Source organism: Bradyrhizobium sp. HKCCYLRH2015, from assembly GCF_051168215.1.
Lineage (GTDB): Bacteria > Pseudomonadota > Alphaproteobacteria > Rhizobiales > Xanthobacteraceae > Bradyrhizobium.
In genome coordinates this window covers 1-56,702 of record NZ_JBNPUO010000012.1, presented here as the reverse complement: position 1 = coordinate 56,702, position 56,702 = coordinate 1, and the positions used below count along the sequence as shown (strand labels likewise).

The window sequence follows — 56,702 nt, the reverse complement described above, 5'->3', positions numbered from 1 at the left end:
TCGCTCCGGACGATCGCGCCCTCCGCGATCGGCGCGGCATCCAGCGCCGTCGGCGGCGGCAGCTGCTTCAGCTCCTGCCCGGCCGCACGCAACTCCTCATAGCGGCGGCGGTTGGCGGCGGCACGCTCCGCCTTGCTCTCTGCGCTCATGCTGATGTCACCGTGAAATGCGCCTCGACCGGCTGCCCCGCCTTGCCGTTGATCGGCAGGATGTCCTGCGGACAGGCCGAGAACGCAATCACGAGGTCCATCTCGGCGCGCAGGCGCGCATGGCCGCCGGGCACGGGGCGCGGCGGCGCGGCAAAGCCGAGCGTGCCCTCCGCGTCCCACGGAATGTTCATGAAGAGGTTGAGCGGGCTCGGCACCTCCGGCGGCGTCAGGCCAAGCTCGGCCATGCCGGCGAACAGATTGTCGGTGCAATTGTCGTGATGGCCCTCGTGCCCGAGAAACGCGTAGCGATAGCGGTCGCAGGCGGCGATCAGGGTGTCGTGAATGCCGCCCGAGGTGTCCTCGATCAAGGTCAGGATCGGCCGGCGCATATTGGTGCGGAGCACGTCGCCCGGCCGCGGCACCAGATGCAGCGAATGCGCGCGCGTGTGCTCATTCGACATGAACTCGGAGAGGTCGGCGCGATTGAACGCCCAGGTGTCGACCACCTGCTCGCCATGGGTGTTGATCACGGTGATGACCTGCCCCGCCCCGACAAAGGCCGCCTTGCCGCGCCGCGCGGGAATTTCGATCAGCTCCATTGCACTCTCCATCACGGCTTGTAGGCGACCAGGTCGATCTCGACGATGCCGCCGCGCGCGAGGTCGCAGACCCCGATCGTGGTGCGGCCCGGCCGGTGCGCATCGTCGAAATGACTCGAGAAGATCGCGTTCATCGGCGCGTAGTCGCGCTTGAAATCGGTCAGGTAGATGCGGGCGAACACGACGTTCGCGAAGTTCATGCCGCAGCCCTTCAGCACCCGCGCGAGATTGTCCATCACCTTGCGGGTCTGCGCCTCGATACCGTCGGGAAGCGGCAGCGAATCGTCATCGGGATCGGTCGCCAGCTGGCCGGTGACGAACAGGAACGGGCCTGCCTGCACCGCATGGCTGTAGGGCGTGACCGGCTTCGGCGCGTCGGGAAGCAGATGATAGATCGGATCCATGGCGTGTCCTCGCTGTTCTCTTGGCTATCCGGCGGCGTAGCGCTGAATGAACTGGCGCGCGCGCTCGGTGTCCGGGTTGACGAAGAAGCGCTCCGGCGGCCCGGTCTCGACGACGCGGCCGCGATCGAGAAACAGGATGCGGGTGGCGGCGTCGCGGGCAAAACCCATCTCGTGGGTCACGATCACCATCGTGCGCCCTTCGCGCGCGAGCTCGCGCATCACCACCAGCACCTCGCCGACCAGCTCCGGATCGAGCGCACTGGTCGGCTCGTCGAACAAGAGAACATCCGGCTTCATCGCCAGCGCCCGCGCAATTCCGACGCGCTGCTTCTGGCCGCCGGACAGCCGCGCCGGGAACACATCGCATTTGTCGGAGAGCCCGACCTTGGCGAGCAGCACCATCGCCTCCTCGCGCACCTCGGCCACGGGGCGCTTCTGCACCTGCACCGGCGCCTCCATGAGATTCTGAAGGACGGTCAAATGCGGCCACAGCGCGAAATGCTGAAACACCATGCCGATCCGCGTGCGAACTCGCGACAGCTCGCGATCGGACATCACGACACCGCCATTGTTGATGCCGATGCGGTCGCCATTGAGATAGATCTGTCCGGCGTCGGGCCGCTCCAGCCAGTTGATGCAACGAAGCAGGGTCGACTTGCCGGAACCGGACGGGCCGAGCACGCAGACCGTCTCGCCACGCGTCACCGTGAAGCTGATGTCGGAGAGCACCTCCAATTCGCCAAAGCGCTTGGAGATGCCGGCGACGTCGAGCACGGCCATGTCGTCGGTCATCCCAGGTTCCTTTCAGCGCCGCGCCGCCGCCAGCCGGTCGATGCCGCTGACGGCGGCTTCGATCACCAGGCAGAGGCCCCAATAGAGGACCACGGCGGTGATGAAGGCGGCGAACGGCACGTAGTGGCGCGACTGGATCGAACTTGCAGCATGCGTCAGCTCGGGCAGCGCAATGATGGTGAGAAAGGCGCTGTCCTTGACGATCTGGATCATCTGGTTGCCGATGACGGGCCCTGCCGCGAGCAGCAGCGGCGGCAGGATGATGCGGCGGAACAATCGCGCCCCGGAGAAGCCGAAGGCGACACCGGCCTCGAGCGGCTCGCGCGGCTGTGCCGCCCAGGCGCCACGCAGGATCTCAGCCAGGTAAGCGGCGTGATAGACGGTCAGCGCCACCAGTCCCGAGCTCCAGTTGTCGAGCCGGATGCCGAACGAGGGCAAGCCATAGTAGACGATATAAGCGAACAGCAGGAACGGCACGCAGCGCATGCCGTCGACGAACACCCGCACCGTGAGCGCCAGCCAGCGCCGCTTCGACATCAGAGCCGGCGTCAGCACGAACGCGATCACGAGTCCAGCGATGGCCGACAGCACCGACAGGATCGTGGTATTGCCGAGTCCGCTCAGCAGCAGATCCCGCTCGCTCCAGACGACGGCGAAATCCCGGATCATGCCGCCTCGCTCGCGTGCTGGCGCTTCTCGATGTACCGCTGCAGCGTGACCAGCGCAAACACGATCGGCGCATACATCGCGATGGCCACCAGGAACGGCGGCAGCGGCTCATAGGTCTCGGCACCGATGCGCACCGCCGCGCGGGTGATGTCGACGACGCCGACGACCGCAAGCACCGGCGTCACCTTGATCAGCAGCGACATCTCGTTGACCAGGCCAGGGAGACTGACCCGCACGATCTGCGGCAGCACGATGCGGCGGAAGCGCAGGCTCGCATGCATGCCCACGGACTGCGCCGCCTCGTACTGCTCCTTGGGAAAATTCATCAGGGCGGCGCGCCAGACCTCGCAGTTGAACGCCGAGGTATTCATCACCAGCGCCAGGATCGCCGCCGACACCGGCCCGATTGCGATCCCGATATTGGGCAGCGCGAAGAACAACAGCAGCAGCAGGGTGACGAGCGGCGTCGCGCGCAGGACCGAGACGTAGACGGCCACGATCCGTGCGATCCCCGGCACGTCGGCCCAGCGCAACAGCGCGAGACCCAATCCGATGGGAAGCCCGATCAGGATGCCGACGAAGGACAGCGTCACCGTGACCACGGCGCCCTGCAGGATGGCCAGGACGTCGGCCGTGCTCATGACCATCCATCCGCAGCGCCGCGCGGGGGCCGGCGCCCTGCACCGGCCGACCGCGCCCGCTGGAGGACCACGCGACCGTCAAGCGGACGGGCGCGCAGCGATCGCCACCCGCACATGAATTGCCCTCGCCGCGCCGTCAGAATTCCGGCTCGAACGTGACCGGCAGATCAGGGAAGGCTTCGCCGAACCACTTCTTCTGCAACTCGGCGAAGCGCCCGTTTTCCTTCTCCTTGGCGATGAAGCCGTTCAGGAATTCCACCAGCTCGGTATTGCCTTTCGCGACCGCCCAGGCCGGATACGACTTGCCGGAGACGGGCTGGCCGACCGCGAACACGTTCGGCTTCTCGGCGACCAGCGCCTTGATGTTGATGATCGTGTTGACGACGTAGTCGACGCGGCCGAGCGCGAGATCCTGATAGGCTTCCGGATAGGAGGTGTATTCGACCACCTTGCCGAGCTTGCCGCCCTCCTTCTCCAGCATCGCCTGGAGCTCGGGCAGCCGCCCCAGCAGCGCGCTGCCGGCCTGAACGCCGACCGTCTTGCCGCTGAGATCCTTGATCGCGTTGATGCTCTTGTCGTCCTTGCGCTTGACGTAATAATGCGTCGCGTCGGCAATCGGACTGGTGAAGTCGAGCGACTTCTTGCGCTCCTTGGTGATGATCGCCGCGGTGATGGCGACGTCGTATTTGCCGGTGGAGACGCCGGCCAGGATGCCGGTCCAGGGCAGGATCTGCTGCTTGATCTCGAACGGCGCATATTTGCGCAGATCCTCGATCAATTCGTTGTCGAAGCCGGTCGGCTTGCCGTCCTTGACGAACTCGAAGGGCCGGAAGTCGTCCTCGGTGGCAACGATGAGGCCCCGCTTCTTGATCTCGTCCATGCTGCCGGCCTTGGCGGTGAACGCGGCCGGCAGCGTCAGCGCGGCCGCCAGCAGGGCCAGCGCGACGCGCCGCGACGGCGCCGACAGGCGGAGAAACGAAGGCTTGGTCATCTCACATCTCCTCATATGAAACTGATCAGTCGAAGCTGAAGCCGTGCGCGCGCAGATAGGGTGGGAAGGCCGCGCCCTCCGCCTTGGCGGCCTGACGCGCCTTGTCCTCCGACCAGCCGTAGAACTCGGCCTCGCCGAACTCGGCATTGCCGCGCTGCTGCTCCTTCGGAATCGCGTGCCGCGCATGACGCCGCCGGTCGTAGTCGTCGAGCGCTGCGGGCAGCGCATTGTCGCCGTAGCGGTCGACATGCGTGGTGATGCTGCGCGGCAGCCGCAGGCTGACATGGCCCTCCCCAGCGGGATAGCCGAGGCACAGCCCGGCGACGGGGAACACCATGTCGGGCAGTTCCAGCACCTTGGCGACCGTGTCGATCTCGTTGCGGATGACGCTGATCGGACAGGTCCCGAGACCGGCCGACTCAGCGCACAGGATCATGGTCTGCAGCGCCAGCGCGGCGTCGACCGAGGCGTTGAAAAAGCCCTCCAGGGTCCCGTTCTTGACGGGCTTGGCACGCAGTTCGCCGATCCGCTGCAGCCGCCGCGCATCGCCCAGAAACACGAAGAACGCCGGCGACACTCCGATCCAGGGCATGCTCGGAAACAGTCTGCCGATCGCCGCCCGCTTCTCCGCGTCACGCACGCGCATGATCGAGGCCTGCTGGAAATCCGACTTGGCCGAGGCGCTCAGCGCGCAGGCGACGAGCAGATCGAGCAGCCCCTCTTCCGGCATCCGGTCGCTATAGCGGCGCACCGTCTTGCGGGACAGCACGCCGTGCAGAAATGCGCTGGACTCGGCGTCGCCGCCGTCGGGCCCGCCATCTCCGAAGCGTGTCGCAATGACATCAGCATGCTCCGGCATCAGGGTGCTCCTGTCGCGTTATGCGCAACGCACCACGGCGCACGAACGCTCTTGGCCCGAGCAATGATCGGCGGGTTGCGCCGCGGCAGACATCGCATCGCTTACTCCACGCCGCGACATCGATGTCGCCGCCCCGGATTCATTTCGCCGCGGCTTCCGCGCAGCTGTCGTCGGTCTTGTCAGCAAGGGACATGCCAGAAGCCGCCCTGCCACGCGCAGCGCAACGTCTGCGCATCGGCGTCCACGATGGCGTCAGCAGAAATTGGGCTGGCAGATGCGCCGTTTGCGGACAAAACGCCGCAGCGCGAAAATGCGGAGCATGCTTCGTAGTTGGCGCAACGAACGCCATGGCCGGATACCGCGCTCCGATGACGCGCTGCTTTTCGGGCAGCAACATGCCCATTATCTAATCGGAGCTCATCGCAAGCCGGAGCCGTCAGTCCGGCGAGCGTGTCGCGTCGAGTCTTTGCCCCTGCGCCGCAACAATCGCTTGCATCATGGCAATGAACCGCTTCTGATCGGCCTTCGTCAGATCCGCGACCGTCGCCAGATGCGCCGCCCGTGCCGGCCGCTCGATCTTGCGCAGCAATGCCGCGCCAGACGGGGTCAAACGACAGGTCCGCGACCGTCGGTCGTGCTGTCCGACGCTGCGATCGACGAAACCCCGCGCCTGCAGCCGCTTCAGCGCGCCTGTCGTGGTGGTCCGGTCGAGGGCGATGTCCTGGGCCAGCGCCGTCTGATCGGCCGCTCCCCGTTTCGCCAGCGCCGTCAACAGGCTGTACTGCAACGGCGTGATCTCATAGGCGGCGCATTTCTCCTGGAACAGCGCGACGTGGATCTGGTGCAGCCGCCGGATCAGGTAGCCCGGACGCTCCTCGAGCGGCCAAGACGATCTATCGGCTTTAGGCTTGTTCCTTCCGGCCATCGAACGGCTCCCGCATAAGCGCTGATCACGTTGCATCAATTTGAAGCTGTCTATGGCACGGATCTTGATGTAATGCGAAGCATGCTTCGTAACTAAGTCGGCGCATCATTTGCGTTGGCTCGTCGAAGAAGGCTTTGACCGGGACGACCACGCGCCCCGGAAAGGAGACCTTGCATGTCCGTGAGCGCCTCGTTCGACCTCCTGCTGCGCGGTGGCCGCGTCATTGACCCCGCTTCCGGCATCGATGGCTTGAGAGACGTCGCCATCCGCAACGGCCGCATCGCGGCCGTCCAATCCGACATTCTGCCGACCAGCGCCAAGGACGTCATCGATGTCAGCGGCCAGCTCGTGCTTCCGGGACTGATCGACACCCACGCCCATGTCTATCAGTACGTCACCGGCCGCTTCGGCATGAACGCGGACATGGTCGGCGTGCAGTCGGGCGTCACCAGCCTGATCGACCAGGGCGGCCCGTCCTGCATGACCCTGCCCGGCTTCCGTCACTTCGTCGCAGATCAGGCGCAATCGCGCGTCTATGCCTTCCTGTCGGCCTATCTGGTCGGCGGCCTCGAGGGCCACTACTATCCCGATCTCTACCGGCCGGATTGCGTCGACATCGATGCGACGGTGAAATCGGCGGTCGCCAACCGTGACCTCGTTCGCGGCATCAAGGCGCATGCCGAGATCGGCGGCTTCGCGCGCTGGGGCATCCGTGTCATCGAGATGGCGGCCGAGATCGGCCGCCGCGCCGAGCTTCCCGTTTACGTCCATTTCGGCCAACTGTGGGGACTGCCCGCAAGCGGCACCAATGGCGAGGATGTCGACACCATCCTGGAGCGCGTGATCCCGCTGCTGCGTCCGGGCGACGTGCTGGCGCATCCGTTCACGCGGCATCCCGGCGGCTTCGTCAACACCAAGGGCGAGGTGCATCCGGTGATCCAGGCCGCGCTCGATCGCGGGCTCAAGGTCGACGTCGGCCATGGCAGCCATTTCTCCTACCGCCTGGCACGCAAGGCGATCGACGCCGGCATCGTGCCGCATACGCTCGGCGCCGACATCCACGGCTACAACACCCATGTGCCGGCGCCCGCGGGCACCCCGGACGAGCATGCCGACGACGAGAACCATCCATTCGCGGGCCAAGCCAAGTTCAGCCTCGTGCAGGCGATGAGCTCGATGGTCGCGCTTGGCCTGACCTTGGAGCAGGTCGTGCCGATGGTGACGTCGAACCCCGCCGCCATGCTCGGCCTGTCCGATCAGATCGGCGCGCTGCGTCCAGGCATGGAGGCTGATGTGAGCGTGCTCCGCGAGCAGCAGGGCCGTTTCGTGCTGCGCGACAACGAGAAGACCGAGGTGATCGCCGAGAAGCTGCTGCAGCCGGTGTGCTGCCTGCGCGCCGGCGTCCGGCACGACGCCACGGCGCCGATCCTGCCCGCAGCGGTCGCGGCCTGACGTGACGGACGCGGCCTCGACCGCCTCGGATGCCCGCGCGCCGCGCGGTGTCGGCGCGCGCTTGCCGCGCAAGGAGGACGACCGTTTTCTGCGCGGCCGCGGTCAGTACGTCGCCGACATCAGGCTGCCGGGACTGAAGGACGTCGCCTTCGTGCGCAGCCCGATCGCGCACGCCAGGATCAAGGCGATCCACGTTCCCGCTGAACACCGCGACGTCGTGTTCACGGCCGATGACCTCACTGGCATCAACCCGATCCGCGCGGTCTCCGGCCTGCCCGGCTTCAAGATCTCCGAGCAGCCGGTGCTGGCGACCGGCAAGGTGCGCCATGTCGGCGAGCTTGTGGCGATGTGCGTCGCCCGCAGCCGCGCCGAAGCGGAGGACATCGCCGCGGCGGTCGAGCTCGACCTGGAACCGCTGCCGGCGGTGCACGACATGCGCCTGGCGCGCGAGGCTGGCAGCGCGCTGGTGCACGAGCACTGGGGCGACAACGTCTTCCTGGAAACCAACTTCGAGGTCGACATATCAGCCGCGCTTGACGCGCCGATCAAGGTGACGCGCGAGATCACGACCGCACGCCAGTGCATGGCGCCGCTGGAGGGCCGCGGTGTCGTCGCGACGTTCGATCACCGGCTCGATCAGCTTACGCTGCACACCGGCTCGCAGATGCCGCACATCGTGCGCAACGGTCTGTCCGACTGCCTCGGCATCGAACAGGGCCGCATCCGCATCATCGCGCCTGACATCGGCGGCGGCTTTGGCCACAAGGGCATCCTGCTGCCCGAGGAGGTCTGCCTCAGCTGGCTCGCGATGCACAGGGGCTGGACGGTGCGCTGGCTCGAGGACCGGCGCGAACATCTGAGCGCCAGCGCGAATTGCCGCGAGCACGCCTATCGCATCACCGTCTACGCCGATCGCGACGGCCGGCTGCGCGGCATCGACTGCGTGGCCATGGTCGATTCCGGCGCCTATTCGTCCTATCCGTTTTCGGCCTGCCTCGAAGCGGCGCAGATCGCGAGCATCCTGCCAGGGCCGTATCGGATGCCGGCCTATCGCTGCCGGACCTACTCGGTCGCGACCAACAAATGCCCGATCCTGCCGTATCGCGGCGTCGCCCGCACCGGCGTCTGCTTCGCCCTCGAGCTGCTGCTCGACGCCGTCGCGACCGAGGCCGGGCTCGAACCCGGCGAGGTCCGGCTGCGCAATCTGGTGCAGCCGCAGGACATGCCGTTCGACAACATCACCAACAAGCATTTCGACAGCGGCGACTATCCCGGCGCGCTGCAGCGGGCGCTGACGGCGATCGATGTCCCCGCCGTGCGCGCACGACAGCAGCGCGGCGAGCCGGACGGCCGGCTGATCGGCACCGGCGTGTCGATCTATTGCGAGCAGGCCGCGCATGGCACCTCGGTCTATGCCGGGTGGGGCATCCCGATGGTGCCCGGCCATGAGCAGGCCACCGCGCGGCTGACGCCCGACGGCGGACTCGAGCTGCGTGTCGGCGTCCACTCCCACGGCCAGGGACTGGAGACGACGCTCGCCCAGGTCGCGCACGAGATCCTCGGCGTCGATCCCCACAAGATCCGCGTCGTGCTCGGCGACACCGCGATGACGCCCTACTCCACCGGCACCTGGGGCTCACGGTCGATGGTGATGGCCGGCGGCGCCGTGGGCACGGCCTGCGCGCAACTCGTCGCGCGCGCCACGCGCATCGGCGCCAAGCTGCTGCAGCTCGCGCCCGAGGCGGTCACGTGGCGCGAGGGCCAGGCCTGCGGGCCGAACGGCAGCGTCAGCCTCGCCGAGATCGCTCACACCTGGTACCGCCGGCCGCAGGACCTGCCCAACGACGTCGATCCGGCGGGCCTTGAGGCGACCGGCGGCTACAAGCCGGTGCGTGACAGCGGCACCTTCTCCTACGCGGCGCATGCCGTGACGGTCGCCGTCGATCCGGATCTCGGCGAGGTCGAGCTGCTCGACTACGTCGTCGTCGAGGACGGCGGCGTCCTCGTCAATCCGATGATCGTCGACGGCCAGATTCTCGGCGGCCTCGCCCAGGGCATCGGCACCGCGCTGTACGAGGAGATGCCGTTCGACGATGCCGCGCAGCCGCTGGCGTCAACCTTGGCCGATTACCTGCTGCCGGGTCCGACCGAAGTCCCGGAGCCGCGCCTGTTCCACATGGAGACGCCGTCGCCCTACACGATGTTCGGCGTCAAGGGCATCGGCGAAGGCGGCGCGATCGCGCCGCCGGCGGCAATCGCCAACGCCATCAACGACGCGCTGCGGCCGCTTGGTGCTGAAATGATGCAGTCGCCGCTGTCGCCGCGCCGGATCGTCGCGGCGGTGCTGGCAGCGAAACAGGCGAGCTCGCCGTGAAGGCCGCCTCCTTCAACTACGCGCGTCCCCAGAGCGTCAGCGACGCGGTCGGCCTGCTCGCGAAGGCCGAGGACGGCACACGGATCATGGCCGGCGGACAGTCGCTCGGTCCGATGCTCAATCTGCGTCTCGTGCAGCCGCCGCTCATCATCGACATCGCCGGCCTTGCCGAGCTTCGTTCGGTCGAGCGCGATGGCGATGCGCTCGTGATCGGCGCCTGCGTCACCCATGCCGACATCGAGGACGGCCGCCTCCCCGACGTGACCCATGGCATCTTGCCGCGGATCGCCCGTGGCATCGCTTATCGCGCCGTGCGCAATCGCGGCACCATCGGCGGCTCGCTAGGTCATGCCGACCCGGCCGCCGACTGGGTGACGACGCTCACGGCCCTCGGCGCCAGCGTGCAACTGACAGGCGCGGCGGGACGGCGTGACCTCGCCGTGACGGAGTTCATCCAGGGCGTGCTGCAGACGGCGCTGCGTCCCGGCGAGCTGGTCACCGCGATCCGCCTGCCCTCGCTGTCACCCACGGCACGCTTCGGCTACGCCAAGGCCTGTCGCAAGCCTGGAGAATTCGCCCATGCAATGGCCGCCGTGCTGATCGAGCCCGACACCGCCCGCAGCCGCATCGTCATCGGCGCCATCGACACGACACCGATCATCATCGACGATTCATCCCTGTTCGGCGGCGCGACCAACCATCTCACCCCGCAGTTCGATCGCGCCCTCGCCGACCGCCGGCTCATCCAGGCCGGCGTGGCCGATCCGGCCGCCCGGCACATCCATGTCAGCGTGCTCGCGCGGGCGATCGCGGAGGCGGCCGCGTGAACAAGATCCAGCTCACCGTCAACGGCAGCGCGATCGAGCCAACGGTCGAACCTCGCACCCATCTCGCCGACGTCCTCCGTGATCAGCTTGACCTGACCGGGACGCATCTCGGCTGCGAGCACGGTGTCTGTGGCGCCTGCACGCTGTTGCTCGACGGCGCTCCGGCCCGTTCCTGCATCACGCTCGCCGTGGCCTGCGCTGGCGCTGCCGTGACGACGATCGAAGGCCTGGACGAGGATGAGATCGCCGCCGAGCTGCGCGTGGCTTTCACGCGCGAGCATGCCCTGCAATGCGGCTACTGCACGCCCGGCATGATCATGTCGGCGCGCGACCTCGTGCTGCGCCTCGATCACGCGGACGAACACGCCATCCGTGTCGGCCTGAGCGGCAATCTGTGCCGCTGCACCGGCTATGTCGGGATCGTTCGCGCTGTCAGCGCTGTGATCGCGGCACGACGGCAGCGGGGCATCGCGGCCGTGATCGGCGCAGGTCGGACATCGCTCGGCCCGGTGGGATCGCAGCCAGGCGCCATCGCGGTCGCGCCAGCGCGGCCAGCGGCGGTGGGCATCATGCTCTCCGGCGACCTGGCCCTCGGTTCGCTCGATCCTTCCGAGGTCATGCCCGCCAAGAGCTTCGATGCGTCGTTCACGGTGAACGCCGCGCCAGAGCAGGTCTTTGCGCTGTTCGGTCAGCCCAGGACCCTCGCCGCATGCTTTCCCGGCGCCACCATCACGGACATCCCGACCCCGGATCGCATCGAAGGTGCGATCAGTGTCGCCATCGGACCGCTGTCGGCTATCTTCCGCGGCTCTGCGCGCATCGACCGCAACGCGGCGGATTTGTCGGGCCGGCTCGTCGGCACCGGACGCGACCGGCTGAGCCGCACCTCGACCTCCGGACAGATCAGCTGGCGCATGCTTCCGATCGACGACGGACGAGCCACCCGCGTCGCGCTCGCGATCGGCTACAGCCTCTCCGGCCCGCTGGCGCAGATCGCGCGTGATGGGTTGGTGCGCGATCTGGCGTCGCGCATCACCACGACCTTCGCGCAAAACTGCGAGCGGCATCTCAACGGCACCGCGGACCCGACGGAGACACCAGAGCCGCAGCGCCTCAACGCGCTTGCCCTGCTGCTCGACGTCGCACGCAAACGCCTCACCGGCTTGGCCCAGCGCCTGCGCGGGCCATGAGACCGCCGCGCACCGGCGAACCGGCTCTCGCTCACGGCCGGCTGTGACATCGGCGCTGAAAACCCGCGCGCGCCTCGTCCCGGCACCTGTCTCCACGTTTCAAACAACGGGCATGCCCCGGCTTTCTCGCGGCGAGATTCGCCCGAGCTTTGCCATCCATCGACCTCTTCGTCCGACGAAGAGGCGCAGGGAAGACCGGGTATCGGCTGATACCCGCGGTCCGCGTGCAACAAGAAGCACGCGGCAGAACCACAGGTTCAGCCCAATATCCGGCCTTCCCTGCGCGACGGTTTTGCGGCTTATAGGCGCTCTCCCCGGGGACCGGCTGTCTTGCCCCCGTCACCAGCGGATCATCATCCCCGCCGGCTTGGTCTCAGCGTCGGGAGACCAGGACCACGCCACTTCGCCGTCGCCTCGCTCCGTTCGTCGGCACAGGCTGTGACACCCGGCTGCAGAGCAACGCGCCCGTCGCCTCTCCGGCTCGACGCTTCATGACGATCGCGAAACGTCCCTCTTCAGCGAGCCGGGATGCGCGAGAATGTGGAGGTGATTTGCCCGACGTGACAAGGGAGACGTGCGCGACAAACTGGCACGACGGGCAGTTGGCGCATGCGGGGTATGCGAGGATTGCCGATCCTCCTGTTGAATGCCGCAGAGGGGATTTTCGGAAGCCAGCGAGATGCAGAAATTTATTGCTGTCACCGTAACAGGACCTGGGCGTCGCCGTACTGCCTGGTTGACAGGCGCCAACTAGTTGGGCTCGATGCACCCAAGGTTTGCTAAAGCTTGACGAAGCCTAGCTTCGAACTGCCGAAACGACGGGGAGGCACGAAGCGCGCCCAGGTCCTGGCGCTGTGCGATAGCTACTAACAGTTGCTCAGCTTGAACGCCACGTCGCCGCCCTCTCACTGCTCTCACAGCTGCATTGAGAGTTGCCTTGGGGTCCGGCAAGGCTTCGGCACCGCCGGCGTCGGCGGGGAGACCTATGGAATTGGGGGTACCTGCGTATCCTAGAGCGTCCATCACAGCTGATGGGTCACACAAGGCCCAAGCCTCGGTCTCCTTCCGGGGCGCCAATGGAATGCATCTCTCCGGCGGCCAATTGCATATGGTATTCATGACCTCACAAATTCTAGTGGAGCGATCATCGATGTTTGCCTCTAAGTTACGCCCTCCAGTATCCGCATGTATGAACACCAAATGAAACGCTTGTTTCTCCCGACAGACCTGCTCAGCAACGGAGTTGTTGTCGGCTCGCCTGAGAAGTATCGCAGCCGATTGCGGTATATTCGTTTGCCTTAGCCCATGCAGGCGGGTCAGCTCTTCCATTGCACGAGGTATTAACGTTTCGAAATACGCCTTATCGGTAGGCCCCTCATACATAGCCGCCCAACACACGTAGGTCATGCGGCATCATTCGGATGCTGCAACAGCCGCTCCACTTCAAACCTCGTCAGTGTAGTCTCGGGGTCCAATAAGTCTTGGCTATCAGTCACTCCGGAGCGCATTCTAGTTCGCACGACTCGCGATTTTGTCTTAGGATCAACGACTGCAACGGTATCGGCAGCGACGATCTCCTCATTGTTCAGCGAGCTCATTACTCGAGGAGAGTGCGTATTGAGTAGTACCTGGAAGGTTGGATCATCCGGATCAGCGGGCAATTCGGAGGCTAAGCGCAGGTATTCGACAAGCATCGGCACCCGCCCCTCGTGAACACCGTTCTCTGGCTCTTCGAAGCAAAGGGTGCCCTTCCGATCCGGATCATGTAAAACTGTTAGTAGCGCGAGCAGCCTAAGCGTCCCATCCGATATGACTCGAGAACTGAAGACTTGCTGGTCTGCGAACTGAAGCGTGAACGAATACTGCTTTTGTCCCGCATCGTCGTGAACAATTAGACGACTTACAGAAGGAATTAGAGACGCCAGGTCTGCTGCAATGTCCGACAGAACTCCTTTCGGCCTGACCTTGTCCGCAGTAGCCTCCTTCAGCCGCGCCAGAACAGCTGCGAGATTGGACGCGTCGGGCTTGAGCACATGGTCTTCGTATCGGTCACTTGCGCTCCTGGCTAGCTTCGGATTGATCTCAAGGAATTTGATAGCTGAGAGACTTTCGCGTAGCGCGTAGAGATGCGGAAATTCGGAGGTGGTGATAGTGGACAGCGCCGTCCGAGAGGCTTCCTTCAACGAGAGCTGTACCGGCCTGCCATGTTTCTGGCGACCGTCTTGTCGCACCAGGATGGCGCCGCCCTCGACCTCGATGTAGGGGCTGACCCTAGAGTTATACTTGATGCTTTTGCCGGCAAGAAAAGACGCGCGGTCATTCTTCTTAGCCAATGCGGTGCAACGCTCTTCTCTAACGTAGACTCCCTTTGGGTTGCCATCTGACCCTACGGACAAGGCTAACTTCAATTCATAACGCAGTCTCTGGCCGACGATTTCGTAGGACGTCCCGAATGCATCGATGCCCTTTCTGGGCAGCAGCACCTCCACAGCAAAAGACATGCATTCCGACTGACCGGCAGGGGTCTTGCGAAATAGCTCCTCGGGCTCACCTCTCAAGTCCTGCATCGCGGTACGAATATCGTGCTTCACAAGCGACGAAAGAAACCGAAGAGCGTCAAATAGGTTGGATTTTCCACTAGCATTAGGGCCAACAACGGCAGTTAGCGGCCGAAGGTTGAGCCCAAAGCCCTCAAAACTCTTGAAGCCATCAATCTCTATACGCGTCAGCATCTAAAGAGTCTTCCCTACCGTTCGCTTTGCTCTTGATGACGCGACCAATCGTCCAAGCGACACACTTAGCAAAATAGGGTGACGCTGCGAGGAAGCAACGGTGTCAACCAACTTGGTAGTTTATTGACGGCCTCATTCCCACTCAATCGTCCCCGGCGGCTTGCTCGTCACGTCGTACACCACCCTGTTCACGCCCTTCACCTCGTTGATGATTCGCGTCGCCGTGTTCCCTAAGAACTTCATGTCGAACGGATAGAAGTCCGCGGTCATGCCGTCGGTGGAGGTGACGGCGCGCAGGCCCACGACGTAGTCGTAGGTGCGGCCGTCGCCCATGACGCCGACGGTCTTGACGGGGAGCAGTACGGCGAAGGCTTGCCAGATGGTGTCGTAGAGGCCGGCCTTGCGGATCTCGTCGATGTAGATGGCGTCGGCCTTGCGCAGGATGTCGAGCTTGTCGGTCGTGATCTCGCCGGGGCAGCGGATCGCGAGGCCGGGGCCCGGGAACGGGTGGCGGCCGACGAACACGTCGGGCAGGCCGAGCTCGCGGCCGAGCACGCGGACCTCGTCCTTGAACAGCTCGCGCAGCGGCTCGACCAGCTTCATGTTCATGCGCGCCGGCAGGCCGCCGACATTGTGGTGCGACTTGATCGTCACCGAGGGGCCGCCGGTGAAGGAGACGCTCTCGATCACGTCGGGATAGAGCGTGCCTTGCGCCAGGAAATCGGCGCCGCCGATCTTCTTGGCCTCGGCCTCGAACACGTCGATGAAGAGTCGTCCGATGGTCTTGCGCTTCTGCTCCGGGTCGGTGACGCCGGCGAGCTCGCCGAGGAAGAGTTGTGAGGCGTCCACATGCACCAGCGGGATGTTGTAGTGGTGCCGGAACAGGTCGACGACGGTCTCGGCCTCGTTCAGGCGCAGCAGGCCGTGATCAACGAACACGCAGGTGAGCTGGTCGCCGATCGCCTCATGGATCAGCACCGCGGCCACCGCAGAGTCGACGCCGCCGGAGAGGCCGCAGATCACCTTGCCCTTGCCGACCTGCGCGCGGATCTTCTTGATCTCCTCCTCGCGGAAGGCGTGCATGGTCCAGTCGCCGCCGAGGCCGGCGATGTTGCGGACGAAGTTGCGGATCAGTTTTGCGCCGTCGGGCGTGTGCACCACTTCGGGGTGGAACATCAGGCCGTAGTACTTGCGGGTCTCGTCCTGGATCACGGCGAAGGGCGCGTTCGGCGAGACGCCGGCGACCGAGAAACCGGGCGGCATCTGCGTGATGCGGTCGCCATGGCTCATCCACACCTGGTGCTGCTCGCCCGGCTGCCAGACGCCGTCGAACAGCAGGCTCGAGGTCTTCACCTCGACGTCGGCGCGGCCGAATTCGCGGTGGTGGCCGCCCTCGACGGTGCCGCCGAGCTGGGCGGCCATCGTCATCTGGCCGTAGCAGATGCCCATCACGGGGACGCCGCTATCGAAGATCAGCTGCGGGGCGCGCGGCGAGCCTTCTTCGTGGACGGATTCGGGGCCGCCGGAGAGGATCACGGCCTTCGGGTTCATCTGCCGGAAGGCGGCCTCCGCCTTCTGGAACGGCACGATCTCGCAATACACGCCGTCCTCGCGCACCCGGCGCGCGATCAGCTGCGTGACCTGGCTGCCGAAATCGACGATCAGGATCTTGTCATGGAGCGCGGCCACCGAGGTGTCGGCGGCGGCGGCGGTCGGGGTGTTGGCTGGGGCTGTCATGGCAAGGAATTACGCCGCTGCGGGGGGACTCGCAACCCTTGCAAGCGGGCGATTCACCGGCGCGTGCCGCGCCCACCGCTGTCGTCCCGGCCAAGCGGGCTGGGGCAATGCGCAGCATTGCGCCGGGCCGCGCCGAGCCGGGATCCATAACCACAGGATGCGGGGCTCGGGCAGGCTGGCCGCTCCATCTCGCACCTCATAACGGCCGCGGCGTATGGGTCCCGGGTCGGCGCACCACGCGCTGCGCGCGCGGGGCTTGCCCGGGACGACACTTGTTTTGTGGCCCCGGCCTTCGTCCCGGCCAATCGGGCCGGGCAATGCGCAAGCATTGCGCCGGACCGCGCCGAGCCGGGACCCATAACCACAGGATGCGGGGCTCGGGCACGCTGGCCGCTCCATCTCGCGCCTCATAACGGCCGCGGAGTATGGGTCCCGGGTCGGCGCCCCACGCGCTGCGCGCGCGGGGCTTGCCCGGGACGACAGCGGAGGGTGTTCGCGGCAGCTAGGCCTTCTTCAGCACCGACACGAAGAACCCGTCCGTGCCGGTGCGGCGGGGGGTCATCAGCCAGCCCTCCGGGGTCTGCAGGGCGGCCTCGGCAAACGCCTCGGCCTTGTCCCAGAGGACGGTGGCGGTCTGCTCCGGGGGCTGGACGGAAAACTCCGGGTGCCGCGCCACGAACGCCCTGACCTGGTCGCCGTTCTCCGGCTGCAGCACCGAGCAGGTGATGTAGGCGATGCGGCCGCCGGGCTTGACCAGGCGGGCGGCGCGGTCGAGCACATCGGCCTGGTCCTTGAGGCGGATCTCCAGGGCGCCGGGGCGCATGCGCCATTTGGCGTCGGGGTTGCGGCGCCAGGTGCCGGTGCCCGTGCAGGGGGCGTCGATCACCACCAGATCAGCGGAGGCGCTGATGTCGGCGAGCGGGTCGGCGTCGCCCTTCGGGGTGCGGATCTCGGCGTTGTGGACGCCGGCGCGCGACAGCCGCTCGTGGATCGGCGCGAGCTGGCGCTTGTCGGCGTCGGTGGCGATCAGGCGGCCCTTGCCCTGCATCATCGCCGCCAGAGCCAAGGTCTTGCCGCCGGCGCCGGCGCAGAGGTCGATGACCTGCTCGCCGGGCTTGGCGGCGGTGAACAGGGCCGCGAGCTGCGAGCCCTCGTCCTGGACCTCGATCGCGCCCTTGATGAAATCCTCCTCGGCATGGATTCCGGGATTGCGCGCGTCGGCCCCGAGCGTGATGCGCAGGCCGAGCGGCGACCACGGCGTCGGCACGGCGCCGAGATGCTTGAGCGACGCCTGAACCTTCTCGCGCTTGGCTTTCAGCGTGTTGACCCGCAAATCGAGCGGCGCGCGGCTGGCCATCGCCATGGCCTCGGCGACGCGGTCGTCGCCGAACACGGCGGCAAGATACGGGTCGAGCCAGTCGGGATAGTCGCCGGCGACCGGCGGCGGCGCGCCCTCGGTGGTGCGCGCGGCCAGCGCCTTCTCCTCGGCGGCAGTGAGCGGCGGCGGCGCGAAGCGGCTGCCGTCGCACATCGCGGCGATGGTCGGCACATCCAGGCCGCGCTCGAGCTTGAGCATGCCGAGCACCCGCGCCCGCGCGGTGTCGTCCTCCATGACATAGGCGCTGGAGGCGCGGCGGCGCAGCACGTCCCAGACCAGGCCGGCAATGGCGGCGCGGTCGCCGGAGCCGGCGAAGCGGTGGCTGGTGCCCCAATCCTTCAAGGCCTTCGCCGCCGGCGCCCGCTGGGACTCGATGGATTCGATGATGTCGATGGCGGCGGACAGCCGGGCGGCCGGGGTCATTCAGGTATCCAGTCTCAGATCAGGAGAAGCATCTTCAGGGCGAAATACAGCCACATCGCCAGCAGCACCAGCGCCGAGGCGGTCCAGGCCAGGGAGCGCTTGTCTGCCCCGCTGATAAAGCCGGCGTTGACGAAGCGGGTGACGACGAACACCCAGGACAGCAGCACGATCACCAGATCGGCATGGCGCAGCGGCAGCGCAAGCGCGATCAGGGCATAGAACAAAGTCGGCAGGCCGAATTCATCGGCGGCATCCGTGGCTTGCGCCTTCCTCTTATTCCAGAACAGCAGCGCGAAGGTCAGTGCAACCTCGACGAAAACGGGCAGCAGCACCATGGGCAGCGACATCGACAATCCCCCCTTGGGAAAAGTGAAGGCCCGGCATGATGCCGGGCCCTCGTGGATGAACCGGTTCCCTCAGGACTCCGGATAAGGCGCTGTGGTTCCCGCTTTTTTGCGGACAGGCTGAAGAATCACATCAGGTGTGGCTCAGACCTTGTCCGGCCCGACCCGCACCAGCTGCTTGCCGAAATTGGCGCCCTTGAGCAGGCCCATGAACGCCGCGGGCGCGTTCTCCAGGCCCTCGGTGACGTGCTCCTTGTACTTGACCTTGCCGTCGCGGACCCAGGCCGACATGTCCTTGAGGAAGTCGCCGTGGCGGGAGGCGAAGTCGGAGACGATGAAGCCGCGGATCAGGAGCCGCTTGGTCAGGACGTTGCGCATCAGCGCGCCGGCCCATTTCGGCGCCACCGACTGGGTATCGTTGTAATGGGCGATCAGGCCGCAGACCGGCATGCGCGCGAAGGCGTTGAACAGCGGGAACACTGCCTCGAACACCGCCCCGCCGACATTCTCGAAATAGACGTCGATACCCTTCGGACAGGCTTCCTTCAGCTTGGCGGCGAGATCGGGGTCGCGATGGTCGAGACAGTCGTCGAAGCCGAACTCGGATTTCACGTAGTCGCACTTGTCCTTGCCGCCGGCGATGCCGATGGCGCGGGCGCCCTTGATCCTGGCGATCTGTCCGACCGCCGAGCCGACCGCGCCGGAGGCGGCGGCGACCACCACGGTCTCGCCCGGCTTGGGCTGGCCGATGTCGAGCAGGCCCGTGTAGGCGGTCATGCCGGGCATGCCGAGCACGCCGACGGCGGTCGAGATCGGCGCGAGGCTCGGGTCGATCTTCGCAAGACCCTTGCCGTCGGAGACCGCATGCGTCTGCCAGCCGGCGCGCGCCAGCACGATGTCGCCGGCCTTGAAGCCGGGATTGTTGGAGGCCGCCACCTCGCACACGGTCCCCGCCTCCATCACGCCGCCGACCGGCACCGGCTGGGCGTAAGACGGCCCGTCGCTCATGCGCCCGCGCATGTAAGGATCGAGCGACAGCCAGATCGTGCGCAACAGCACCTCGCCGGCGCCGGGAGTCGGGATGGTGTGCTCCTCGAGGCGGAAATCAGACGGCTTGGGCTCGCCGACGGGACGGGACGCGAGCACGATGCGCTTGGCTTGGGACATGGTGTTTCCTCTTGTTTGTTGATGTGGCGTTCGGCGCCGACCCCACGGGAGCCGTCATTGCGAGCGAAGCGAAGCAATCCAGGGCCGCGCGCGCAACCCCTGGATTGCTTCCGCCGTCGCCCTTCGGGCTATGGCGGACAAGTCGTCGCTTCGCTCCTCGCGATGACGGAGAGAGCGGTGGTTGTTTACACCCCGCCCGGATAGTTCGGGCTCTCGCGGGTGATCGTCACGTCGTGGACGTGGCTTTCGCGCAGGCCCGCGCCGGTGATGCGGACGAACTCGGCCTTGCCGTGGAATTCGGCGAGATCCTTGGCGCCGACATAGCCCATCGCGGCGCGCAGGCCGCCGGCGAGCTGGTGCATGACGTTGCCGACCGGCCCCTTATACGGCACCTGGCCTTCGATGCCCTCCGGCACGAGCTTCAAGGTGTCCTTGATGTCCTGCTGGAAGTAGCGGTCGGCCGAGCCGCGCGCCATCGCACCGACCGAGCCCATGCCGCGATAGGCCTTGTAGGAGCGGCCCTGCCACAGGAACACCTCGCCGGGCGTCTCGTCGGTGCCGGCGAGCAGCGAGCCGACCATGGCGACATCGGCGCCGGCGGCGAGCGCCTTGGCGAGATCGCCCGAGAACTTGATGCCGCCGTCGGCGATGACCGGCACGTCGGCCTTCTTGGCGGCTTCCACCGCATCCATGATCGCGGTGAGCTGCGGCACGCCGACGCCCGCCACGATGCGGGTGGTGCAGATCGAGCCCGGGCCGATGCCGACCTTGACGGCGTCGGCGCCGGCGTCGATCAGCGCCTGCGCGCCGTCGCGGGTGGCGATGTTGCCGGCGATCACCTGCACGGCGTTGGAGATGCGCTTGATGCGGTTGACGGCTTCCAGCACGCGCGAGGAATGGCCGTGCGCGGTGTCGACCACGACGAGGTCGACGCCGGCCTCGATCAGCTTCTCGGTGCGCTCGAAGCCGCCCTCGCCCACGGTCGTCGCCGCGGCGACGCGCAGGCGGCCCTGCGCGTCCTTGCAGGCCAAGGGATGCGCGACCGCCTTCTCCATGTCCTTCACGGTGATCAGGCCGACGCAGCGGTACTGGTCGTCGACGACGAGCAGCTTCTCGATGCGGTGCTTGTGCAGGATCTTCTTGGCCTCGTCCTGGCCGACGCCCTCGCGCACGGTGACGAGGTTCTCATGCGTCATCAGCTCGGAGATCTTCTGCCGCGGATCGGTGGCGAAGCGGACGTCGCGATTGGTCAGGATGCCGACCAGCTTGCCGGGGATGCCCTTGCCGCCGCCGGTGACGACCGGAATGCCGGAGAAGCCGTAGTCCTTCATCAGCGCCAGCGCGTCGGCCAGCGTCGCCTCCGGCGAGATCGTCAGCGGGTTGACCACCATGCCGGATTCGAACTTCTTGACCTGGCGCACCTGGGCGGCCTGGCCCTCGGGATCGAAATTGCGGTGGATCACCCCGACACCGCCGGCCTGCGCCATCGCAATCGCCATGCGCGCCTCGGTGACGGTATCCATGGCGGACGCCATGATCGGAATGTTGAGCGGGATCTCGCGCGTCACGCGCGAACGGATGTCGACCTCGGAGGGAAGCACATCGGAGAGGCCCGGCTTCAAGAGCACGTCGTCGAAGGTAAAGGCTTCGCGAAGTGTCTGGACGGTCGCCATCGTCAACTCCTTGTCTGCGGCCAAAACGGCCGCGATGCGGTTACGGATGAGCGGCGCCGCCGTCGAGACCATGCCTCGCCGTCGAATCGGTGCCCATCGGTGGGGTTGACGCGGGTCGATAGCATGGGCCTGTGACGAATCAAAGGGCCGATCCGCCATCCTCCCGCGATTGCGAAGAACGGCCCAGACCGGCCCTGATCAGGTCCGAAATGCGCAACAAAAGGTCGCGGACGCCCCTATTCCGGAGCAGAAGTTCCGCGCCTCTAGCGCCAGGCGCCCGGCGGCGGCCCATAGCGGCGGATGGCCTCGACCACCTCCCGGTGGCGCCGGTCCTCCCGCCGCATGTGCACGGCGATCAGCGCGTGCGCCGACGGCACCAGCAGCAGCACGTGGAAGAACAGGCCGAGGACGAGGCAGACCAGGCAGAGCAGCAGATTGAAGATGGCCGCGAACGGCTGCCCGTTGAGCAGCAGGCCCAGCGGTGGCACCAGGGCGGCGAGCAGATAGATCATCGGCACATCTCCAATAACGATGACGCGGCAGCGTCACGCTGCATCTAGGGGGCCATGCCAGCAGCGCAATGGCCTCGTTCGTCGCAGGGTGCTACAGCCGCCGCGCCGGCCTTCCCCGTCCCTCCCGAGATTCGATGAACAAGCAACGCGTCATTCCGCTGATCGTCGCCACCGCCCTGTTCATGGAGAACATGGACTCCACGGTGATCGCGACCTCGCTGCCGGCGATCGCCAGGGACATCGGCACCAGCCCGCTGACGCTGAAGCTCGCCATCACGTCGTATCTGCTGTCGCTGGCGGTGTTCATCCCGGCGAGCGGCTGGACCGCCGACCGGTTTGGCGCGCGGCGGGTGTTCTCCAGCGCGGTCGCCGTGTTCATGATCGGCTCGATCGGCTGTGCGCTCGCCAACTCCGTCGAGAACTTCGTGTTCGCGCGCATCCTGCAGGGCATGGGCGGCGCGATGATGACGCCGGTCGGACGTCTTGTCCTCTTGCGGTCCGTCGACAAGAGCGCGCTGGTCGGCGCGATGGCCTGGGTCACGATCCCCGCGCTGATCGGCCCGGTGATCGGGCCGCCGGTCGGCGGCTTCATCACCACCTATTTCTCCTGGCACTGGATCTTCCTGATCAACATCCCGATCGGCATCGTCGGCATCATCATGGCGCTGCGCTTCATCGATCCGATCAAGAGCGACAATCCCGAGCCGTTCGACCTCACTGGCATGGTGCTGGCGGGCATCGGCCTCGCCGGTCTCGCCTTCGGCCTCTCGGTCGCCGGTCTCAACCTGCTGCCGTGGTCGGTGGTCGCGAGTCTCGTTGCGATCGGCGCGATCTCGATGACGCTCTACGTCCGCCACTCCTGGCGAACCAACTCTCCTGTGCTCGATTTCTCGCTGCTGCGGCTGCCGACCCTGCGCGCCTCGATCGTCGGCGGCTTCATGTTTCGCCTGGGCATCGGCGCCCTGCCCTTCCTGCTGCCGCTGCTGATGCAGCTCGGCTTCGGCCTGTCGCCGTTCCAGTCCGGCCTCGTCACCTTCGGCTCCTCCGCCGGCGCAATGGGCATGAAGGCGCTGGCCGCGCGCCTCATCCGCGCCTTCGGCTTCCGCCATCTGATGACGGTCAATGCCGTCGTCAGCTCGGTCTTCCTTGCCGCCTGCGCGCTGTTCACGCCGGCGACGCCGCTGCTGCTGATCCTGATCATTCTCGTGGTCGGCGGCTTCTTCCGCTCGCTGCAGTTCACCGCGATCAACACCGTCGCCTATGCCGAGGTCGAGACCGCCCAGATGAGCCGCGCCACGACGCTCACCAGCGTCAACCAGCAGCTCGCGATCTCCGCCGGCGTCGCGGTCGGCGCGTTCTCGGTGGAGACCACGATGTGGATGCACGGCGCGAGCCAGCTCACCGCGGCGTCCTTCGCGCCCGCCTTCATCGTCGTCGCCATCACCTCGGCGCTGTCGTCGATCTTGTTCTGGCAGATGCCGGATGACGCCGGCAGCGAGATCTCGGGCCGCAAGGTCGCGGCGATCGCCAGTCGCAAGGGCGCCGAGAAGGGCGCGGAGAAGGCCGCCAGGAAGTCGGCGAGCGAGACCACGCAGGATGCGCGGGATCAGCGGCTGGGGTAGCGGACGGTTCTCCGGTCAAGGTCTCCGCGCGCCGGACCTCCAGAATTCGGCCAGGCGATCGGCCCACATCCGCGCGTGCTGCTCGGTGCCGGCGTGGCTCATGTGGCAGCTGTCGTGGCGCAGCGGAAGGCCGATCTGGTCGGTGTCCGGCCCCGGATAGACGCCGGTCGCAGGGTTCGGCACGGCGGCCTGCGCCGACCGGATGATCTCGTCGGGAACGCTGCCGCAGAGCGTCGCCGTGGCGACGAAGATCGGCGCGGTCACGTCGGCCGCGCGCAGCCCGGCAACGATCTCGAGATCGTTCCGCAAGTAGGACAGCCGTCCCGCCTCCTTCATCTTCGCGGTGACCTGCAATTGCGTGCCGTCCTCCGCGCCATTGATCGAGAAGGCGAAGGCGTTGGACTCGCCCTGATGCCAGAGCACCGCGCTCGGCTCGAGATTGGCCTCGCGCAGGCCGGCGATGGTCGCGAGCAGCACCTCGAAATACTTGCCGCCGCGGGCGCGCCACTCCTCGAGATAAGTCCCGCCGATCGCAACGGGGGCGATCACGACCGTCTTCGCCAGTCCGCGATCGATCAATTCGTCGCCCAGCCGGGTGGCGACGTTCTCGCCCTCGCCCGGCGTTCCCAGCAACGGATTGCGCGCCACGTAGCAGCGGCCGTCGAAGCGGTCGAAATTGTAGAACCGGTTGTGAGGCTGATAGAGCCGGCCACTCTGATCAGCCGCGCCGGTGTTGGAGATGTTCGACTGGCCCGCGGTCAGAAGCACCACCAGCCCCTCGCGCGGAATCGCGTCGCAGGCAATCGGCGTCGCCCTGGCGCGCGCAGCCTCGTCGTCCGGCACGAGACAGCGCGAGGCGCTACCGCCCGCGATGAAATCCGCATCAGAACCGTACAGCGCACGGGCCAGGTTGCGTCCCTGCAGCAGGGTCTGCACCTCCGGGTCTCCGCTGGCGCCATCGATGCGACGGTCGATGTCGGCAAAGGCGGCGCGCCGCGAGCGCACCTGCTCCAACAGTGCCAGGAAGCCTGGGGCGGTCGAGACGGGTCCGACGGCGCAGGGAACGCAATTGCCGTCGCGCGATTTGGCCGCGGTGGTCGGCTGGCAGACGTCGCGGGCCGGCAGCACCTCCGCGGCTCCTGCCCTCGCAGTCAAGGAGACGGCCAACCACGCTACGACGAGCGTGGCCACTATTACGCGTCGCATCATGCTCGGATCACTTCTTTCGTCGCCTCGGTTGACGGCCGCCTCGGGCGCCGGGCCTCTGACTTTCCAAGCCATGCGGCTGTCCCAGCCATGCGCGCCGGCACGGTCGTTCGAACGTGCGTCGGGAGCCGGGGTTTTCCATTATAGTCCGACTTCATGAAAGAGAGCCGAATCGACCCGCAGCCGCTCGCGGCGATGGCGATGAACTGTTGGCCGTCCGCGCTTCTCCTGGCAGCGACGGCGCTCGCCGTCCCGGCACTCGGCGGCATCGTCAGGCCGGCCTTCGTGCTCGGCTGCGCGGTCGCCGGCTGGTTCGCGTGGCGTCGCAGCCCCGCAGCCCACGTGCAGTCGGCGATCCTGATGTTCGCCTTTGCTCCCTTCGTGCGCCGCCTGGTCGACATCTCCGCGGGATTCGATTCATCCGGCATCATGCTGAGCGGCCCGCTGCTGTTCATCATCGCGCCAGTTCCAAGTCTGGTGCTCTCGCCCTCGGACAAGGACAGGCCGGGCAATCCGTGGCTCGTGGCGCCCCTCATCGTCCTCGCCTGCATCGTTTATGGCGGCGCGCTGTCGATATTCCAAAACGACTGGTTCAACGCCGCCAATGGCGGAATGAAATGGGCCGCGCCCGTGCTCTATGCGATCGCCCTGCAGCAGCGGTCGCGATCCGACGGCGCCCTGCTCGATGCAATCACGCGTGTCTTCCTGCTGGTGCTGCCGGTCACCGGCCTCTACGGCATCTGGCAATATGTCGATCCGCAAGGCTGGGATCGGTTCTGGATGGTGAATGCCAGCATCACCTCGGCCGGCTATCCGCTGCCCTACATGGTCCGCGTGTTCAGCACGATGAACGGCCCCGCCAGCTACGCGACCTTCACGGCCACCGGCCTGCTGCTGGTGGGCTTCCTGCGCCCGGGATGGCTGTCGATGGCGGCGATGGCGCCCGCAGCACTCGGCCTGTTGCTGTCGCTCTACCGTACCAGCTGGATCACCCTCGCGGTGGGCGTGCTGTTCTGCATGCTGTTCCCCGCGACGCGGCGTCGCGCCGCATCGATCACGGTCGGACTGGTCGGCGCGGTGATCGTCACCGTCATGTTCACGCCGTTCGCGGAGGTCATCACCTCCCGTCTGGAATCGCTCGGCAGCGTGTCGCAAGACAGCAGTGGCAGCGAGCGGCTGGATGAGTTCGTCACGCTGTGGAATGCGCCGAACAGCATGGTCCTGGGATCGGGCTTCACCATCACCGACGTCGGCGTCGCCGGCGCGATGCCGATCGACGGGCAGATCATCGCAAGCTGGGTGACGATGGGCATTCCGGTCGGACTGATCTGCCTCGCGGCCTATGTCTGGGTCGGGCTCGCCGCCACCGGAGCCGCGTGGCGGATGCCGACGCGCGAGGGCGCCGTGCTCGGGGCGCTCGCCATCAGTGCGCTCTTGGTTCAGCTGCCGCTGACCAGCATCTCGTCCGGTGAGGTCTCGGCGCTGTTCTGGATGCTCGTCGCCATGGCCTGTCCGCTCGACCAGTCGGCCGGCGCAGCACGGCGCACCGTCGCCGCGCGGCAGCATCAGGCCGGCGCCTGATCGGACGTTGCAACGCGCGGCGTGATCGCCGCAGTCTGCGGCTTGCGGGAGGCCAGTGGTGCGAGCCCGAAGACGGCCAGCAGATTGAGCCGCCGCAGGATGGCATGCGCGATCAGAGGAAGCACCACGCCGGCCACCGTTCCGGCCAGCAGGTAGACCCATGGCAATGGCGGGATGTGCAGCTTCAGCATGATGATCCGCACGCCCGAGCCGGCAAGGATGTGCAGCACATAGATCGTCATCGACGCGACGCCCGCGGCCGCAAGCCAGCGATGGCGCGTTGGCGCGAGCAGCTTGCAGAGCCCGACCGTGCCGGCGATCCCGAGCACACAGGCCGGCAGGGAGGCGAGCCCGTTGGCGTCCATGCCGGACAGCTGGCCGCCCAGCGCCACTGCGGCCGCAAAACCGATCCCGATCACGGCCAAGGCGGACCAGCTGGACGGCCGCCATTCCGCCACCACCCGGGTGCCGTAGACGCCCGCAACGTAGAACGGCAGATGATGCAGGGTGAGTGCGAGGTCAGGCCTGATCGGCAGCGCGAGGAACACACCAAGCCCGGCCAGCGCGAGCGTGATCAAAACCGTCCGCGACGGAACCAGCACCGCGAACACATGGCAGATCATCAGCGCGTAGAGGAACCAGAACTGTGCGATCGGACGATACCATATCGCGGCGAGATCTCCGGGATGGATCGGGATGTTGGCATCCCGCGCCAGCAGCATCGTGATCCCGCCTTGGATCAACGACCACAGCACGTAGGGATAGGCGATGGTCCAGAGCTTGGAGGTGAGGAAGGAACGCGCGCCGCGCCGCAAGCTGTGCTGCACGTTCAAGCCGGCCAGGAAGAAGAACAGCGGCATGTGGAACGTATAGAGCGTGTAGTCCATCCAGCGCGCGACGGCTCCATCCGGGAAGATGCCCGGGCGCACGAGACCGCCAAGCACATGACCGTACACCACCAGGATGACGCCAAGGCCACGCGCGAAATCGATCCACGCCGTGCGCGCGGTGTCAGCCGTTGCCCTCTGCGTTCCAGCGTCCATGCCCGACATGTCCTGCTTCTGTCGCGCAGCCCGCGTCCAGTCCGCGATGCTGCGAAGTCAGCGCGCCCCAAGTCATATCGCAGCCGGCTTTGCAACGCCGTCGGCGCCTGCAAGGACATCGGGGGTATTCTCGCGTTAGTCTTAACCAACCGATAAGCCTCTGCCGGATGGCTGCACCTCCGCCGGGGATCGCGACCGAAGCCAGGCACGAGGTGGAGACGCTCGCCATCCCGCCCGGCCGGTGGGCACGCTGCCGCCTGCGGCGGCTGCTTTGCCCACCCTACCGCTGGATCCGGAACGTCAGCGACCGACGAAGCCGCGGCGGGCCAACCCTGCGAGGGCCCCGCGCAGGCGGGCGCGGCCGGTGATGACGCCGCAAGAGGAGCTGAACAGGCGGACGACCAACTGGCGCCGCTGCGCCTCGGTCGGGTGCATGCGGAGGTGCATCGTCGTCCTGGAAACATCGCTCACCGAGGCCTCGATCCATCCGAGGCCGTCGAGATGCACCGGCAGCAGCGCCCCTGGCCGCATCGTTCCGCGGCCGCGCGACCGGGCCACGCGTGCCGACGACAGAGACAGCTCCTCGATCTTGCACGGCACGACCTCGCCGTTCTGCGCCAGCCAGCCCGCCTCGTCGCTCGGAAACAGGTCCTCGCCGCGCGGCAGCTCGAAGCAGACGAGAAACGCGATGAAGGCGATCAGCATCGCGATGCCGGCCCATAACAGATTGAAGTAGTCGATCGACGAGATCTCGCTGGCTGCGTTCGGCGACACGAACGCCCAGACGATGGCCGCCGCCGAGCTCGCGGCGATCGCGCCGAAAATCGCGGCGAGCCTGCCGTGGACGCGCGGCTTGGAGCGGTCGCCGCCCTTGTCGGTCACCTTGAAGGGGCGGCCGAACGGCCGGACCAGCGCGCTGAGCAAGGTGGCCGTGACGGCAAAGCAGGTCACTGCATGGGTCGCTTCCATGAACAGCGGCAGGGTCTTGGAACGCGAGATCCAGCCCATGTAGATAATCGTCCCGAGCAGCGCCGGCACGCCGTAGCGCAGGAACGACAGATAATCGGCCTCGAACGCCGGCAGTCCGGCGAACCAGTAGATCGGCGGCGCGATCAGAAGCAGCACCATGAACGGCTTGCAGGCCCAGTTGAGCACGCCATGCAGGAAGTGCCAGCGCTGGGTGAAGCTGTAGCCGCGGCTGCGCAGCGGTCCATCGCGCAACAGCGCGACCTGGATCGTGCCGAGGCACCAGCGGGCGCGCTGGGTGATGTATTCGGGCACGCCTTCCGCCGAGAGGCCGAAGCTGAGCGGCTCGTTCAGCCAGACCGTGCGATGGCCGCGCTTGAGCAGCGTGTAGGTGAGGTTGATATCCTCGGAGATCGCCGCATGCGGGAAGCCGCCGATCTCCATGAGCCGATCGCGGCGGACGACGAAGGAGGTGCCGACGCAGAACGCGCAGCCCCAGGCGTCCTTCGCCGGCTGGAACACGTCGAAGAAGAAACGCTGGTCGTCGACCCAGTGGCTTGCCGCCAGCAGATTGTGCTGGATCGGATCGGGGTTGTAGTAGAACTGCGGCGTCTGCACGACGGCGATATCGGGCTCGGACAGCAGCAGGCCGACCGTGCGCTGGAGGAAGTCGCGGCGCGGGGCGAAGTCGGCATCGAGCACCAGGATCACCGGCGCATTCGACCGCTGCGCCGTCGCCGCAAGCGCGTTGTTGAGATTGCCGGCCTTGGCGCCCTTGTTGTCGGGGCGCGTCAGATGGCGCGCGCCGACCTCGTCGCAGAAGGCGCGAAGCCGATCGCGCCTGGTGTCGTCGAGCACCCAGACGGTCTTGTTGGAATAGTCGAGCGCGAGCGCAGCCAGGATCGAGCGCTCGACAATCTCCATGGGCTCGTCATAGGTGCAGATGAAGACGTCCACCGCCGGCTGCTCGCCCCGTGCGGCCAGCGCGCGCTGCGCGGCGTCGGCCTGTCCCGAGCGGTCGACGCTGCGGGTCAGAATCAGGATCGACATCAGCGTGTAGGAGATCGCCACGATCTCGAGCGTGATGAACAGTCGCGGCCACAGCGCCTGCAGGGTCAGGTCGAACACCGGCAGCGTGTCGTGCCAGCGCCATAGCGTGTAGATCAGGAGGAACGACGCTGCGGTGGCGCCGAACAGCAGGCGGTCGCGCTGGCACGTCGGATCGAGCAGGCGCGCCATCACGAGGAGCCCGAGCAGGACTCCGAGATCGGTGGTCAACACCGAGGCGTCATTGCTGGGGAGCGGAAACATCAGGGCACCCTTGCGCCGGTGAAAGGATTCCAGCCGGTCTCGGCGAGCACGGCCCAGGCGGTGGCACCGAGATGCGGACGCTTGTAGTAGAAGAAGTCCTGGATGGTGGTCGCTCCCGTCGGATCGATCGACAGCCCCGTGGTGAGGCGCGCGTTGCGCGTCGCGTTCAGAAGTCCCGTTGCCGTGCGGTCGGCACGCAATCCTGCAAGCAGCCGCTGGCCGGCGGCGGCATCTCCGACCATGCGATAGGCCAGCGCCGCCTGCGCGGTGCCCTCGACCCAGACGCCGTCGCGATCGCCGTTGAAATCGAAGCCGCCGTCGACGGCGAGATGAGTTTCGGCAAAGCGCAGCGCCCTGCGCCAGTCGGGCGCATCCGTCACCGCCATCCACGGCCAGAGCTGGACGTCGAGCGCGAGCAGATTGCCGTCGGCGAGGTGGCCGTCGGGCTTGGTGCCGAGCAGGAAGTGATCGCCGCGGAACGTGCGATCGAGCAGCCGGCGCGCCGTCTGCGCGGCATCCCGATAGCGCGGCTCCGATGTGATACGAGAGAGCCAGGAGGCCACGGCGTAGACATCGGCATTGTGCTCGGTCGACATCCAGCTGAGGCGCACCTGCTGCGGATCGTAACCGTGATAACCGCCGCTGAAGCCGTCCGCGCCGTTCGTTGCGTTGGCCATGATCCAGTCCATCAGGCGCCGCGCGCCGGACAGGTAGCCCTCCTCGCCGGTCGCCTGATGCAGCGTCAGCAGCGCCAGCGCCGCCCAGGCGACGTTGCCGGTCGCGGTGCCGTCCTGCGCGGCGTCCTCGCCCCAGATCCTCTTGTGGTCGTCCCACCAGCCCGGCAGCAGCGCCGCGCCGGGGCCGACAGGACCGGCGCGATAGGCGTTACGCAGGCGGCCATCGCCGAAGCTGCGATCATGAGCGCCGGCATGCACCAGCGCGTTGCCGATCACGCGGCCCTCGTCGACGCGACCGCATGCGACCAGCGCGATGGCGGCCAGGGCGTTGTCATAGGTGAACGCCGTCGTCGAAAGGCCGAGCGGCAGCCCCTCCTCGTCGGCACCCGGCTCGTAGCTGCGGATGAACGCCGCGTCACGGCCGGCGAGGCCGGGCTCGACGGCCTGCATCAGTCCCGCACACAGCGACGCCTCGGCGCGCATCGGCGATGCTCCGCCGAGCAGAGCGATCACCGCCATCGTCATGGAGAGAAGCCTCATTGTGCCGAGACCGCGCGCGCCGTCGGCAGCCACTGCTCGTCGAAGACCGGCTGCTGCGCCGGTTGCGACCGCAAGGCGGAGTCGAGCTTGCTGACACCGGCACGGCGCGTCGCTTCGTCCGGCTCAGACGGGTCCAGATCGGTCAGCGACGCAACGAGGTGGCCGAGCCGGCGCCAAGTCACCGACATCGACGGCACGATGCCATTGTCGCGCGTCACGGTGACCCACTGCCCCACCGTGCAGGCCGGCGTCGCCGCGGAGGTCGGCTGCGCTGCCGGCTTTTCGTCGGCAGCGTCAGGCGTGATCATGACGTAGAGCTCGCGCCGCTCGGTCTGCGGAAATGGCACGGCAAAGCGCTCGTCGACCTTGTCGCTCGTCTTCGGCAGCACGGCGCTGACGATGCCGCTATGGAAGCCGCCGCCATCGATGCGCACCTTGGTGCCCGGCTTCATCGCTTCGCCCTGCCGATAGGAGAAGATCGCGACCACGAAGCGTTTGTCGCAATCGACCACCGAGGCGATCGTATCGCCGGCGCTGACGTGGCGTCCGGTGTCGGCGCCCACCGCCAGCACCTTGCCGGGACCGGGCGAGAGCACGTCCGCGGCAGCGAGCCGCGCCAGCCGCGCGCGCTCCGACTTGATCAATCCCTCGAGATCGTCGAGCACGGCCGCCTGCTGCTTCTCCTCGATCTCCATCCGCCTTGCATCGAGATCGATGTCACGGCGCTTCTGACTGAGCATGTTCAGCGCGACCAGATCCTCGCCGACATAGACGCCGGCGTCGAGCGCCTTCAGCTGCGTCAGCTTCTGGTTCAGCTTGGCAGTCTGCGCATCGGTGTCGTGCAGCGCCGCCGCATATTGCTGCTCGGTCGGCTTCAGCATCTCGACGCTGGCGGCATCGCGCGCGACCATGCGGTTCTGGCGGTCGACGATGGCCTTCTTCTCGCTGCTCTGCGCGTTCGACTGCGCGACGCGGGCACGCAGCTCCTCGATCTGGGACTGCAACTGCGCCTTCAACTGACCGGCCTGGCTCGCGATCTCCTGATCGAGCGAGCTGACATAAGCGACATCAGACTGATGCTTGGCACGCGTGGCGTCCAGCTTCTGACGCGCGTCGCCCGCCTTTTCTTCCAGCGAGATGAGCGTGGTGCGGTCGAGCCGCGGATTGGTGATCTCTGCGAGGCGGTCGCCGGACCGAACCTCGCCACCCGGCTTGGCCGTGAGCGAATCGACCTGGCCCGCGATCGGGGACGTCAGCAGCACCACCGGCGCATCGACCACGGCGCGATCGGACTGGTCGGCCACGATCGGCGGCACTACCGCGGTCAGCATCAGCGCCGAGAGGATGCCGGCCACGCCGAGCGCCGACACCCTCAGGATCACGGGATGGCGCGGCGGACGGGTTGCGGTCTTCGGAGCGACGGGACGTTGCGCGGGGACTGGCTTGAAACCGTCATCGAAGCGATCGGTCATCGGGTCTCTTTCGGTTTGGGGTGACACGCCCCGAAAGACGCTTCCTCAGCTGATCCGGAGTTCCAGGCTCCGGTCTCGATGGCTCAACCCAAACCGGATCGCGGGCACATCGTTTCACGCCGCGCCCGATCTCCGCGCCCCCCTCCGGTCACGTTATGTTGCACTGCGATGGCGCGGTTTCCGCTTGCGGGCCGCACTCAATCCTCATTCGCCTTGAAGCGCCCGAGTCCCTTCAAGATGAACGGCGCGATCAGCGCAATCAGCGCGACGACCAGAAGAGTTGCAGAGATCGGCGACTGCAGCAGGGTCATGGGATCGCCGAGGCTGATCGCGAGCGCCCGCCGCAACTGGCTCTCAGCGATCGGTCCGAGGATCAGCCCGACCACGACCGGCGCAATCGGGAAATCGAACCGGCGCATCAGGAAGCCGAGCACGCCGAAGCCGGCCAGCATCGACAGTTCCACGACCGACGGCTTTGCCGCGATCGTGCCCATGGTCGCGAACACGAGGATGCCAGCATAGAGCCAGGGTGTCGGGATCGCGAGCAGCTTCACCCACAGCCCGACCAGCGGCAGGTTGAGGACGAGCAGCATCGTGTTGGCGATGAACAGGCTCGCGATCAGGCCCCAGACCAGATCGGGCCGCTCGGCAAACAGCAGCGGTCCCGGATTGAGGCCATATTGCTGGAAGCCCGCGAGCATCATCGCGGCGGTCGCCGAGGTCGGCAGGCCGAGGGTCAGCAGCGGCACCAGGGTGCCCGCGGCCGAGGCGTTGTTGGCGGCCTCAGGGCCGGCGACGCCTTCGATCGCGCCCTTGCCGAACTGGTCAGGATATTTGGTCAGCCGTCGCTCGGCCGAATAGGACAGGAAGGTGGGAATCTCGGCGCCGCCCGCCGGCAGCGCGCCGATCGGAAAGCCGAACAGCGTGCCGCGCAGCCACGGCTTCCACGACCGCTTCCAGTCCTCGCGCGTCATCCACAGCGAGCCCTTGATGGCCTCGATCTTCTCCTCGCTATGGTGACGGCGCGAGGCGACGTAGAGCGCCTCGCCGACTGCGAACAGGCCGACCGCCAACGTCGTCACCTCGACACCGTCGAGCAGTTCCGGCACGCCGAAGGCGAGCCGCGCCTGCCCCGTCAGCTTGTCGATGCCGATGAGACCGAGCGTCAGCCCGATGAACAGGCTGGTGAGGCCACGGATCGGTGAATCGCCGAAGGTCGCGGACACCGTGACGAAGGCGACGCACATCAGCGCGAAGTAGTCCTCCGGACCGAAGCGCACGGCGATGTCGACGAGGTAAGGCGACAGGAAGGCGAGACCGATGGTGGCGATGGTGCCGGCGACGAAGGAGCCGATCGCCGAGGTCGCCAGCGCCGGGCCGCCGCGGCCGGACTTGGCCATCTTGTTGCCCTCGAGCGCGGTCGCCATCGAGGCGCTCTCGCCTGGCGTGTTGATCAGGATCGCGGTGGTCGATCCGCCATACATGCCGCCATAATAGATGCCGGCGAACATGATCAGCGAACCGCCGGGATCGAGCTTGTAGGTGACCGGCAGCAGCAGGGCGACCGTGAGCGCCGGCCCGATGCCCGGCAGCACCCCGACGGCGGTGCCGAGGAACACGCCGACCAGCGCATAGAGCAGGTTCATGGGCTGGACGGCGATCGCCATCCCATGCGCGAGCGCGGCAAAGGTGTCCATCAGAGCAGTCTTTCGAGCGGACCGGCGGGAAGGCTCAGGGTGAGGAGACGGTCGAAGGCGAGATAGATCACGGTCGTCAGCACGGCGCCGATGACGAGATCGGTGACGAAGGCGCGCCGGCCGAACGCGGCCGACGTCGTCACGAACAGCGTCGTCGTCGCCAGGATGAAGCCGCCACCGAAGCCGATGATCGCGATCAAGAGCGCAAGGCCGGCGAGGATCAGCAGCACCGCGACCGGATCGGAGCTCTCGCGCGGCGGCAGCTTGCCTCTCACGGCATCGATCAGATTGGCCAGTGCAAGAATGCCGAGCCCGATCGCGATCACGACCGGCATGACCTGCGGGCCCATGCCGTACATCGTGGTCGCCGGGATCTGATTGGCGTCGTAGACCAGCACGAGCGCAACGGCCGCGAGCAGCGCCGCAATGACGATGCCGGCCTTGTCGACGCCTCCCGAGGCGGGTGTCTCGGCGCCGGCGCGCTCCGTCGTCATGACTTGACGAGGCCGACCGACTTCAACACGTCGGTGACACGGACGTTCTCCTTTTTCAGGAAGTCGGCGAACGCATCCCCCGGAAGATAGGCGTCGTCCCAGCCCTTCTGCTTCAGGATCTCCTTCCAGGCATCCGACTTCACCATCTTCTCGACGGCGTCGCTGAGCACCTTCTTCTGCTCCGGCGTGATGCCGGGCGGCGCGACCACCGAGCGCCAATTCGCGAGCACGAGGTCGATGCCCTGCTCCTTGAAGGTCGGGATGTCGACCCCGGGAATGCGCTTCTCCGAGGACACGCCGATCGCGCGCAGCTTGCCGCTCTTGATCTGCCCGTCGTATTCCGACAGGCCGGAGATGCCCGCCGTGACCTTGCCGCCGAGGATCGCCGCCAGCGACTCGCCGCCGCCCGAGAACGGGATGTAGTTGACCTTCTTGGCGTCGGCGCCGACGGCGCCGGCGAACAGCGCCGCCATCACGTGATCGACGCCGCCGGCGGAGCCGCCGGCGAAGGTCACCTTGGCGATGTCGGCCTTCAGCGCCGCGGCGAGGTCCTGCGCCGTCTTGATCGGCGAGTTGGCCGGCACGACGATGACCTGGATCTCCTCGGTCAGCCGCGCGATCGGCGTCACCTGCTCCAGCGTCACCGGCGACTTGTTCATGGCGAGCGCGCCGACCATCACGAAGCCGTTGACCATCAGCTGGTTGCCGTCGCCCTTGGCGCCGGTGACGAACTGCGCGATGCCGACGGTGCCGCCGGCGCCGGCGACGTTGGTCACCTGGACGCTGCGCGCCACGCCCGACGCCACGAAGGCCTGCTGCATGGCCCGCGCGGTCTGGTCCCAGCCGCCGCCGGGCGCGGCCGGCGCCATCACCTTCAGCTCCAATTGCTGGGCAGAGACCGGTGCACCGGCCAGGAACGTCAACGCAACAGCTGCGCCGAACAGGCGCGCACAGAATGACTTCAAGGACCCCTCCACGGCCGCCCCGGCGGCTCACGTTTCTCTATCCGCGTCTCAACCCCGATCATGCGGCACCAAGACGCGCACGGCTGCACGATCGACTGCGCACGGACCGGTCAGATCAGCTCTTGGATTCTCGAGACACAGCAAAAGCTTACAGGCCCAAAGGGGGCATTCAAGGCGCTACCCTGCGACAGGATGGCGCACCCCCTTTACGCGAGGCACTTTGCCGCTCAGTGGCCTGGAGGGCTCAGCCGCAAGTCCAGACCATTCCCACCGGCGTCCGCGTCCAGCACGGGCCGAAGCTGCCGCCATTGTAATGGCCGCGATAGAAGCCGGGCTGGCCGAAATAATGCCACTCGCCGTTGTAGAGCATGTATTTCGGGGTGCCGTCGATGTACCAGTGGCGGCGGCTGCCGCGCGGCGGGCCGTTGCGCATTGCTTCCTTGTCCGCGTACAGCGGGAGGCTGTTGTTCGGCGGCTGCTTATAGCCCGGCAGGAAGCCATAGCCCTGCCAGCGATGAGCCTTGCGCTTGTGCGACGGAGCGGCCGTCGCAAGCGCGGGCACCAGCAGCAGAAGCATCACAATCGAGACGATGAAACGACGTGACATACGGGGGCCCGGGATTGCGGTGTTGGCGATCTTGAGCTTGATCACGCGATACGACAACGGCCGTTCCGTGATGAATTGTTTCAGCGATGCCGCCGGTGCTTGCCGCGCGGCGGCGGTGCCGGCGGCGCGTAGAATGGATTGAGGTCGCACATCGCCGCGCGGCCGGACGCCGTCGCCCGGCATTGCGGCAGCGACGTGTAGCTGCAGTCGATCCACTCGCCACCGCCAAACCGGCCGCCTTCATAGACCTTCATGCACACGGGATAGCGCGGATCGTAGGCCTGGGCATGAGCCGGCGCCGATATGGCCGAGCCCACCATCAAAGCGACCGCGACAGCGCTGCAGGTCAGGACACGCATTCGGGGACCTCCGGAAGGGGTCTCGTCGGCCCAAGCCGATTCCCGAGACCGTGTTGCATCTGCTCTGTATCGCCGGCGCGGGCCGCTCGCAATGACGCCATTACAACAGGTCGGCCTGCTCTCCGCCGCGGAAACCCATCGCCAGCACGTAGCGCTCCGACGAATCCTGCCGGCTCGCGGCCGGCTTGACGTGGCGGACGCTGGCGTAATCGCGCTTGAGCTGCGCCATCAAGTCGGCATCGGCGCCGCTCTGGAACGTCTTGGCGAGAAAGCTGCCGCCCGGCTTGAGCACCTCGCTGGCGAAATGCGCGGCAAGTTCGACGAGACCGACGATGCGCAGCTGGTCGGTCTTGCGATGGCCGGTGGTGTTGGCCGCCATGTCCGACATCACCACGTCGGCACGCCCGCCGAGCATGGCGCGGAGCTTTTCCGGCGCATCCTGGGCATGGAAGTCGAGCTGGGTGAAGGTGACGCCGGGGATCTCGCCCATCTCCAGCAGATCGATCGCGATCACCTTGCCCTTCCCGGCTTCGGCCCCGACCCGACGCGCCGCGATCTGGCTCCAGCCGCCGGGCGCAGCGCCGAGATCGACCACCGTCATGCCGGGCTTCAGCAAATGATACTTGTCGTCGATCTCGAGCAGCTTGTAGGCCGCGCGCGAGCGGTAGCCGTCGCGCTTGGCCTTCATGACATAGGGATCGTTGAGCTGGCGCTCCAGCCAGAGTTTCGAGGACAGCTTGCGCTTGCCCCCGGTCTTGACCTGCACATGCATGCGGCCAGTGGTGTCTTTTGCCATCTTGATCTCTGAGGTCATTCCGGGACCGCCCGTCAGGGCGGGACCCGGAATCCAGAAGTTGCGGAGCGAGATTCCGGGTTCGCGCCAAACGAAAGCAGCTTCGCTGCTTTCGTCCGACCGCACCGGAATGACGTCGTCAATTCTTGCTACGCCGTCCTGAGCGCGCCGTCCTCGCGCATCATCTCGACCAGCATGCCCTCGCGCAGGCCGCGATCGGCGACGCGCAGCCGCGGCAGCGGAAACGCCAGGCGAATCGCGTCGAGAATGGCGCAGCCCGCCAGCACGAGGTCGGCGCGGTCGATGCTGATGCAGTTGTTCTCGGCGCGCTCCTGGTAGCTCATCGCCAGCAGCTTGGCGATCGTCGTGGTGATGTCGGCATCGTTGATCCAGATGCCGTCGACCCGGCGCCGATCGTAGCGCGCGAGGTTCAGATGAATGCCGCCGAGCGTCGTCACGGTGCCGGAGGTGCCGAGCAGATGCATGCCGGCGAGGTCGCCGCCATTCTCGGCCGCGAACGGCCCGACATGCTCGGCCACGGCCTCGACCATGGCGGCATAGATCTCCGGCGTCACGTCGCGACCGCCGAAGCGTTCGGCCAAGGTCACGACGCCGAGCGGGATCGACATCCAGGCCTTGATGCGCGGCTCGGCGTTGCGGTCGGCCGGATCGCGCTCGATCCTGACCAGCTCGCTGGAGCCGCCGCCGATATCGAACAGGATGGCCCCGCGCCCGCCCGGATCGAGCAGCGGCGCGCAGCCCTTGACGGCCAGCGTCGCCTCGGTCTCACGGTCGATCACCTCGAGCTCGATGCCGGTCTCGGCCACCACCCGGCTGCGGAACCCGTCGGCATTGGCGGCGGCGCGGCAGGCCTCGGTCGCGATCAGGCGCAGGCGGCTGGCCTTCTTGGATTGGATCTTGTCCCGGCAGATGCTGAGGGCGGCGATGGCCCGATCCATCGCCGCATCGCTGATACAGCCGGTGGTCGAGATGCCCTCGCCCAGCCGGACGATGCGCGAGAACGAGTCGACCACGCGGAAGCTGTCGCCCGAAGGACAGGCGATCAGGAGCCGGCAATTGTTGGTTCCGAGGTCCAGGGCCGCGTAGACGCTGCTGCCATTGCTGGCGCAGGAAGGCGTCGCGACGTCCAGACCCGGACGCAAGCCGGGCTCCAGGTTCCCGCGCGGCGTGGGACTCTCCCGCAGCCGCGTGTCATTGATCATTCAAATGTCTTTCCGCTGGCCGGACCGGCCCAGATGGAAGTTCTCTTTCGCTAGACATTATCAGTGGATAGCGCCGGCGCAACAGCCCCTCCGTCAGGCGTGATGCACCATTCCTAATCAACCGTTGTCCGGTCGCGGGCGCTGCACTATCTGGGAACAGCCCGCATTTGCGACCAATCCAGCCCGTTGGGTCCTCATCCATGCAAGATCACACCTCCCCGGCCTCCCTCGAAAACGCGATCGCGCTGCAGAAATTCGGCGTCGGGCAGCCGGTCCGGCGCAAGGAGGACGACACGCTGGTGCGCGGCCACGGCAAATATACCGACGATTTCAACCTGCCCGGCCAGGCCCATGCCTGGATCGTGCGCTCCAGCCATGCCCACGGCATCATCAAGGGCATTGATACCGCGGCCGCAAAGGCGATGCCCGGCGTGCTCGGGGTGTGGACCGGCGCCGACCTCGCGGCGGCCGCCTATGGCCCGTTCACCTGCGGCCTGCCGCTGAAGGGCCGGGACGGCTCACCGCTGCTGCAGACCAATCGCCCGGCGCTGGCGACCGACAAGGTGCGCTTCGTCGGCGACCCCGTCGCCTTCGTCGTGGCGGAAACCGCCGCGCAGGCCCGCGATGCGGCCGAGGCGGTCGAGCTCGATATCGAGCCCCTGCCCGCGGTCACCAATGCCGAGGAAGCCGCCAGGCCCGGCGCGCCGCTTCTCTACGACCACATCCCGAACAACGTCGCCCTCGACTACCACTATGGCGACACCGCCAAGATCGAGGAGGCCTTCGCCAAGGCGGCGCACGTCACCAAGCTCGACATCGTCAACACCCGCGTCGCCGTGGTGTCGATGGAGCCGCGCGTTGCGCTGGCGGCCTTCGACGGCAAGACCGAGCGCTTCACCTTGCAAGTGCCGACCCAGGGCGTCTCCGGCAACAAGGCAACGCTCGCCAAGATCCTCAACGTCGCGCCGGACAAGGTCCGCATCCTCACCACCAATGTCGGCGGCTCCTTCGGGATGAAGAACGTCTCCTATCCCGAATATGTCTGCATCCTGCATGCGGCCAAGGCGCTGGGCCGTCCGGTGAAGTGGCGCGACGAGCGTACCACCGCCTTCCTGTCCGACAGCCAGGGCCGCGACCAGATCATCCATGGCGAGCTGGCGCTCGACGCCGACGGCAAGTTCCTCGCTGTCAGGCTGTCCGGCTACGGCAATCTCGGCGCCTACATCATGGGCGTGGCGCCGCTGCCGCTGTCGCTCAACACCGGCAAGAACCTCGCCAGCGTCTACAAGACGCCGCTGCTCGGCGTCGACATCAAGACGGTGCTGACCAACGTCACCCTGATGGGCGCCTATCGCGGCGCCGGCCGGCCCGAGGCGAACTACTTCATGGAGCGGCTGATCGATACCGCCGCGCGCGAGATGGGCATCGACCGCCTCACCATCCGCAAGCGCAACTTCATCAAGCCGAGCCAGATGCCGTTCCCGGCGGCGTCCGGAGTCACCTATGATTCCGGCGACTTCGCCGCGGTGTTCGAGAAGGCGCTGGAGGTCTCGGACTACGCCGGCTTTGCCAGGCGCAAGCGCGAGAGCCGCAAGAACGGCAAGCTGCGCGGCATCGCGGTCGGCTCGTATCTCGAGGTGACCGCGCCGCCGTCGGGCGAGCTCGGCAAGATCACCTTCGACGCCGATGGCGGCGTGACGCTGACCACCGGCACGCTCGATTACGGCCAGGGTCACGCGACCCCGTTCTCGCAGGTGCTGTCGGCGCAGCTCGGCGTGCCCTTCGAGAAGATCCGGCTGGAGCAGAGCGATTCCGACCTCGTTCGCTTCGGCAACGGCACCGGCGGCTCGCGCTCGATCACCGCGACCGGCCAGGCGATCGTCGAGTCCTCGCAGCTCGTCATCGCCAAGGGCAAGCAGGCGGCGGCGCATCTGCTCGAGGCCTCGGAAGCCGATATCGAGTTCGCGGGCGGCCAGTTCACCATCGCCGGCACCGACCGCAGCATCGACATCATGGAGCTGGCGCGGCGCATGCGCGAGGGCAAGATGCCCGAGGGCGTGCCGGCCTCGCTCGACGTCGACCACAATTCGACCGCGACCGAGTCGACGTTTCCGAACGGCTGCCATGTCTGCGAGGTCGAGATCGAGCCCGACACCGGCGTCGCGCAGATCGTCGCCTACACCGCGATCAACGACTTCGGCACGGTGATCAACCCGATGATCGTCGCCGGCCAGCTCCATGGCGGCGTCGCGCAGGGCATCGGCCAGGCGCTGATGGAGCACCTGCGCTACGACGAGAGCGGCCAGCCGATCACGGGATCGCTGATGGACTACGCGCTGCCGCGCGCCTCCGACGTGCCGATGATGACGGTCGACAACCATCCGGTGCCGGCGAAGTCCAACCCGTTGGGCACCAAGGGCTGCGGCGAAGCCGGCTGCGCCGGCTCGATGGCATCCGTGATCAACGCGGTGATCGACGCACTGTCCGACTACGGCGTGAAGCATCTCGATATGCCGCTGACCACCGAGAAGCTCTGGCGCGCAATCCAGGACGGCAAGGCGAGGACCGCGGCGTAGAACCGTCGTCTTCGGCGCATCGCCGTCGCTTTTGCCTGATCAAGCCCGGCCCGAACGGCCGGGCTTTCGTTTGCGCAGATGGCAGAGGATCCGTTCGCACGGCGACGTTGCCGCGCGCCGGTCTCAAGCTCCCTCCATACGCGATCGCCCTGCCCGCAGCGGGGGATGCCAGTCGCGATCACCGCAGCAGGCGTGCGGAAAAATCGCTGAATTGCGGCAGAACCGATGAAGTCATCCGGTTATTTTCGCCGGGATTCGTCCCTGAGTTCCATCCCTTTCGACTATCGCGAGCGTCCCGATCTTCCTTAGGTTGCTGCAACGCCGGTTTGCATCTTCAACACACGCCGGACGCCGGTGCCACGCCAAACGACGCACGACTGCGTCACGCGGTGGATGTCGGCTCAAACGAGGGAGAATGACGAGATGGCTTTCCCGACGTCGGTCAACGACCAGATCACCGATTCCGTCACCCAGGCGAATACCAAGGTGCTCGGAGATGCGCCCGCGATTGCGATGGGCAACCTCTATCAGGCCACGGCGCAGGCGCTCGCCAATGCGGCTCACAATGCGACCAATGCGCAGCAGCAGAGCTACGTGACCACGCAGGCCGCCACCACCATGGGCGTTGCCACGCTCTACTCGCTCGACACCGCCACGACCGGCGTCGCGACGGCCGACATCCTCAACACCGGCGTCAAGGGCCTGACGAGCTGACGCGCGCGTCCCGTTCGACCACCCACCTGCTGAAATGACCTCCACCTGAAAGGATCGAGCCATGGCATTTCCGACCTCAGTCAACAATCAGATCACTGATTCCGTCACCCAGGCGAACACCAAGGTGCTCGGCGACGCGCCGGCGATCGCGATGGGCAACCTGTTCCAGGCAACCGCGCAGGCGCTCGCGAACGCTGCGCACAATGCCACCAATTCGCAGCAGCAGAGCTATGTGACCGCGCAGGCGGCAACGACCATGGGCGTCGCCACGCTCTACTCGCTCGACACCGCCTCCACCGGCGTCGCCACCAAGGACATCCTGTCGTCCTGACCAGGCCCGAGCGCGGGATCGGGACACTCCCCGATCTTGGCCCTCGCCTCATGATCCCAGGGAGCTGGTGAGATGGCATTTCCCACGGCAGTCAACAGTCAGATCACGGACTCCGTGACCCAGAGCAACGTCCAGGTCCTCGGTACGGCACCTGCGATCGCAATGGGCAACCTGTATCAGGCGACGGCGCAGGCGCTGGCGAATGCAGCGCACAACGCCACCCTGGCGCAGCAACAGATGTACGTCACTGCGCAGGCAGCGACGACGGCAGGCGTCGCGCTGCTCTACTCACTCGACACGGCGTCGACCGGACTGGCGACGTCGACCATCCTGAAGAGCTAGGCACCATCCGCGCGTGATGCCCGGCTGATCGAGAGACGACCCCACGCCAACAGCACTCGCAAAGGAGAGACATCATGGCATTCCCCACCGCCGTCAACAGTCAGATCACGGACTCCATCAGCCAGGTGAACACCAAGGTGCTCGGCGACGCGCCGGCCGTCGCGATGGGCAACCTGTTCATCGCCACCAGCCAGGCGCTGTCCAACGCGGCCCACAACGCGACCAACAACCAGCAGCAGTCCTACGTGACGATGCAGGCCTCGACCACGCAGGGCATCTCCACCCTGCTGACCCTCGATACCGGCACGACCGGCATCGCCACCGAAAAGGTGCTCGGCCTGGTGTAGCGGTCCGTCCACCGACGGTGCCACCCGGCTAGCCGCAGGCTTGCGTCCGGCCAAGGGAGCCGTTCGTCGTGCCAGCCGCCTCCGCATCGTTGACGGCCGTGGTCGACGGCAACGTCGTCAATGTCGGGCTCGCCCCATCGGTCGCCATGGGCATGACCTATGTGGCGATGGCCGACAGCCTCGGGCTCGCCATGGCGAACGCCGCGGCCAATCAGCAACGTGGCCAGGTCCTGGCCGGCGCGGCGCTCGCGCAGGTCCTGGCGATGATCATTGCGCAAGGGAGTTCGTGACATGAGCGATCCGGGTACGGTCAACGGCCAGATCATCGACTCGACGACCGGCGTGGTCACGCTTCTGACCGGTCAGTCTCCGTCGCAGGCCTTCGGACTGCTCGACGCCGTGATGGTCGAGACGCTCGGCATGGCCATGCACAATGCGATCGGGCGGCAGCAGGGCGCGAGCGTGATCGGCTCGGCGGCAGTGACCGCGGCGTGTGCCAAGATGCTGTCGGTGCCGCTTCCCATTGCACCGCCGCCCGCGCCGAAGCCCCCGCCGCCCGCCGTCGATCCGCTCCCCGGACCGCCGCCCAATCCGTCGCCGAGCGCAGCCGTCGCCGCCGCCTTTGCCGAAGCGGAAAGCGCGGTGACCGCGCTGAAACTGCAGGCCAGCTCGGCCTCCAGCCTGGCGCAGACCGCGCAGGCAGATCTCAACCAGATCGTCACCGACGCCGGCGGCACGACGCCCTCGACGCCGCCACCCCCGAGCAGCTCGATCGCGACCGCCTATGCGGATGCGGCGAGCGCGATCGACACGCTGAAGGCCCAGGCCGCGACCGCGAATGGCCTGGCGCAGACCGCGGAGAGCGACCTCAACAAGCTGATCACCGAGGCCGGCGGCACCCCGCCCGCTCCTCCGAAGACCTGACCAGATCCTGAGCCGAAGACCCGACGACGAGACCGCCATGATCCGGGGCGCCGCAACCAGCACCGGCCGCAGCCTTCGGATCGGTTGAGGATACGCAGATGCCCAGCAATGTCGACGCCCAGATCATCGACGTGATCAACCAGGTCCAGAAGGCGACCATGGCGCCGCAGGTCGTACTCACCAGCGGCGCCGGCAAGGCCTATCAGTCGGTGGCGCAATCGGCGGCCATCGCCATCCAGGACGCGGCCGATGCGCTGCGCAACGTCTCGACCATCGCGACCACGGCCTCCGGCGTCGCCATGGCGCAGTTGCTGGCGACCGGCGAGCCGAAATACGCCGAAGCGCTGGTGACGGCGCAGAGCATGATGAAATCGGCGACCGACGACTTTGCCCAGATCGGCGCGGCCGCTTCCACGATCCTCAAGAACTTCCCGTCGGGGTGATGTGTCATGTCGGTGACGGTCGCAAACAGGCTGATCCAAGGCCGTGGCGGCCTCTCCGAGATCGGCGCGGTGGTTCTGGCGTTCATCGACGGCGGCGTGCAATGGCTCGAATGGGCGGTGCGGGCGCCGACGGCGAGCTACAGCTTCCCCGACGAAACCAGCATGATGGCCGAAATCCAGGACGGGCTGCACGGCTCGCCGCTGGCGCTGCTGCCCGGTCTGGGCCTGCAGGTCAGCCCGGTCAAGCTCCTGACCTTCAATCTCGGTGACCTGCGCGCGATCGCCAAGGCGGAGACCGGCGCGCAGGACGCCGCGACGGCGAGCCAGACCGAGAGCATCCTCAACGCCCACGGCATCCATGCGCAGTCGGATCTCGCAGCGGTCCCGGCCCTGCTCTCGCAGTTTGGCGTGGCCACGTCGCCGCTGTTCCAGTGTCTTGGCCTCAACGAGACGATCGCGCTGAGGGAGCTGATCGCGCTGCCGCAGCCGCAGGACGGCGAGCCCGACATCCGCAACGACGCGGCCGCCTTCGCCGTGCAGCAGGCCCGCACGCCCGAGGAGTTCTGCGACTACTACCGCATCTACATGGCGCTGACGGCCAAGCTGAAGACCGCCGCCAGCTCTGCCGAGCAACGCCTGTCCCAGGCCAATGGCGCGGTTCAGACGCTGCTGCCGATGATGTTCGGCGCGCTCGACTGTCCGCAGGTGCGGGGCCTAGTGCCCCCGCACGAGGTCGCCGCGGCCGTCAACAACTGGCTGCGGCAGGGACGGCGGCTCGGTTTCGCCCGGCTGTCGGAGGGCGTCTGCCGCATCATCGAGAGCACGACATTCACGCAGGAGACCGGCGCGGCGGCCCAGCAGGTCGTCACGCTGTATCTCGCCAACGCGCAGTCGTTCCTCTCGGCCAATCATCCGAAGACCGGCCGGATCAGCCAGGACGGACGCTCCTGCATCCTGCCGACGCAATCCGGCAATCTCTACGCCGAGCTCTACCTCGGCGCCGACGGCGACATCACCTTGCGCCAATTCAGGCGGATCGCGCCGCCCGCCGAAAAGAGTTGAGTCCGACACCCCATGAGGCAGGCATCATGAGCGAGCAGCCCCCGTCCCAGACCTCTCCGCCGGAGAACGAGCCCGACATCCTGCTCGACAATCCCTATGCCAGCCCGATGTTGCCTGAAGCATTCATCGAGCAGATCGAGGAGCAGTCGGCGGCTCAGTCGGCGCGCGATACCGAAGTCGAAGCCGAGCTGATCGAGAGCGCCACCGACGAGGTCGTGTCGATCGAGGAGCATCTGGGCGAGATGGACGAGGCGGTGATCGAGGTGGACGAGCAGGTCGCCAGTCCCCTCTCCTCGCACTCCATCCACCAGATCGAGCATCGCCTACTGGAGGCCTCCCGCGCGATCGCCGCGGCCCAGCAGGCGTTCAACGAAGCGGTTGGTCGCACGGCGGCCTCGATGGAGCGCAAGATGGCCGCGGCGCAGGCCGCCATGCTGTCACGCCGGGCGCAGGTCGAACCGCTGCAGCCGCCCGCGGACTACGCGCCGCCCACGGTCGAGACGGCCGAGCAGGCCGTCGCGGCCTCGATCGTCGCCACGCGCCAGGCCACCAACTTCACCGATCGTCAGCTCGCGGCGATGGCCGCCACCGGCCGCGCCATCATCGCCGAGGCCCAGCAGGCGGCCGAGCAGAGCGTCATCGCCGCCGAACGCTCGATCAGCGCCGCGCTGGCGGCGAGCCAGCCACAGAAGACGGCGGCTTCCGCCTGACGCCACGCAAACCACCTCGCTGCGGCTGCGGGTGATCCGACCTGCTGTGTCAGCGATACTCCCGAAGCGGTCGTAAGAACACCGCCTCCGGCACCGCCTATCACGCGGAAGGATCCAATCCGATGTGCTGCATCATCTTCGATCTCGCCAGCACCGGTGGCCTGGACACCCTCGCCTCGCCGGGTGCCGGCCTCCCTGGCGCGCTGCCCCAAGGCATGGGAACCCAAGGCGGCCTCTACGTGATCGTCAACGTTCCCACCAACAACAGATACATCGGGAAAGCCGGCAATCTGGCGGACCGCTTCGATGGTCGAATGCTCACCGTGAACGAGTTCGGACTGAGCACCAACAATCTCAGGGGCGTCGGCGCGTTCTGGGGTGTCGCCTACGCCTTCAACACGCCGCAACCTCCCTCGCCGCCACTGCCAGTCTTCAAGGTCGAGGCCGGCATCACCTACAACGCCCAAACGAACGATGGCCGCCTCGCCAACCTCCTCTTGCCCGGCCAATTCGCTCCGGGAACTCCACAATATGCTTTCGCCAGCGCGCTGCAGATGAACACGATGGAAACCTGCAGGGTCGCCGATCCCATCTATTCCCTTAAAGATCCAACGGTCTACATCGATTCAACGACAGTCGACGTCGAACAACTACTCATTCGATTCTTCAAGATGGCGATCGGCAGCGGCGGAACTCTCACAAACAAGCAAAAAAGTCTGAATGCGTTCGTGAATTCAACCGGCAACAGCATGATCGTTGCGGTGTCGTGGGGCGCATGCCAAGCGCTCGGATTCCCGACCAGCGGCTTCACCATCATCACGATCGCCAACGGCGGCGCGCTTTGACGATCGCCGCGGGACTACCGTCCCGCCGCAGCGCGCGGGCCGTGCCGATCGACCCGGAGCGTAACGCCAACGGCAAAACGGTGAACATCAGAACTGATTCCAATTCGATTGCGCCGGGGGATGCGAGGCTCGCAGGCATACGGCGCTCACATCAAACAAAGAGAAGAGGACGATCAGGATGCCAAAAGGCGACGAACCAACGATCTTCGTGACCAAGGACGACAGGCAAGTCGTCATCGCGTCAGGAGGCGAGCAGATCAGCCCCAACAGCTACGGCTTCGAGATCGAATTCTGCAGCCACAACAGCTGGGTGTTCCAATTCACTCACGTTGAAGCAGCCGACATCGAATTGACGGTTGGAGACTCGCCGGAAGCAAAAGCCGTCTGGACGATCGAGACCGATTCGGACAACGTCTTCGAACTCACGACGGGCAAGACGTGGTTTTCGACCGTCGCGGACGCCTACCTTGCCAAAGACCGACTTGCTGAATATCTCGTCGCTTCTGTATCCGGGACATCGACGCAAAAATATGTGACTTTCCTGCAATGGAAGGCGGCGCTGGCAAGCGAGGCCTTCGATACCCTCGTCAAGAATTTCTTTGGCAAAGCGTTGAAAAAAGCCGAGGCGAAGAATCGCAGCTCCACTCAAGTTCTTGTTCAACTGAACGAAAACAACATTGACGATACGACTAATGTCGGCGCGGCCCTATGGACGTTCGCCAAGAACGAGGGAAGCCCCCAAGATCCACAACCGTGGAACGATTACCTCAACAACATCCTCCTTGGGCGCAGCCAGAAAGACCCAAAAGAAGGCTTTTCTTCGCAGGTCAACATGCCCATGACCTTGCAAGGTTATTTTTTATACCAAATGGCGTGGAAACTACCTCGTGAAAATCTGCGCTTCAGCAAGGGCGTGGTACGGCCATCCTGGATCTGGTTGAACGTCATGGCCGAAGTCTATAGCGGATACATGTCATTGCTTACAAAGATCTATAAGGACGTCGGTCAGATTGATCCGGCGAAAGTTCCAGTCGAACTGAACATGACTATCGCAGAACTCAAGAAGTCCGCGTTTGTTTTCCTTGTTACGAACAAGGTTGTATGCGGTGCAATGGGCGCTCTGAGCGAGATGAATCAGCTCAAGCTCCAGGAAATCGCATACGCCGAAAAATCGACGTTGATCTTTCGGGATCCATACCCCTTTGAGGAACAGATCAATTCATATCAAGTGGACCAATTCCCGGGCTGGTGGCGCTGGTTGCCATTTCATAGCTACCTGAAGGATTTAACGGCACTCTGGTTTAAAGCTGCGCTGCTGGATGTGATCAGCAAGGAAGACTTTGATCGCACGTTTTACGGCAAACTCGGCGAAGTTCTCTTGTCGGGAGAAACGGCTGCGATTTGGCTGGACGCACTCGCAAAGTTTCAACGCGAGTACATAGAGAAGGCCGGAAAGAAACCTTACTCACGGCTCGCGACGTACGACGTCAAATCTCTCTGTAAAGCGATCAACATGGTGGAGAAAGCGCTGGGCGCAATGCTCCTGAACGCGAGCAATCCATCCACCGATCTTGCTTTCAATCTGCCGCCGCCAAATGCGCGCCCGTTTCTTGACTATTCCAGAGCACCGAAGTGGGAAGGACGCTACGACACCATGTGGTCTTCGATCAAACTACCGGGGTCCTCGCCGTCGACCGGTGATTGGACGTACCTCGTTGAGCATCGCCGGCATTAGGCGACGGAGAATGCCTTGGGTGGAAATGCGTCTTTTTCATACCAACCCTCGGCGGCGCTTACATGTTTCCAAAGGCTCTGTGAAAGAGGACAACCGCCCCCCTCACTCCGCCGCCATGCGCCGGTACTCGCGCGGGGTGCGGCCGACCTGACGGCGGAAGTATTTCTCGAAATGGCTGAGATCGGCGAAGCCGACCTGTAGCGCCACATCGGTGATCGGCTGCCGCGCATTTGTTGCCAGCAACTCCTTGGCTTTCTCGACCCGAATGCGCGACAGCATTGCCTTGCACGAGGTCTGCAGGCTGTGGCGAAACAGGAAGCTCAGATGCGACTGGCTGACATGGGCCTGGCGTGCCAGGCTGCCGAGCCGGATCGGCTCGGCATAGTGATCGACGAGATACAGAAGTGCCCGGCGCAGATTGGGATGCAGGCGCGACAGCGCCGTGATGTCCTTGTTGAGCACGTGGCGAATCCAATCATCCGCTTCCGCCCCGATTTCCGGCCTCGCGGACGCTTGCTCGCGAACGGCTTCGGCCGGCGGCTTCGCCGCCGGCAACGCCGGTGACGGTGCCGCCGACGTCACCGTCACGCGCTCGGCCCGCGCGTGGAGAGCCGGGAAATAGCGCCTGATGTCCTCGGCACGGATCCTCGCACGTCCGGTCATGACCGCGAGCCGGGCGACCACGCGCTCGACCTCGAACGCGTTCTCCGGCCACGGATAGCTGCGGCACAGATCGAGCATCTCGGCGCTGATCTTGTCTTCGGCGCGATGACCATGTCCCTCGAGCGCAGCGATGACGAGCGGCTCGATGTCGTCGCAGCGCTCGCGCAGCGGCGGCACGCTGACGGGCAGAAAGTCGAGCTCGGCCAGCAATTGGCGCGAGAAGGAGCGCTCGGCCACCATGCGCGGCAGATCGCCGCCGGCCGAGGCGATCACGCGCACGCGGGTCGTGTTCGACACGTCCAGCCATTGTCCCAGGCGAGAATGCATGTGCTGCGGCAATTCGTTCTGCAGACCGGGCGCCAGCATGTCGATGTCGCTGAAGAACAGCGTGCCGCCCTCGGCCTGCCGAAACCAGTCCTGCGGCGCCCCCCGCGGCTGCGCGCAATTGACCTGCACGAACGGCAGATCGCGGCGCGGCCCGCAGCAATGGATCGCGGCGGCCAGATACGGCGTCTCGGTCCCGAACTCGCCCTGCAACAGGCACGGCAGATCGCTGTGCGACGCCTTCTCGACGAAGATCTCGAGATTTCGGACCGCCTCGCTCACACCCACCAACAGCAGCGAGCGGCCCAGGCGCTGCCGTGCCCACTCGCAGACCTCGTGGCGCTTGATCACGAAGGCGAGCTGGCGCGCGCAATCCGCCAGCGCGTCGGACAGGTCCGGCCCGCCCCGCCGCCCCTCCCAGGCCAACGTCAAACGGCCGATCCCGACGTCGGCATAGACCAGCGGCGCCGTCACGGATGGCGTCGGTTCGAGCCGCCATTCCGGCGCACGCCGCGGCTCGCGCTCGGTAGTCGCCGCACCACCGCCGTCTCTTTCGCTGAGCCAGTCCTGCACGGTTTCCGATCCGGATCGGGACAGGACGATGCGGCCGAGATCGGCGACGGCAATCTCCACAGTCGCCGCCCGCGACAGCTCCGCCAGACGCTGTGCATAGCTTGCCAGGAAATCGACGACGTTGAGATACGGCCGGCTCATCCTGGACAGATCGCGCCAGGCCTGATCGCCGCCGTCGAGTCCCCGCTGGTCTTTCATGACCCGGCTCAGCGCACGGACGCGTTGTGTCGATGATCCAACATGGCGGGCACGTTACCGCGGCTCCGACGCCGCTTCCGACCGAAGCGGCCGGCCCGATCTGCCCACCTTGTGCATCGCTTGCCAGAATTCATGGTCCCCCATGACGCAGCCCGCGGCCACGCCGCATCTCCCATGTCCGATCATTGGCCCTTCCCCCTCACAACTACGGGCCAACCAAACCATACACAATTTTAGATTGAGTGTGAATGAATTCACAAGCAGGCCATCAAATGGTCTTGATGACTGATGCGATTCGTCGCGGCTATCCGCGCTGTTCGCGTGGCTGATAGATCGCCACGTGATGGCAATGCGCGAGCGGGCGGTCGCCATTGGCGACCACCAGCGCATCGAGCTCGACGAAGCGGTGACCCTTCTTCTCGTAGTTGGCAACCACACGGCCGCGCGCGGTGATCTCGTCGGCTTCTTCGATCGCCGACAGCAGTTGCATGCGGCTGCCGACGTGAATCCAGGGGCCGAGGACGACGTTGTCGACGAGCAGCCGGTTCATCACCCGCTGCAGCATGCCGGGATGGCCGAGCCGCTCGTTGGCATAGATCGGATCGCGCTCGCGAATCTCAGAAAGATAGGCGGTGGCCGCCTGCCCTGGCCACGCGCGCGGCGCCGTGCCGAGCCAGCTGCCGACAGCGAAAGACTCCGCACTGACGAGCGGCCGCACCGCCGCGGCCGGAACATCCCGGTACTCGGCCAGCACGACATCCGGCACCGACGCGGGCAGCGAGGCGGAACCGGTGGCGCAGAGCTGCCCTCGGCTGATCACCTCAAGGGCGAGCCCGTCGGAGGTCTCGTTCGCGACGACCTCCGCGATCTCGCCGTCATAGACCGGCTTGGTGAACCGTGCCTCGATCAGCCCACGCTCCAAGAACGCCCGCCCCCAGCGTGCGACGGGCTGATGCAGCATATAGGCCAGCACCTCGACGCCGGGTACGAGACCGCCGGCGAAGCCGAATCGCCGCGCCACACTGTCGTCGTGCATCTTGTTCTCGGACTGCTTGGCCGTGTTGAACGCCTCGACCGCATAGGCCGCGATTCTGCCCGACATCCTTGCCTCCCTTTCACCGTTTTCGGGCGATGGTAGCGGCCGGAAAGGCCCTGGCAAGCGGCGCGTTTGGCTCGCAATTCCCGGCGCGATGGAGTACCAACCGGACCATTCCAACCGATGGCCCGATGACGACCGAAACCGCCCCGATCCGCATCTTTGTCGACGCCGACGCCTGCCCGGTGAAGGACGAGATCTACCGCGTTGCGATCCGGCATGGCCTGCCGGTGACCGTCGTCGCCGGTGGCTTCATCCGCGTGCCCGAGGATCCCCTGATCACGCGCGTGGCGGCCGGCAGCGCCATGGATGCCGCGGATGACTGGATCGCCGAGCGCACCGGCGCTGACGACATCGTCATCACGGCGGACATTCCGCTGGCCAGCCGCTGCGTCAAGGCCGGCAGCGCCGTGATCGCGCCGAACGGCAAGCCGTTCACGGAGGAGTCGATCGGCATGACGCTCGCCGTGCGCAACCTCATGACCGATCTGCGGTCATCGGGCGAGGTGACCGGCGGCCCGCGCTCGTTCACGCCGCGCGACCGCTCCACCTTCCTTTCCACCCTCGACACCACGATCCGCCGCCTGCAGCGCCAGCGCGCGGCGCGGACCCAGCAGCAGAGCTAACCTCATGGCGCCGCCTCTCATCCAACTCAAGGACATCCGCCTGACCTTTGGCGGTACGGCCCTGCTGCAGAGTGTCGAGCTGTCGGTCTCGCCGGGCGAGCGCGTCTGCCTGATCGGCCGCAACGGCTCCGGCAAGTCGACGCTGCTCAAGATCGCCGCCGGCCTGGTCGAATGCGACAGCGGCACCCGCTTCGTGCAGCCGGGCGCCACGGTGCGCTATCTGCCGCAGGAGCCGGATTTCTCCGGCCATGCCACCACGCTGTCCTATGTCGAGGCCGGACTCGGGCCGGGCGACGATCACTATCAGGCGCGCTATCTCGTCGAGCAGCTCGGACTGACCGGAGAAGAGGATCCCGCGCATGTTTCCGGCGGCGAGGCGCGCCGCGCGGCGCTGGCGCGCGTGCTTGCGCCCAACCCCGACATCCTGCTGCTGGACGAGCCGACCAACCACCTCGACCTCACGACCATCGAGTGGCTGGAAAACGAGCTCGACGGCCGAAGCTCGGCGCTGGTGCTGATCAGTCACGATCGTCGCTTCCTCACCAATCTGTCGCGCGCGACCGCTTGGCTCGACCGCGGCCAGATCAGGCAGATCGATCGCGGCTTTGCGGCATTCGAGGCGTGGCGCGACGAGGTGCTGGCGGAAGAAGAGCGCGAGCAGCACAAGCTCGACCGCAAGATCGTCAACGAGGAGCACTGGCTGCGCTACGGCGTCTCCGGCCGGCGCAAGCGTAACGTCAAGCGGCTCGCCAATCTGCATGCGCTCAGGCAGCAGCGCCGCGACTATCGCGGTACGGCCGGCAGCGCCAATCTCGCCGCGGCGGAAGCCGACAAGTCCGGCAAGCTGGTGATCGAGGCCAAGGGCGCATCGAAGAGCTATGGCGACCGCAGGATCGTCGACAATTTCTCCATCCGCATCCAGCGCGGCGACCGCATCGGCATCGTCGGCCCCAACGGCGCCGGCAAGACCACGCTGGTCAATCTGCTCACCGGCGGCAGCGAGCCCGACAGCGGCAGCATCAGGCTCGGCGTCAATCTGGAGACGGCGACGCTCGACCAGCACCGCGAGAGCCTCGATCCCCGGACGACGCTCGCCGACGCGCTGACGGGCGGCCGCGGCGATCACGTCATGGTGGCCGGCAAGCCGAGGCACGTCGTCGGCTACATGGAGGACTTCCTGTTCTCGCGCGAGCAGATGCGCACGCCGCTCGAAGTGCTATCGGGGGGCGAGCGCGGCCGGCTGATGCTGGCGCGCGCGCTGGCCAAGCCATCGAACCTCTTGGTGCTGGACGAGCCGACCAACGATCTCGACCTCGAGACGCTCGACGTGCTCGAGGACATGCTCGGCGACTACGAAGGCACGGTGATCCTGATCAGCCACGACCGCGACTTCCTGGACCGCGTCGTGACCTCGGTGATCGTGCCCGAGGGCAACGGCAAATGGCAGGAATATGCCGGCGGCTACAGCGACATGCTGGCGCAGCGCGGCGCCGACCTGAAGCGCGAGCACGCCAAGAAAGCTGAAGACAAGGCGGCTGAGGAGAAGAAAGAGGCGAAGCCTGTGGCGGCGGCGCCGGCGAGCGCGGCGAAGCGCAAGCTCTCCTTCAACGAGAAACACGCGCTGGAAACGTTGCCGAAGACGATCGCGAAGCTGCAAGCAGAGATCGCGCAGCAGCAGGCCGTGCTCGCGGATCCCTCTCTCTATGCCAAGGACCGCAAGAAATTCGACGCCGCCTCCCTCGCCATCGCCACGGCGCAGGCCGAGCTCACCGCCGCGGAAGACCGCTGGCTGGAGCTCGAGGTGCTGCGCGAGGAGATCGAGGGCGCGTAAGGTTCATCAATGATCTCCGTCATTGCGAGCGAAGCGAAGCGATCCAGGGCTGCAGTCGGGACTCTGGATTGCTTCGTCGCTTCGCTCCTCGCAATGACGGCAACATGGAGCAAAATGACATGACCACCCCGCTCGCCGCCAAGATCGCACGGGAGTACGGCACGCCCTGCGCCGTCATCGACATGGACAAGGTCGAGCGCAACATCGCGCGGATTCAGGCGCAATGCGCCGCTGCCGGTGTCGCCAACCGCCCGCACATCAAAACGCACAAGAGCCCGGTGCTGGCCAAGCTGCAGATCGACGCCGGCGCGCAGGGCATCACCTGCCAGAAGATCGGCGAGGCCGAGATCATGGCGGATGCCGGCATCGACAATATCCTGATCAGCTACAACCTGATCGGCGAGGAAAAGATGGCACGTCTCGGGGCGCTGCAGGCGAAAGCCGACATGACCGTTGCGGCCGACAACGCCACCGTGATCGCCGGCCTGCCGCAGGCGGCGAAGCAGTCGGGCCGCACGCTCTCGGTCGTGGTCGAATGCGACACCGGCCGCAAACGCGCCGGGGTCGAGACACCGGCGGAGGCGATCCAGCTCGCGCGCCAGATCAAAGCCTCCGAGGGACTGCGCTTCGCCGGCTTCATGCTGTATCCGACCGAGAGCGGCTGGGACGACGCGCAGCGCTTCTACGACGAGGCGCTGGCCGGCGTGCGCGCCGAGGGGCTCGAGGCGGCCATCGTCTCGACCGGCGGCTCGCCGAACCTCAAGAACCTTGGCAAGCTCAAGGGCGCGACTGAGCACCGCCCCGGCACCTACATCTACAACGACCGCATGCAGGTCGCCGCCGGCGTCGCGACCTGGGACGACTGCGCGCTGCACATCTACTCCACCGTCGTCAGCCGCGCCGCGCCCGAGCGCGGCATTCTCGATGCCGGCTCGAAGACGCTGACGACCGACACTGGCGGGCTCGACGGCCACGGCCTGATCCTGGAACACCCCGAAGCCAAGATCGCGCGCTTCGCCGAGGAACACGGCTTCCTCGATCTGTCGCGCAGCAACACCCGCCCCCATGTCGGCGACGTCGTCCGCATCGTCCCCAACCACGTCTGCGTCGTCGTCAACATGATGGACGAGGTGGTGATGGTGCGCGGCGAGGAGATTTTGGGCACGCTGCCGGTCGCGGCGCGGGGGAAGCTGCGATAGGCCCACCTCTCTCCGCCGTCATTGCGAGGAGCAAGCGAAGAAGCAATCCAGGGCTGCGCGCGCAGCCCTGAATTGCTTAGCTCCGCTTGCAATAACGGCAGTGTATGGAGTGCGTCCGCCTTCAAGCACGACCGGCTGAGGAAGTACGCCAGTCCTCCAGGGATTCGTAGATCACGGTTGTCGGCCATCGCGTATCGGCGTCGCGGCGACCGGACCATGTCAGATGAACCGCGGCAACGCGTCCGTCATTGAGCATCACGAGAACATCGTCGCAGTCGTCACGCTTGGCGATGCTCCTGACGGGCAGATTCGCCAGCGCATGACCAGGAGCAAGTTCGCGCGCAAGCTCGACTTCGAACGTCGCCCGGAGATGATCGTCCGTCAGCCAATACCAGGGCTCGGGGAGCAGGTCGGTCATTGCTGCCCCGTCCCCGTCAACCACTTCAACACGCCCTTCCCCGCAGCCACGCCAGTCGCAAACGACGCCTGCAGCAGATAGCCGCCGGTCGGCGCTTCCCAGTCCAGCATCTCTCCCGCGGCGAACACGCCGGGCAGACGCCTGAGCATGTAGTCGGCGTCGAGCTCATCGCGGGCGATGCCGCCGGCGCTGGAGATGGCGCGCGCGAGACCGGCGGTGCCGGTCAGCTTGATCGGCAGGGCGTTGATCAGTGCCGCGAGACGGTCGGGCGGTAGCGACGACAACGACAGCCCTTGCGTCTTTGCTGCCTCCTGCAGCAGGCCGATCGCGACCGGCGACAACTGCAACGCTTTGCGGAGCACATTCGAGAACGACTGCTTGCCGCGTGGAGCCGATAGCTTCTTGATCAGATCAGCGGCCGCGAGATCGGGCCGCAGCACGACGTGCAGCGTTGCTTCGCCCGTTCGCGCGATCGCCTCGCGCAGCTCGGCCGACAACGCATAGATTGCGCCGCCTTCGATGCCGTCGCGCGTGATCACCGCCTCGCCGCGCACGCTGCGCTCGCCGAACGCCAGCGCGATGCCCTTCAGCGGCTGGCCCTCGAAGCGGTCGCGGAAGATGTCGGACCAGCCGACGGTGAAGCCGCAATTGGCGGGCCGCAGCGGCGCGATCGCGACGCCCTTCGCGGCGAGGATCGGCACCCAGCCGCCATCCGAGCCGAGCCGCGGCCAGGAGGCGCCGCCGAGTGCCAGCACGCTCGCGTCGGCTGCGACGGTGTGCGGACCGTTCGGCGTCTCGAAGGTCAGATGCCCCCGGTCCTCCCAGCCGGTCCAGCGATGCCGTAGCGCGACGCGCACGCCCTGCGCATCGAGCCGGCGCAGCCACGCCCGCAGCAACGGCGAGGCTTTCATTGCGACAGGGAACACGCGGCCCGAGGAGCCGACGAAGGTCGGCTCGCCCAGCGCCTCGCACCAGCCGCGCAGTTGTTGCGGCGAGAAGGCTTGGATGGCCGGCGCAAGCCACGACGCAGCGTCGCGATAGCGCGACAGGAACAGCGGCAGCTCTTCGCTGTGGGTGAGATTGAGGCCCCCTCGCCCCGCCATCAGGAACTTGCGGGCAACCGACGGCATCGCGTCGTAGACGGTGACGGCGACGCCGCCGCCCGCCAGCACCTCGGCGGCCATGAGCCCAGCCGGGCCGGCCCCGATGACCGCAATGTGCTTTAAAGAGGACATGTCGTCAGTTTAGGCCCCCCACCGCACCAAGCCAAAGGTCGTCATGCCCGGGCTTGTCCCACGGCTGTCCGGTTCAGACAGACTGGACATGGTGCATGGCGTGGATTCTTCTGCGG

54 protein-coding genes (1 of these 54 running past the window's edge) are annotated in these 56,702 nt (G+C 66.4%); 21 read left to right on the top strand and 33 right to left on the bottom strand.

Annotated elements, in window-relative coordinates; genetic code table 11:
* From ACQR1H_RS28525 to ACQR1H_RS28485, 9 genes are all read right to left on the bottom strand, one after another.
* Positions 1-149, bottom strand: the 5' end (the start) of a protein-coding gene (locus tag ACQR1H_RS28525) for an urea amidolyase associated protein UAAP1 (protein WP_434908544.1). It extends 661 nt beyond the left edge of the window; only the first 149 of its 810 coding nucleotides appear in the window; the start codon lies at positions 147-149; its stop codon lies beyond the left edge, outside the window.
* Complete coding sequence (locus tag ACQR1H_RS28520; RefSeq protein ID WP_434908543.1) at positions 146-748, bottom strand: DUF1989 domain-containing protein; 603 nt, start codon at positions 746-748, stop codon at positions 146-148. Before ACQR1H_RS28520 ends, ACQR1H_RS28525 begins: the two co-directional genes overlap by 4 nt.
* 11 nt (positions 749-759) lie before the next feature.
* Positions 760-1,152, bottom strand: coding sequence for a RidA family protein (locus ACQR1H_RS28515; protein ID WP_434892478.1), 393 nt, complete (start codon positions 1,150-1,152; stop codon positions 760-762).
* A gap of 24 nt (positions 1,153-1,176) precedes the next feature.
* Positions 1,177-1,944, bottom strand: a complete 768-nt coding sequence (locus tag ACQR1H_RS28510) for an amino acid ABC transporter ATP-binding protein (RefSeq protein WP_434908542.1) — start codon at positions 1,942-1,944, stop codon at positions 1,177-1,179.
* Between the two features lie 12 nt (positions 1,945-1,956).
* On the bottom strand, positions 1,957-2,613 hold the full coding sequence (locus ACQR1H_RS28505; protein WP_434847873.1) for an amino acid ABC transporter permease: 657 nt from the start codon (positions 2,611-2,613) through the stop codon (positions 1,957-1,959).
* Positions 2,610-3,254 (bottom strand): amino acid ABC transporter permease, encoded by a 645-nt coding sequence (locus ACQR1H_RS28500; protein ID WP_434908541.1) that lies wholly within the window; start codon positions 3,252-3,254, stop codon positions 2,610-2,612. The genes ACQR1H_RS28505 and ACQR1H_RS28500 overlap by 4 nt, the downstream gene beginning before the upstream one ends.
* Before the next feature lie 136 nt (positions 3,255-3,390).
* Positions 3,391-4,245, bottom strand: a complete 855-nt coding sequence (locus ACQR1H_RS28495) for a transporter substrate-binding domain-containing protein (protein WP_315805024.1) — start codon at positions 4,243-4,245, stop codon at positions 3,391-3,393.
* Positions 4,246-4,270: 25 nt separating this feature from the next.
* On the bottom strand, positions 4,271-5,104 hold the full coding sequence (locus tag ACQR1H_RS28490; RefSeq protein ID WP_434889940.1) for a nitroreductase family protein: 834 nt from the start codon (positions 5,102-5,104) through the stop codon (positions 4,271-4,273).
* A 436-nt stretch (positions 5,105-5,540) separates the two neighbouring features.
* The gene (locus ACQR1H_RS28485) at positions 5,541-6,029 is read right to left on the bottom strand and encodes a MarR family winged helix-turn-helix transcriptional regulator (protein WP_316239091.1); all 489 of its coding nucleotides are present in this window, start codon (positions 6,027-6,029) and stop codon (positions 5,541-5,543) included.
* Positions 6,030-6,203: 174 nt separating this feature from the next.
* Here ACQR1H_RS28485 and ACQR1H_RS28480 point away from each other — a divergent pair, with 174 nt between their 5' ends.
* From ACQR1H_RS28480 to ACQR1H_RS28465, 4 genes are read left to right on the top strand one after another with little or no spacing between them, the layout of a single operon-like run.
* Entirely contained in the window at positions 6,204-7,481 is a 1,278-nt protein-coding gene (locus ACQR1H_RS28480) for an amidohydrolase/deacetylase family metallohydrolase (RefSeq protein ID WP_316182678.1), read from the top strand.
* 1 nt (position 7,482) lies between these two features.
* On the top strand, positions 7,483-9,855 hold the full coding sequence (locus tag ACQR1H_RS28475; protein ID WP_434908540.1) for a xanthine dehydrogenase family protein molybdopterin-binding subunit: 2,373 nt from the start codon (positions 7,483-7,485) through the stop codon (positions 9,853-9,855).
* Positions 9,852-10,682: an FAD binding domain-containing protein gene (locus tag ACQR1H_RS28470; protein ID WP_434908539.1), complete on the top strand. Its 831-nt coding sequence runs from the start codon at positions 9,852-9,854 to the stop codon at positions 10,680-10,682. Before ACQR1H_RS28475 ends, ACQR1H_RS28470 begins: the two co-directional genes overlap by 4 nt.
* Positions 10,679-11,872 carry a 2Fe-2S iron-sulfur cluster-binding protein gene (locus ACQR1H_RS28465; protein ID WP_434908538.1) on the top strand — a complete coding sequence of 398 codons (1,194 nt, stop codon included), beginning with the start codon at positions 10,679-10,681 and terminating at the stop codon, positions 11,870-11,872. The genes ACQR1H_RS28470 and ACQR1H_RS28465 overlap by 4 nt, the downstream gene beginning before the upstream one ends.
* Before the next feature lie 750 nt (positions 11,873-12,622).
* On the opposite strand, the gene ACQR1H_RS28460 is transcribed toward ACQR1H_RS28465, so the two are convergent.
* From ACQR1H_RS28460 to ACQR1H_RS28425, 8 genes are all read right to left on the bottom strand, one after another.
* Entirely contained in the window at positions 12,623-13,255 is a 633-nt protein-coding gene (locus tag ACQR1H_RS28460) for a DUF4276 family protein (RefSeq protein ID WP_434908597.1), read from the bottom strand.
* Positions 13,256-13,275: 20 nt separating this feature from the next.
* Positions 13,276-14,604, bottom strand: coding sequence for an AAA family ATPase (locus tag ACQR1H_RS28455; protein ID WP_434908537.1), 1,329 nt, complete (start codon positions 14,602-14,604; stop codon positions 13,276-13,278).
* 132 nt (positions 14,605-14,736) lie between these two features.
* Positions 14,737-16,341, bottom strand: a complete 1,605-nt coding sequence (gene guaA, locus ACQR1H_RS28450; protein WP_434908536.1) for a glutamine-hydrolyzing GMP synthase — start codon at positions 16,339-16,341, stop codon at positions 14,737-14,739.
* A 502-nt stretch (positions 16,342-16,843) separates the two neighbouring features.
* On the bottom strand, positions 16,844-18,142 hold the full coding sequence (locus ACQR1H_RS28445) for an RsmB/NOP family class I SAM-dependent RNA methyltransferase (RefSeq protein ID WP_434908535.1): 1,299 nt from the start codon (positions 18,140-18,142) through the stop codon (positions 16,844-16,846).
* Between the two features lie 14 nt (positions 18,143-18,156).
* The gene (locus ACQR1H_RS28440; RefSeq protein WP_315805034.1) at positions 18,157-18,489 is read right to left on the bottom strand and encodes an MAPEG family protein; all 333 of its coding nucleotides are present in this window, start codon (positions 18,487-18,489) and stop codon (positions 18,157-18,159) included.
* 141 nt (positions 18,490-18,630) lie between these two features.
* Positions 18,631-19,653 carry an NADP-dependent oxidoreductase gene (locus tag ACQR1H_RS28435; protein ID WP_434908534.1) on the bottom strand — a complete coding sequence of 341 codons (1,023 nt, stop codon included), beginning with the start codon at positions 19,651-19,653 and terminating at the stop codon, positions 18,631-18,633.
* Between the two features lie 185 nt (positions 19,654-19,838).
* A complete protein-coding gene (guaB, locus tag ACQR1H_RS28430; protein WP_316182664.1) occupies positions 19,839-21,326 on the bottom strand; it encodes an IMP dehydrogenase in 1,488 nt (495 codons plus the stop codon).
* A gap of 263 nt (positions 21,327-21,589) precedes the next feature.
* Complete coding sequence (locus ACQR1H_RS28425; RefSeq protein ID WP_315749790.1) at positions 21,590-21,838, bottom strand: hypothetical protein; 249 nt, start codon at positions 21,836-21,838, stop codon at positions 21,590-21,592.
* A gap of 134 nt (positions 21,839-21,972) precedes the next feature.
* Here ACQR1H_RS28425 and ACQR1H_RS28420 point away from each other — a divergent pair, with 134 nt between their 5' ends.
* A complete protein-coding gene (locus ACQR1H_RS28420; RefSeq protein WP_316182661.1) occupies positions 21,973-23,460 on the top strand; it encodes an MDR family MFS transporter in 1,488 nt (495 codons plus the stop codon).
* Positions 23,461-23,475: 15 nt separating this feature from the next.
* Here ACQR1H_RS28420 and ACQR1H_RS28415 read toward each other — a convergent pair whose 3' ends face one another.
* Entirely contained in the window at positions 23,476-24,588 is a 1,113-nt protein-coding gene (locus ACQR1H_RS28415; RefSeq protein WP_434908533.1) for a sialate O-acetylesterase, read from the bottom strand.
* Between the two features lie 234 nt (positions 24,589-24,822).
* Here ACQR1H_RS28415 and ACQR1H_RS28410 point away from each other — a divergent pair, with 234 nt between their 5' ends.
* Positions 24,823-26,247 carry an O-antigen ligase family protein gene (locus tag ACQR1H_RS28410; RefSeq protein ID WP_434908532.1) on the top strand — a complete coding sequence of 475 codons (1,425 nt, stop codon included), beginning with the start codon at positions 24,823-24,825 and terminating at the stop codon, positions 26,245-26,247.
* Here ACQR1H_RS28410 and ACQR1H_RS28405 read toward each other — a convergent pair.
* The 11 genes from ACQR1H_RS28405 to ACQR1H_RS28355 form a co-directional block, all read right to left on the bottom strand.
* Entirely contained in the window at positions 26,232-27,299 is a 1,068-nt protein-coding gene (locus ACQR1H_RS28405; protein ID WP_434908531.1) for an acyltransferase family protein, read from the bottom strand. The genes ACQR1H_RS28410 and ACQR1H_RS28405 overlap by 16 nt on opposite strands.
* A 291-nt stretch (positions 27,300-27,590) precedes the next feature.
* Entirely contained in the window at positions 27,591-29,567 is a 1,977-nt protein-coding gene (locus ACQR1H_RS28400) for a glycosyltransferase family 2 protein (RefSeq protein ID WP_434908530.1), read from the bottom strand.
* The gene (locus tag ACQR1H_RS28395) at positions 29,567-30,769 is read right to left on the bottom strand and encodes a hypothetical protein (protein WP_434893951.1); all 1,203 of its coding nucleotides are present in this window, start codon (positions 30,767-30,769) and stop codon (positions 29,567-29,569) included. Before ACQR1H_RS28395 ends, ACQR1H_RS28400 begins: the two co-directional genes overlap by 1 nt.
* Positions 30,770-30,780: 11 nt before the next feature.
* Positions 30,781-32,256 carry an HlyD family secretion protein gene (locus ACQR1H_RS28390; RefSeq protein WP_434893950.1) on the bottom strand — a complete coding sequence of 492 codons (1,476 nt, stop codon included), beginning with the start codon at positions 32,254-32,256 and terminating at the stop codon, positions 30,781-30,783.
* Positions 32,257-32,453: 197 nt separating this feature from the next.
* A complete protein-coding gene (locus ACQR1H_RS28385; RefSeq protein WP_315805044.1) occupies positions 32,454-33,953 on the bottom strand; it encodes a tripartite tricarboxylate transporter permease in 1,500 nt (499 codons plus the stop codon).
* On the bottom strand, positions 33,953-34,447 hold the full coding sequence (locus ACQR1H_RS28380) for a tripartite tricarboxylate transporter TctB family protein (protein WP_315805045.1): 495 nt from the start codon (positions 34,445-34,447) through the stop codon (positions 33,953-33,955). Before ACQR1H_RS28380 ends, ACQR1H_RS28385 begins: the two co-directional genes overlap by 1 nt.
* Entirely contained in the window at positions 34,444-35,412 is a 969-nt protein-coding gene (locus ACQR1H_RS28375) for a Bug family tripartite tricarboxylate transporter substrate binding protein (RefSeq protein ID WP_434839024.1), read from the bottom strand. Before ACQR1H_RS28375 ends, ACQR1H_RS28380 begins: the two co-directional genes overlap by 4 nt.
* Positions 35,413-35,656: 244 nt before the next feature.
* Complete coding sequence (locus ACQR1H_RS28370) at positions 35,657-36,019, bottom strand: hypothetical protein (protein WP_315805068.1); 363 nt, start codon at positions 36,017-36,019, stop codon at positions 35,657-35,659.
* 80 nt (positions 36,020-36,099) lie between these two features.
* On the bottom strand, positions 36,100-36,378 hold the full coding sequence (locus tag ACQR1H_RS28365; RefSeq protein WP_315805047.1) for a DUF3551 domain-containing protein: 279 nt from the start codon (positions 36,376-36,378) through the stop codon (positions 36,100-36,102).
* Between the two features lie 100 nt (positions 36,379-36,478).
* Positions 36,479-37,174 (bottom strand): RlmE family RNA methyltransferase, encoded by a 696-nt coding sequence (locus tag ACQR1H_RS28360; protein WP_316182643.1) that lies wholly within the window; start codon positions 37,172-37,174, stop codon positions 36,479-36,481.
* 146 nt (positions 37,175-37,320) lie between these two features.
* Positions 37,321-38,394, bottom strand: a complete 1,074-nt coding sequence (locus ACQR1H_RS28355) for a Ppx/GppA phosphatase family protein (protein WP_434908529.1) — start codon at positions 38,392-38,394, stop codon at positions 37,321-37,323.
* Between the two features lie 200 nt (positions 38,395-38,594).
* Between ACQR1H_RS28355 and ACQR1H_RS28350 the strand changes: the two genes are divergently transcribed.
* The 12 genes from ACQR1H_RS28350 to ACQR1H_RS28295 all read left to right on the top strand — a co-directional run bounded on the left by ACQR1H_RS28350 (position 38,595) and on the right by ACQR1H_RS28295 (position 48,423).
* Positions 38,595-40,970 carry a xanthine dehydrogenase family protein molybdopterin-binding subunit gene (locus tag ACQR1H_RS28350; RefSeq protein WP_316182639.1) on the top strand — a complete coding sequence of 792 codons (2,376 nt, stop codon included), beginning with the start codon at positions 38,595-38,597 and terminating at the stop codon, positions 40,968-40,970.
* 423 nt (positions 40,971-41,393) lie between these two features.
* The gene (locus ACQR1H_RS28345; RefSeq protein ID WP_315805051.1) at positions 41,394-41,684 is read left to right on the top strand and encodes a RebB family R body protein; all 291 of its coding nucleotides are present in this window, start codon (positions 41,394-41,396) and stop codon (positions 41,682-41,684) included.
* 61 nt (positions 41,685-41,745) lie between these two features.
* On the top strand, positions 41,746-42,015 hold the full coding sequence (locus ACQR1H_RS28340; RefSeq protein WP_315805052.1) for a RebB family R body protein: 270 nt from the start codon (positions 41,746-41,748) through the stop codon (positions 42,013-42,015).
* 72 nt (positions 42,016-42,087) lie between these two features.
* Positions 42,088-42,357, top strand: coding sequence for a RebB family R body protein (locus ACQR1H_RS28335; RefSeq protein WP_172108194.1), 270 nt, complete (start codon positions 42,088-42,090; stop codon positions 42,355-42,357).
* A 74-nt stretch (positions 42,358-42,431) separates the two neighbouring features.
* Positions 42,432-42,704, top strand: coding sequence for a RebB family R body protein (locus ACQR1H_RS28330; protein WP_172108192.1), 273 nt, complete (start codon positions 42,432-42,434; stop codon positions 42,702-42,704).
* A gap of 68 nt (positions 42,705-42,772) precedes the next feature.
* On the top strand, positions 42,773-42,994 hold the full coding sequence (locus tag ACQR1H_RS28325) for a RebB family R body protein (protein WP_315805053.1): 222 nt from the start codon (positions 42,773-42,775) through the stop codon (positions 42,992-42,994).
* A 1-nt stretch (position 42,995) separates the two neighbouring features.
* Complete coding sequence (locus ACQR1H_RS28320) at positions 42,996-43,628, top strand: RebB family R body protein (protein WP_315805054.1); 633 nt, start codon at positions 42,996-42,998, stop codon at positions 43,626-43,628.
* A gap of 98 nt (positions 43,629-43,726) precedes the next feature.
* Entirely contained in the window at positions 43,727-44,071 is a 345-nt protein-coding gene (locus tag ACQR1H_RS28315; protein WP_315805055.1) for a hypothetical protein, read from the top strand.
* Between the two features lie 6 nt (positions 44,072-44,077).
* The gene (locus tag ACQR1H_RS28310; protein WP_316182634.1) at positions 44,078-45,133 is read left to right on the top strand and encodes a hypothetical protein; all 1,056 of its coding nucleotides are present in this window, start codon (positions 44,078-44,080) and stop codon (positions 45,131-45,133) included.
* 26 nt (positions 45,134-45,159) lie between these two features.
* On the top strand, positions 45,160-45,843 hold the full coding sequence (locus ACQR1H_RS28305) for a hypothetical protein (RefSeq protein WP_316182633.1): 684 nt from the start codon (positions 45,160-45,162) through the stop codon (positions 45,841-45,843).
* A 122-nt stretch (positions 45,844-45,965) separates the two neighbouring features.
* A complete protein-coding gene (locus tag ACQR1H_RS28300) occupies positions 45,966-46,688 on the top strand; it encodes a hypothetical protein (protein ID WP_315805058.1) in 723 nt (240 codons plus the stop codon).
* A gap of 178 nt (positions 46,689-46,866) precedes the next feature.
* Complete coding sequence (locus tag ACQR1H_RS28295; RefSeq protein ID WP_315805059.1) at positions 46,867-48,423, top strand: hypothetical protein; 1,557 nt, start codon at positions 46,867-46,869, stop codon at positions 48,421-48,423.
* Positions 48,424-48,525: 102 nt separating this feature from the next.
* Here ACQR1H_RS28295 and ACQR1H_RS28290 read toward each other — a convergent pair whose 3' ends face one another.
* Together ACQR1H_RS28290 and ACQR1H_RS28285 are read right to left on the bottom strand one after the other, a co-directional pair.
* Entirely contained in the window at positions 48,526-50,181 is a 1,656-nt protein-coding gene (locus ACQR1H_RS28290; RefSeq protein ID WP_316239140.1) for a helix-turn-helix domain-containing protein, read from the bottom strand.
* A 304-nt stretch (positions 50,182-50,485) separates the two neighbouring features.
* Complete coding sequence (locus ACQR1H_RS28285; protein ID WP_316239141.1) at positions 50,486-51,283, bottom strand: hypothetical protein; 798 nt, start codon at positions 51,281-51,283, stop codon at positions 50,486-50,488.
* 125 nt (positions 51,284-51,408) lie between these two features.
* On the opposite strand from ACQR1H_RS28285, the gene ACQR1H_RS28280 reads away from it, so the two are divergent.
* From ACQR1H_RS28280 to ACQR1H_RS28270, 3 genes are all read left to right on the top strand, one after another.
* Positions 51,409-51,903, top strand: a complete 495-nt coding sequence (locus ACQR1H_RS28280; RefSeq protein WP_316239142.1) for a YaiI/YqxD family protein — start codon at positions 51,409-51,411, stop codon at positions 51,901-51,903.
* A gap of 4 nt (positions 51,904-51,907) precedes the next feature.
* Positions 51,908-53,734, top strand: a complete 1,827-nt coding sequence (locus ACQR1H_RS28275; protein WP_316239143.1) for an ABC-F family ATP-binding cassette domain-containing protein — start codon at positions 51,908-51,910, stop codon at positions 53,732-53,734.
* Between the two features lie 119 nt (positions 53,735-53,853).
* The gene (locus ACQR1H_RS28270; protein WP_316239144.1) at positions 53,854-54,933 is read left to right on the top strand and encodes a D-TA family PLP-dependent enzyme; all 1,080 of its coding nucleotides are present in this window, start codon (positions 53,854-53,856) and stop codon (positions 54,931-54,933) included.
* Between the two features lie 121 nt (positions 54,934-55,054).
* On the opposite strand, the gene ACQR1H_RS28265 is transcribed toward ACQR1H_RS28270, so the two are convergent.
* Together ACQR1H_RS28265 and ACQR1H_RS28260 are read right to left on the bottom strand one after the other, a co-directional pair.
* Positions 55,055-55,351, bottom strand: coding sequence for a hypothetical protein (locus tag ACQR1H_RS28265; RefSeq protein WP_316239145.1), 297 nt, complete (start codon positions 55,349-55,351; stop codon positions 55,055-55,057).
* Positions 55,348-56,586 (bottom strand): NAD(P)/FAD-dependent oxidoreductase, encoded by a 1,239-nt coding sequence (locus tag ACQR1H_RS28260; protein ID WP_316239146.1) that lies wholly within the window; start codon positions 56,584-56,586, stop codon positions 55,348-55,350. Before ACQR1H_RS28260 ends, ACQR1H_RS28265 begins: the two co-directional genes overlap by 4 nt.
* Between the last annotated feature and the right edge of the window lie 116 nt (positions 56,587-56,702).

Coding starts and splice junctions, on each gene's coding strand:
- ACQR1H_RS28290 (WP_316239140.1), bottom strand. CDS start 50,181: ATGAAAGACCAGCGGGGACTCGACGGCGGCGATCAGGCCTGGCGCGAT.
- ACQR1H_RS28315 (WP_315805055.1), top strand. CDS start 43,727: ATGCCCAGCAATGTCGACGCCCAGATCATCGACGTGATCAACCAGGTC.
- ACQR1H_RS28270 (WP_316239144.1), top strand. CDS start 53,854: ATGACCACCCCGCTCGCCGCCAAGATCGCACGGGAGTACGGCACGCCC.
- ACQR1H_RS28280 (WP_316239142.1), top strand. CDS start 51,409: ATGACGACCGAAACCGCCCCGATCCGCATCTTTGTCGACGCCGACGCC.
- guaB (WP_316182664.1), bottom strand. CDS start 21,326: ATGGCGACCGTCCAGACACTTCGCGAAGCCTTTACCTTCGACGACGTG.
- ACQR1H_RS28330 (WP_172108192.1), top strand. CDS start 42,432: ATGGCATTCCCCACCGCCGTCAACAGTCAGATCACGGACTCCATCAGC.
- ACQR1H_RS28350 (WP_316182639.1), top strand. CDS start 38,595: ATGCAAGATCACACCTCCCCGGCCTCCCTCGAAAACGCGATCGCGCTG.
- ACQR1H_RS28355 (WP_434908529.1), bottom strand. CDS start 38,394: ATGATCAATGACACGCGGCTGCGGGAGAGTCCCACGCCGCGCGGGAAC.
- ACQR1H_RS28385 (WP_315805044.1), bottom strand. CDS start 33,953: ATGGACACCTTTGCCGCGCTCGCGCATGGGATGGCGATCGCCGTCCAG.
- ACQR1H_RS28510 (WP_434908542.1), bottom strand. CDS start 1,944: ATGACCGACGACATGGCCGTGCTCGACGTCGCCGGCATCTCCAAGCGC.
- ACQR1H_RS28335 (WP_172108194.1), top strand. CDS start 42,088: ATGGCATTTCCCACGGCAGTCAACAGTCAGATCACGGACTCCGTGACC.
- ACQR1H_RS28520 (WP_434908543.1), bottom strand. CDS start 748: ATGGAGCTGATCGAAATTCCCGCGCGGCGCGGCAAGGCGGCCTTTGTC.
- ACQR1H_RS28500 (WP_434908541.1), bottom strand. CDS start 3,254: ATGAGCACGGCCGACGTCCTGGCCATCCTGCAGGGCGCCGTGGTCACG.
- ACQR1H_RS28360 (WP_316182643.1), bottom strand. CDS start 37,174: ATGGCAAAAGACACCACTGGCCGCATGCATGTGCAGGTCAAGACCGGG.
- ACQR1H_RS28295 (WP_315805059.1), top strand. CDS start 46,867: ATGCCAAAAGGCGACGAACCAACGATCTTCGTGACCAAGGACGACAGG.
- ACQR1H_RS28480 (WP_316182678.1), top strand. CDS start 6,204: ATGTCCGTGAGCGCCTCGTTCGACCTCCTGCTGCGCGGTGGCCGCGTC.
- ACQR1H_RS28365 (WP_315805047.1), bottom strand. CDS start 36,378: ATGCGTGTCCTGACCTGCAGCGCTGTCGCGGTCGCTTTGATGGTGGGC.
- ACQR1H_RS28440 (WP_315805034.1), bottom strand. CDS start 18,489: ATGTCGCTGCCCATGGTGCTGCTGCCCGTTTTCGTCGAGGTTGCACTG.
- ACQR1H_RS28345 (WP_315805051.1), top strand. CDS start 41,394: ATGGCTTTCCCGACGTCGGTCAACGACCAGATCACCGATTCCGTCACC.
- ACQR1H_RS28300 (WP_315805058.1), top strand. CDS start 45,966: ATGTGCTGCATCATCTTCGATCTCGCCAGCACCGGTGGCCTGGACACC.
- ACQR1H_RS28390 (WP_434893950.1), bottom strand. CDS start 32,256: ATGACCGATCGCTTCGATGACGGTTTCAAGCCAGTCCCCGCGCAACGT.
- ACQR1H_RS28425 (WP_315749790.1), bottom strand. CDS start 21,838: ATGATCTATCTGCTCGCCGCCCTGGTGCCACCGCTGGGCCTGCTGCTC.
- ACQR1H_RS28380 (WP_315805045.1), bottom strand. CDS start 34,447: ATGACGACGGAGCGCGCCGGCGCCGAGACACCCGCCTCGGGAGGCGTC.
- ACQR1H_RS28505 (WP_434847873.1), bottom strand. CDS start 2,613: ATGATCCGGGATTTCGCCGTCGTCTGGAGCGAGCGGGATCTGCTGCTG.
- ACQR1H_RS28460 (WP_434908597.1), bottom strand. CDS start 13,255: ATGTATGAGGGGCCTACCGATAAGGCGTATTTCGAAACGTTAATACCT.
- ACQR1H_RS28410 (WP_434908532.1), top strand. CDS start 24,823: ATGAAAGAGAGCCGAATCGACCCGCAGCCGCTCGCGGCGATGGCGATG.
- ACQR1H_RS28405 (WP_434908531.1), bottom strand. CDS start 27,299: ATGTCGGGCATGGACGCTGGAACGCAGAGGGCAACGGCTGACACCGCG.
- ACQR1H_RS28260 (WP_316239146.1), bottom strand. CDS start 56,586: ATGTCCTCTTTAAAGCACATTGCGGTCATCGGGGCCGGCCCGGCTGGG.
- ACQR1H_RS28445 (WP_434908535.1), bottom strand. CDS start 18,142: ATGACCCCGGCCGCCCGGCTGTCCGCCGCCATCGACATCATCGAATCC.
- ACQR1H_RS28485 (WP_316239091.1), bottom strand. CDS start 6,029: ATGGCCGGAAGGAACAAGCCTAAAGCCGATAGATCGTCTTGGCCGCTC.
- ACQR1H_RS28515 (WP_434892478.1), bottom strand. CDS start 1,152: ATGGATCCGATCTATCATCTGCTTCCCGACGCGCCGAAGCCGGTCACG.
- ACQR1H_RS28265 (WP_316239145.1), bottom strand. CDS start 55,351: ATGACCGACCTGCTCCCCGAGCCCTGGTATTGGCTGACGGACGATCAT.
- ACQR1H_RS28400 (WP_434908530.1), bottom strand. CDS start 29,567: ATGTTTCCGCTCCCCAGCAATGACGCCTCGGTGTTGACCACCGATCTC.
- guaA (WP_434908536.1), bottom strand. CDS start 16,341: ATGACAGCCCCAGCCAACACCCCGACCGCCGCCGCCGCCGACACCTCG.
- ACQR1H_RS28285 (WP_316239141.1), bottom strand. CDS start 51,283: ATGTCGGGCAGAATCGCGGCCTATGCGGTCGAGGCGTTCAACACGGCC.
- ACQR1H_RS28490 (WP_434889940.1), bottom strand. CDS start 5,104: ATGCCGGAGCATGCTGATGTCATTGCGACACGCTTCGGAGATGGCGGG.
- ACQR1H_RS28455 (WP_434908537.1), bottom strand. CDS start 14,604: ATGCTGACGCGTATAGAGATTGATGGCTTCAAGAGTTTTGAGGGCTTT.
- ACQR1H_RS28275 (WP_316239143.1), top strand. CDS start 51,908: ATGGCGCCGCCTCTCATCCAACTCAAGGACATCCGCCTGACCTTTGGC.
- ACQR1H_RS28310 (WP_316182634.1), top strand. CDS start 44,078: ATGTCGGTGACGGTCGCAAACAGGCTGATCCAAGGCCGTGGCGGCCTC.
- ACQR1H_RS28420 (WP_316182661.1), top strand. CDS start 21,973: ATGAACAAGCAACGCGTCATTCCGCTGATCGTCGCCACCGCCCTGTTC.
- ACQR1H_RS28495 (WP_315805024.1), bottom strand. CDS start 4,245: ATGACCAAGCCTTCGTTTCTCCGCCTGTCGGCGCCGTCGCGGCGCGTC.
- ACQR1H_RS28435 (WP_434908534.1), bottom strand. CDS start 19,653: ATGTCCCAAGCCAAGCGCATCGTGCTCGCGTCCCGTCCCGTCGGCGAG.
- ACQR1H_RS28370 (WP_315805068.1), bottom strand. CDS start 36,019: ATGTCACGTCGTTTCATCGTCTCGATTGTGATGCTTCTGCTGCTGGTG.
- ACQR1H_RS28320 (WP_315805054.1), top strand. CDS start 42,996: ATGAGCGATCCGGGTACGGTCAACGGCCAGATCATCGACTCGACGACC.
- ACQR1H_RS28395 (WP_434893951.1), bottom strand. CDS start 30,769: ATGACGATGGCGGTGATCGCTCTGCTCGGCGGAGCATCGCCGATGCGC.
- ACQR1H_RS28305 (WP_316182633.1), top strand. CDS start 45,160: ATGAGCGAGCAGCCCCCGTCCCAGACCTCTCCGCCGGAGAACGAGCCC.
- ACQR1H_RS28340 (WP_315805052.1), top strand. CDS start 41,746: ATGGCATTTCCGACCTCAGTCAACAATCAGATCACTGATTCCGTCACC.